This is a genomic window from Rhizorhapis sp. SPR117 (assembly GCF_021742065.1).
Genome location: NZ_JAKKIE010000024.1, coordinates 1 through 55,891, shown reverse-complemented (window position 1 = coordinate 55,891; position 55,891 = coordinate 1). Strand labels below are relative to the sequence as shown.

General features: G+C 62.7%; 60 protein-coding genes and 1 pseudogene (1 of these 61 cut by a window edge). 21 read left to right on the top strand and 40 right to left on the bottom strand.

Translation table 11 applies throughout. The features are described from left to right. The 4 genes from L3X40_RS11035 to L3X40_RS11025 all read left to right on the top strand — a co-directional run. Positions 1-910: the end of a heavy metal translocating P-type ATPase gene (locus L3X40_RS11035; protein WP_237365696.1), read on the top strand. 1,541 nt of this gene lie to the left of the window's left edge; 910 of the gene's 2,451 nt are visible here — the last part of the coding sequence; its start codon lies beyond the left edge, outside the window; its stop codon occupies positions 908-910. A 198-nt stretch (positions 911-1,108) separates the two neighbouring features. After that, positions 1,109-1,492, top strand: a complete 384-nt coding sequence (locus L3X40_RS11030; RefSeq protein WP_237365695.1) for a hypothetical protein — start codon at positions 1,109-1,111, stop codon at positions 1,490-1,492. A 46-nt stretch (positions 1,493-1,538) separates the two neighbouring features. After that, complete coding sequence (locus tag L3X40_RS22510; RefSeq protein ID WP_445177178.1) at positions 1,539-1,718, top strand: GDCCVxC domain-containing (seleno)protein; 180 nt, start codon at positions 1,539-1,541, stop codon at positions 1,716-1,718. A 90-nt stretch (positions 1,719-1,808) separates the two neighbouring features. After that, positions 1,809-2,135 carry a YnfA family protein gene (locus L3X40_RS11025; protein ID WP_237365694.1) on the top strand — a complete coding sequence of 109 codons (327 nt, stop codon included), beginning with the start codon at positions 1,809-1,811 and terminating at the stop codon, positions 2,133-2,135. Between the two features lie 8 nt (positions 2,136-2,143). On the opposite strand, the gene L3X40_RS11020 is transcribed toward L3X40_RS11025, so the two are convergent. Next, on the bottom strand, positions 2,144-2,524 hold the full coding sequence (locus L3X40_RS11020; protein WP_237365693.1) for a MerR family DNA-binding protein: 381 nt from the start codon (positions 2,522-2,524) through the stop codon (positions 2,144-2,146). On the opposite strand from L3X40_RS11020, the gene L3X40_RS11015 reads away from it, so the two are divergent. The 7 genes from L3X40_RS11015 to L3X40_RS10985 all read left to right on the top strand — a co-directional run bounded on the left by L3X40_RS11015 (position 2,523) and on the right by L3X40_RS10985 (position 6,687). Next, positions 2,523-2,771 carry an AbrB/MazE/SpoVT family DNA-binding domain-containing protein gene (locus tag L3X40_RS11015; RefSeq protein WP_237365692.1) on the top strand — a complete coding sequence of 83 codons (249 nt, stop codon included), beginning with the start codon at positions 2,523-2,525 and terminating at the stop codon, positions 2,769-2,771. The two genes, L3X40_RS11020 and L3X40_RS11015, sit on opposite strands and share 2 nt — an antisense overlap. Continuing rightward, positions 2,764-3,159, top strand: coding sequence for a type II toxin-antitoxin system VapC family toxin (locus L3X40_RS11010; protein ID WP_237365691.1), 396 nt, complete (start codon positions 2,764-2,766; stop codon positions 3,157-3,159). The genes L3X40_RS11015 and L3X40_RS11010 overlap by 8 nt, the downstream gene beginning before the upstream one ends. Beyond that, a complete protein-coding gene (locus L3X40_RS11005) occupies positions 3,156-3,461 on the top strand; it encodes a hypothetical protein (protein ID WP_237365690.1) in 306 nt (101 codons plus the stop codon). Before L3X40_RS11010 ends, L3X40_RS11005 begins: the two co-directional genes overlap by 4 nt. Beyond that, positions 3,442-4,695, top strand: coding sequence for a hypothetical protein (locus L3X40_RS11000; RefSeq protein WP_237365689.1), 1,254 nt, complete (start codon positions 3,442-3,444; stop codon positions 4,693-4,695). The genes L3X40_RS11005 and L3X40_RS11000 overlap by 20 nt, the downstream gene beginning before the upstream one ends. 27 nt (positions 4,696-4,722) lie before the next feature. Further along, on the top strand, positions 4,723-5,724 hold the full coding sequence (locus L3X40_RS10995; protein ID WP_237365688.1) for a site-specific integrase: 1,002 nt from the start codon (positions 4,723-4,725) through the stop codon (positions 5,722-5,724). Between the two features lie 238 nt (positions 5,725-5,962). Further along, positions 5,963-6,238 (top strand): type II toxin-antitoxin system prevent-host-death family antitoxin, encoded by a 276-nt coding sequence (locus tag L3X40_RS10990; protein WP_237365687.1) that lies wholly within the window; start codon positions 5,963-5,965, stop codon positions 6,236-6,238. After that, the gene (locus tag L3X40_RS10985) at positions 6,235-6,687 is read left to right on the top strand and encodes a type II toxin-antitoxin system VapC family toxin (RefSeq protein WP_237365686.1); all 453 of its coding nucleotides are present in this window, start codon (positions 6,235-6,237) and stop codon (positions 6,685-6,687) included. Before L3X40_RS10990 ends, L3X40_RS10985 begins: the two co-directional genes overlap by 4 nt. A 192-nt stretch (positions 6,688-6,879) precedes the next feature. Here the strand turns inward: L3X40_RS10985 and L3X40_RS10980 are convergent, their stop codons facing one another. Further along, on the bottom strand, positions 6,880-7,185 hold the full coding sequence (locus L3X40_RS10980; RefSeq protein ID WP_237365685.1) for a hypothetical protein: 306 nt from the start codon (positions 7,183-7,185) through the stop codon (positions 6,880-6,882). A 150-nt stretch (positions 7,186-7,335) separates the two neighbouring features. Between L3X40_RS10980 and L3X40_RS10975 the strand changes: the two genes are divergently transcribed. Beyond that, positions 7,336-7,611 carry an HU family DNA-binding protein gene (locus tag L3X40_RS10975; protein WP_237365684.1) on the top strand — a complete coding sequence of 92 codons (276 nt, stop codon included), beginning with the start codon at positions 7,336-7,338 and terminating at the stop codon, positions 7,609-7,611. A gap of 131 nt (positions 7,612-7,742) precedes the next feature. Here the strand turns inward: L3X40_RS10975 and L3X40_RS10970 are convergent, their stop codons facing one another. The 3 genes from L3X40_RS10970 to L3X40_RS10960 all read right to left on the bottom strand — a co-directional run bounded on the left by L3X40_RS10970 (position 7,743) and on the right by L3X40_RS10960 (position 10,455). Next, positions 7,743-8,279, bottom strand: a complete 537-nt coding sequence (locus tag L3X40_RS10970) for a hypothetical protein (protein ID WP_237365683.1) — start codon at positions 8,277-8,279, stop codon at positions 7,743-7,745. 629 nt (positions 8,280-8,908) lie between these two features. Beyond that, positions 8,909-9,847 carry a nucleotidyl transferase AbiEii/AbiGii toxin family protein gene (locus L3X40_RS10965; protein ID WP_237365682.1) on the bottom strand — a complete coding sequence of 313 codons (939 nt, stop codon included), beginning with the start codon at positions 9,845-9,847 and terminating at the stop codon, positions 8,909-8,911. Then, entirely contained in the window at positions 9,844-10,455 is a 612-nt protein-coding gene (locus L3X40_RS10960; protein WP_237365681.1) for a type IV toxin-antitoxin system AbiEi family antitoxin domain-containing protein, read from the bottom strand. The genes L3X40_RS10965 and L3X40_RS10960 overlap by 4 nt, the downstream gene beginning before the upstream one ends. Positions 10,456-10,693: 238 nt before the next feature. Between L3X40_RS10960 and L3X40_RS10955 the strand changes: the two genes are divergently transcribed. Beyond that, positions 10,694-10,897, top strand: coding sequence for a hypothetical protein (locus L3X40_RS10955; RefSeq protein ID WP_237365680.1), 204 nt, complete (start codon positions 10,694-10,696; stop codon positions 10,895-10,897). A gap of 3 nt (positions 10,898-10,900) precedes the next feature. Here L3X40_RS10955 and L3X40_RS10950 read toward each other — a convergent pair whose 3' ends face one another. The 20 genes from L3X40_RS10950 to L3X40_RS10855 all read right to left on the bottom strand — a co-directional run bounded on the left by L3X40_RS10950 (position 10,901) and on the right by L3X40_RS10855 (position 30,456). Then, on the bottom strand, positions 10,901-13,705 hold the full coding sequence (locus tag L3X40_RS10950; RefSeq protein ID WP_237365679.1) for a conjugal transfer protein TraG N-terminal domain-containing protein: 2,805 nt from the start codon (positions 13,703-13,705) through the stop codon (positions 10,901-10,903). 15 nt (positions 13,706-13,720) lie between these two features. Next, the gene (locus tag L3X40_RS10945) at positions 13,721-15,121 is read right to left on the bottom strand and encodes a conjugal transfer protein TraH (RefSeq protein WP_237365701.1); all 1,401 of its coding nucleotides are present in this window, start codon (positions 15,119-15,121) and stop codon (positions 13,721-13,723) included. Between the two features lie 65 nt (positions 15,122-15,186). Beyond that, a complete protein-coding gene (locus L3X40_RS10940; RefSeq protein WP_237365700.1) occupies positions 15,187-16,011 on the bottom strand; it encodes a conjugal transfer protein TraF in 825 nt (274 codons plus the stop codon). A gap of 151 nt (positions 16,012-16,162) precedes the next feature. Further along, entirely contained in the window at positions 16,163-16,501 is a 339-nt protein-coding gene (locus L3X40_RS10935; RefSeq protein ID WP_237365678.1) for a hypothetical protein, read from the bottom strand. Between the two features lie 40 nt (positions 16,502-16,541). After that, positions 16,542-18,446: a conjugal transfer protein TraN gene (locus tag L3X40_RS10930; RefSeq protein ID WP_237365677.1), complete on the bottom strand. Its 1,905-nt coding sequence runs from the start codon at positions 18,444-18,446 to the stop codon at positions 16,542-16,544. Further along, a complete protein-coding gene (trbC, locus tag L3X40_RS10925; protein ID WP_237365699.1) occupies positions 18,443-19,189 on the bottom strand; it encodes a type-F conjugative transfer system pilin assembly protein TrbC in 747 nt (248 codons plus the stop codon). The genes L3X40_RS10930 and trbC overlap by 4 nt, the downstream gene beginning before the upstream one ends. A gap of 9 nt (positions 19,190-19,198) precedes the next feature. Continuing rightward, the gene (traU, locus tag L3X40_RS10920; protein WP_237365676.1) at positions 19,199-20,221 is read right to left on the bottom strand and encodes a conjugal transfer pilus assembly protein TraU; all 1,023 of its coding nucleotides are present in this window, start codon (positions 20,219-20,221) and stop codon (positions 19,199-19,201) included. Further along, positions 20,218-20,487 (bottom strand): hypothetical protein, encoded by a 270-nt coding sequence (locus L3X40_RS10915; RefSeq protein WP_237365675.1) that lies wholly within the window; start codon positions 20,485-20,487, stop codon positions 20,218-20,220. Before L3X40_RS10915 ends, traU begins: the two co-directional genes overlap by 4 nt. Continuing rightward, positions 20,487-21,143, bottom strand: a complete 657-nt coding sequence (traW, locus tag L3X40_RS10910) for a type-F conjugative transfer system protein TraW (RefSeq protein WP_237365674.1) — start codon at positions 21,141-21,143, stop codon at positions 20,487-20,489. Before traW ends, L3X40_RS10915 begins: the two co-directional genes overlap by 1 nt. Then, positions 21,140-21,676: a S26 family signal peptidase gene (locus tag L3X40_RS10905; protein ID WP_237365673.1), complete on the bottom strand. Its 537-nt coding sequence runs from the start codon at positions 21,674-21,676 to the stop codon at positions 21,140-21,142. Before L3X40_RS10905 ends, traW begins: the two co-directional genes overlap by 4 nt. Further along, entirely contained in the window at positions 21,657-22,295 is a 639-nt protein-coding gene (locus tag L3X40_RS10900; RefSeq protein WP_237365672.1) for a type-F conjugative transfer system protein TrbI, read from the bottom strand. The genes L3X40_RS10905 and L3X40_RS10900 overlap by 20 nt, the downstream gene beginning before the upstream one ends. Next, entirely contained in the window at positions 22,288-22,644 is a 357-nt protein-coding gene (locus L3X40_RS10895; RefSeq protein ID WP_237365671.1) for a hypothetical protein, read from the bottom strand. The genes L3X40_RS10900 and L3X40_RS10895 overlap by 8 nt, the downstream gene beginning before the upstream one ends. Positions 22,645-22,647: 3 nt before the next feature. Then, positions 22,648-25,239, bottom strand: coding sequence for a type IV secretion system protein TraC (traC, locus tag L3X40_RS10890; RefSeq protein WP_237365670.1), 2,592 nt, complete (start codon positions 25,237-25,239; stop codon positions 22,648-22,650). 1 nt (position 25,240) lies between these two features. Continuing rightward, a complete protein-coding gene (locus L3X40_RS10885; protein WP_237365669.1) occupies positions 25,241-26,233 on the bottom strand; it encodes a TraV family lipoprotein in 993 nt (330 codons plus the stop codon). Beyond that, entirely contained in the window at positions 26,230-27,108 is an 879-nt protein-coding gene (locus tag L3X40_RS10880; protein WP_237365668.1) for a DsbC family protein, read from the bottom strand. The genes L3X40_RS10885 and L3X40_RS10880 overlap by 4 nt, the downstream gene beginning before the upstream one ends. Beyond that, positions 27,095-28,417, bottom strand: coding sequence for a TraB/VirB10 family protein (locus L3X40_RS10875; protein WP_237365667.1), 1,323 nt, complete (start codon positions 28,415-28,417; stop codon positions 27,095-27,097). The genes L3X40_RS10880 and L3X40_RS10875 overlap by 14 nt, the downstream gene beginning before the upstream one ends. 4 nt (positions 28,418-28,421) lie before the next feature. After that, entirely contained in the window at positions 28,422-29,222 is an 801-nt protein-coding gene (locus L3X40_RS10870; RefSeq protein WP_237365666.1) for a type-F conjugative transfer system secretin TraK, read from the bottom strand. After that, positions 29,219-29,785 carry a type IV conjugative transfer system protein TraE gene (locus tag L3X40_RS10865; protein WP_237365665.1) on the bottom strand — a complete coding sequence of 189 codons (567 nt, stop codon included), beginning with the start codon at positions 29,783-29,785 and terminating at the stop codon, positions 29,219-29,221. The genes L3X40_RS10870 and L3X40_RS10865 overlap by 4 nt, the downstream gene beginning before the upstream one ends. Position 29,786: 1 nt before the next feature. Beyond that, a complete protein-coding gene (gene traL / locus L3X40_RS10860; protein ID WP_237365664.1) occupies positions 29,787-30,077 on the bottom strand; it encodes a type IV conjugative transfer system protein TraL in 291 nt (96 codons plus the stop codon). 58 nt (positions 30,078-30,135) lie between these two features. Further along, positions 30,136-30,456, bottom strand: a complete 321-nt coding sequence (locus L3X40_RS10855; protein ID WP_237365663.1) for a hypothetical protein — start codon at positions 30,454-30,456, stop codon at positions 30,136-30,138. Between the two features lie 368 nt (positions 30,457-30,824). Here L3X40_RS10855 and L3X40_RS10850 point away from each other — a divergent pair, with 368 nt between their 5' ends. Both L3X40_RS10850 and L3X40_RS10845 read left to right on the top strand, forming a co-directional pair. After that, the gene (locus L3X40_RS10850; protein WP_237365662.1) at positions 30,825-31,286 is read left to right on the top strand and encodes a hypothetical protein; all 462 of its coding nucleotides are present in this window, start codon (positions 30,825-30,827) and stop codon (positions 31,284-31,286) included. 97 nt (positions 31,287-31,383) lie between these two features. Then, complete coding sequence (locus L3X40_RS10845; RefSeq protein ID WP_237365661.1) at positions 31,384-31,911, top strand: XRE family transcriptional regulator; 528 nt, start codon at positions 31,384-31,386, stop codon at positions 31,909-31,911. Between the two features lie 27 nt (positions 31,912-31,938). On the opposite strand, the gene L3X40_RS10840 is transcribed toward L3X40_RS10845, so the two are convergent. Then, positions 31,939-32,859 (bottom strand): lytic transglycosylase domain-containing protein, encoded by a 921-nt coding sequence (locus L3X40_RS10840; protein ID WP_237365660.1) that lies wholly within the window; start codon positions 32,857-32,859, stop codon positions 31,939-31,941. 108 nt (positions 32,860-32,967) lie between these two features. On the opposite strand from L3X40_RS10840, the gene L3X40_RS10835 reads away from it, so the two are divergent. Then, positions 32,968-34,263 (top strand): hypothetical protein, encoded by a 1,296-nt coding sequence (locus L3X40_RS10835; protein ID WP_237365659.1) that lies wholly within the window; start codon positions 32,968-32,970, stop codon positions 34,261-34,263. Here L3X40_RS10835 and L3X40_RS10830 read toward each other — a convergent pair. Together L3X40_RS10830 and L3X40_RS10825 are read right to left on the bottom strand one after the other, a co-directional pair. Continuing rightward, complete coding sequence (locus tag L3X40_RS10830; RefSeq protein WP_237365658.1) at positions 34,260-34,529, bottom strand: hypothetical protein; 270 nt, start codon at positions 34,527-34,529, stop codon at positions 34,260-34,262. The genes L3X40_RS10835 and L3X40_RS10830 overlap by 4 nt on opposite strands. A gap of 444 nt (positions 34,530-34,973) precedes the next feature. Beyond that, entirely contained in the window at positions 34,974-35,204 is a 231-nt protein-coding gene (locus tag L3X40_RS10825; RefSeq protein WP_237365657.1) for a helix-turn-helix domain-containing protein, read from the bottom strand. A gap of 338 nt (positions 35,205-35,542) precedes the next feature. Here L3X40_RS10825 and L3X40_RS10820 point away from each other — a divergent pair, with 338 nt between their 5' ends. Beyond that, entirely contained in the window at positions 35,543-37,351 is a 1,809-nt protein-coding gene (locus L3X40_RS10820; protein ID WP_237365656.1) for a putative bifunctional diguanylate cyclase/phosphodiesterase, read from the top strand. Positions 37,352-37,689: 338 nt separating this feature from the next. Here L3X40_RS10820 and L3X40_RS22505 read toward each other — a convergent pair whose 3' ends face one another. The 8 genes from L3X40_RS22505 to L3X40_RS10785 all read right to left on the bottom strand — a co-directional run bounded on the left by L3X40_RS22505 (position 37,690) and on the right by L3X40_RS10785 (position 45,567). After that, positions 37,690-37,800: a hypothetical protein gene (locus tag L3X40_RS22505; protein ID WP_445177177.1), complete on the bottom strand. Its 111-nt coding sequence runs from the start codon at positions 37,798-37,800 to the stop codon at positions 37,690-37,692. Next, entirely contained in the window at positions 37,767-38,030 is a 264-nt protein-coding gene (locus tag L3X40_RS10815) for a DsrE/DsrF/TusD sulfur relay family protein (RefSeq protein ID WP_237365655.1), read from the bottom strand. The genes L3X40_RS22505 and L3X40_RS10815 overlap by 34 nt, the downstream gene beginning before the upstream one ends. Positions 38,031-38,077: 47 nt before the next feature. Next, a complete protein-coding gene (locus tag L3X40_RS10810) occupies positions 38,078-38,425 on the bottom strand; it encodes an SHOCT domain-containing protein (RefSeq protein WP_237365654.1) in 348 nt (115 codons plus the stop codon). 49 nt (positions 38,426-38,474) lie between these two features. Further along, positions 38,475-39,128, bottom strand: a complete 654-nt coding sequence (locus L3X40_RS10805; protein ID WP_237365653.1) for an MFS transporter — start codon at positions 39,126-39,128, stop codon at positions 38,475-38,477. Beyond that, positions 39,125-41,629, bottom strand: coding sequence for a S8 family peptidase (locus tag L3X40_RS10800; protein WP_237365652.1), 2,505 nt, complete (start codon positions 41,627-41,629; stop codon positions 39,125-39,127). Before L3X40_RS10800 ends, L3X40_RS10805 begins: the two co-directional genes overlap by 4 nt. Before the next feature lie 2 nt (positions 41,630-41,631). Next, complete coding sequence (locus L3X40_RS10795) at positions 41,632-42,612, bottom strand: AAA family ATPase (RefSeq protein ID WP_237365651.1); 981 nt, start codon at positions 42,610-42,612, stop codon at positions 41,632-41,634. 256 nt (positions 42,613-42,868) lie between these two features. Continuing rightward, positions 42,869-43,984 (bottom strand): tyrosine-type recombinase/integrase, encoded by a 1,116-nt coding sequence (locus L3X40_RS10790; RefSeq protein ID WP_237365650.1) that lies wholly within the window; start codon positions 43,982-43,984, stop codon positions 42,869-42,871. Continuing rightward, positions 43,981-45,567, bottom strand: a complete 1,587-nt coding sequence (locus L3X40_RS10785; protein WP_237365649.1) for a Swt1 family HEPN domain-containing protein — start codon at positions 45,565-45,567, stop codon at positions 43,981-43,983. Before L3X40_RS10785 ends, L3X40_RS10790 begins: the two co-directional genes overlap by 4 nt. Positions 45,568-45,639: 72 nt before the next feature. On the opposite strand from L3X40_RS10785, the gene L3X40_RS10780 reads away from it, so the two are divergent. Continuing rightward, positions 45,640-46,665: a hypothetical protein gene (locus L3X40_RS10780; protein ID WP_237365648.1), complete on the top strand. Its 1,026-nt coding sequence runs from the start codon at positions 45,640-45,642 to the stop codon at positions 46,663-46,665. A 28-nt stretch (positions 46,666-46,693) separates the two neighbouring features. Here L3X40_RS10780 and L3X40_RS10775 read toward each other — a convergent pair whose 3' ends face one another. Then, positions 46,694-47,677, bottom strand: a complete 984-nt coding sequence (locus L3X40_RS10775) for a ParB/RepB/Spo0J family partition protein (RefSeq protein WP_237365647.1) — start codon at positions 47,675-47,677, stop codon at positions 46,694-46,696. Positions 47,678-47,907: 230 nt separating this feature from the next. Further along, positions 47,908-49,113 carry an AAA family ATPase gene (locus tag L3X40_RS10770; protein WP_237365698.1) on the bottom strand — a complete coding sequence of 402 codons (1,206 nt, stop codon included), beginning with the start codon at positions 49,111-49,113 and terminating at the stop codon, positions 47,908-47,910. A 549-nt stretch (positions 49,114-49,662) separates the two neighbouring features. Between L3X40_RS10770 and L3X40_RS10765 the strand changes: the two genes are divergently transcribed. After that, positions 49,663-50,967, top strand: a complete 1,305-nt coding sequence (locus tag L3X40_RS10765) for a replication protein RepA (RefSeq protein ID WP_237365646.1) — start codon at positions 49,663-49,665, stop codon at positions 50,965-50,967. Positions 50,968-51,080: 113 nt separating this feature from the next. Beyond that, on the top strand, positions 51,081-51,938 hold the full coding sequence (locus L3X40_RS10760; protein WP_237365645.1) for a DUF7146 domain-containing protein: 858 nt from the start codon (positions 51,081-51,083) through the stop codon (positions 51,936-51,938). A gap of 46 nt (positions 51,939-51,984) precedes the next feature. On the opposite strand, the gene L3X40_RS10755 is transcribed toward L3X40_RS10760, so the two are convergent. Together L3X40_RS10755 and L3X40_RS10750 are read right to left on the bottom strand one after the other, a co-directional pair. After that, positions 51,985-52,836, bottom strand: a complete 852-nt coding sequence (locus tag L3X40_RS10755; RefSeq protein ID WP_237365644.1) for a nucleotidyl transferase AbiEii/AbiGii toxin family protein — start codon at positions 52,834-52,836, stop codon at positions 51,985-51,987. After that, positions 52,829-53,515, bottom strand: a complete 687-nt coding sequence (locus tag L3X40_RS10750) for a type IV toxin-antitoxin system AbiEi family antitoxin domain-containing protein (RefSeq protein WP_237365643.1) — start codon at positions 53,513-53,515, stop codon at positions 52,829-52,831. The genes L3X40_RS10755 and L3X40_RS10750 overlap by 8 nt, the downstream gene beginning before the upstream one ends. 144 nt (positions 53,516-53,659) lie before the next feature. Here L3X40_RS10750 and L3X40_RS10745 point away from each other — a divergent pair. Continuing rightward, positions 53,660-55,792, top strand: a pseudogene (locus L3X40_RS10745) (strawberry notch-like NTP hydrolase domain-containing protein); the annotation flags it as partial. Positions 55,793-55,891: the final 99 nt, after the last annotated feature.

The window sequence follows — 55,891 nt, the reverse complement described above, 5'->3', positions numbered from 1 at the left end:
CACCGACATCGTTCCGGCACAGGGGATCGACGACGACGAGCTCATGACGGTCGCCGTGGCGGTCGAGGATTTGAGCGATCACCCCCTTGCTGCTGCCATAGCGCGCGACGGGCGCCAGTTCCTCGATGAGCAACCGGTCCCTGCGGCTGCTGACCTCAGGAGCCTTACGGGGCGAGGCGTTCAGGCGCAGGTCAACGGCGAAACCGTATTCATTGGCAAGGCCGAGATGTTCGGGAGCGACGGCATCCCCCCGCTCTCGGGCGAAATGGCGCAGGCGATCGAGCGTCTGCGTGAGCAGGGGCGCACCACGATGGTGGTGCGTATGGGCGAGCGCGACCTGGGCGCGATCGGCCTTATGGACACGCCGCGCGTCGCCGCCAAGGCCGCGATCGAGCGATTGAAGGCCCTGGGCATTCGCCGAATGATCATGATCTCCGGTGACAACCAGCGCGTTGCGACCGCTATCGCTGCCGATGTCGGCATCGACGAGGCCTGGGGCGACCTGATGCCCGAGAACAAGGTCGAGGCAATCAACAGGCTTCGAAATGAGGCACCCGTCGCCATGGTCGGAGATGGGGTCAATGACGCCCCTGCCATGGCCAACGCAACAGTCGGAATTGCGATGGGCGCCGCCGGATCGGATGTCGCGCTCGAGACCGCCGATGTGGCGCTGATGGCCGACGATCTCGCGCATCTCCCCTTCGCGGTCGGGCTGAGCCGGCAGACGCGATGGATCATCCGGCAGAATCTCGTCGTCAGCCTTGGCGTTGTGGCTCTGCTGGTACCCGCAACGATCTTGGGCCTGGGTATTGGTCCGGCGGTCGCGGCGCACGAGGGTTCGACGCTGGTGGTTGTATTCAACGCGCTACGCCTGCTTGCCTATCGCGACAAAGACGCGAAGCCGGAATGAACTTGGGAGGTGACCCATGCAAGCAACGACCAGCCACACTCTTACATCCGGCTCGCCTCGGCGCGACGGTCTCGCAGCATCTCGCGCTTTTTTCGTCGCCCGTCGAGGGGGAGGGGCCTCTCCTGCGTATCATCAATGGGGAGAATATCACCGTGCCACCTCGATCAAGAGTGGCTGGATGAGAGGGAATTCTGGCCAATGCAAAAGCTGATCGCGAGCCTCACCAGCCTTGGCGCCATCCTTCTGGTGGGATGCGCGACCACGCCGCCACCCCCGTCCCCGATCGAGATCGCCGGGGCTCCGGACAAGCGGTTCATATTGACGAGACTCTATGCGGCTGCCGGCGAAGGCCAAGTTCTCGTCCAGGGCCGCATCGTGCGCAAACACAGGGCCTTCCGGCGCGATTACGGCCATATCCATGTCGAGGCCTATTCGGGCGGCATGCCCGTGGCCGTGGCGGACGCGCCGCGGCTGAGGCTTGGTTACCGCGTCTCGCGCTATGCGGACTTCACGGCCACGCTGCCGATCGACGCAGCGAGAATCGACAAGGTGGTTGTCTCGCACAGGCTAACCGCCGACTGACAGGGCCCGTCCGGCTCAGCGAGACGCCGCCACACAGGCCTAAAATCTGACCGCCGTTGAGCGCGCTGAGCCTGGCAGGCGGCATGGAGCGCTTCTGCGACCAAAGCACGGCGATTGCTGCGTCTACTGCTCTTACTGCACCACGCCCTGTCCACCGGTCCAGCTCGAGCAGAAGGACAGCTCCTGTTGTGCTGGTTCTTCGGCGGGAAATCGTCGCGCCGACTGAGTGCAGCCACAATGCTTCAGGCATACTGACAAAGCGTTTTGATGTAACGGCTCGTCTATTTTGTAGTAGCGATCAACGGGGGGAAATCTCATGCTGACGTCATTTGCCTATATCGGGGCCGCCTTGGCCGAAATCGCTGGATGCTTCGCTTTCTGGGCGTGGCTGAGACTTGACCGGTCCCCGCTTTGGATCGCGCCAGGCATGGTTTCCCTTGCGCTCTTCGCATGGCTGTTGACGCTGATCGACTCCGACGCGGCGGGACGCGCCTATGCCGCATATGGCGGTGTTTACATCTGCGCGTCCCTGCTTTGGCTATGGGCTGTCGAGGGCGTGCGTCCCGACCGCTGGGATGTCTCGGGAGCGCTTGTCTGCCTGGTGGGCGCGGGCTTAATCCTGCTTGGACCGCGAACGGCTTGAACCGCCAGTCAGCGATCGAATCCTCCCGGCCCAAGCGCGTCCAATATGCGGCACTCGCCGATCGTTCCGCCCTGGCAGGTTTCGACCAGCGCAGCGATCTCGCGCCGCAGCGCCGACAAGTCGGCCAGTTTCCGGTCGATCTCGGTCAGATGCGTCGAGGCGATCGCATCGACGGTCGCACAGTCGCGCGAGCGGTCGTCGGAAGAGCGCCAGCAAGGTTCGGATCTGCTCGATCGAAAACCCCAAGCCGCGACCCACTTATGTCCGATAATGTTTCTTCTCGGACATAAGTGGGGGGCTGAAAATCTCTGACAGACATGGTTTGTTCTGGCGTAATCGGGCAGTATGGTGTAACGTCGTAAATGCGCAACCTTCAGGATATCTGCCATGAGTGTTCACAGCGTCAAGATTACGGCCGATGGCCGCATCCAGATCCCGGCCCAGCTTCGCCGCGAAATGAACCTGCGGGCCGGTGAGACACTCAATCTGGAATTGCATGACGGCACGCTTTCGGTGCACCGTCCCTCGAAGGCGCTGGAACGCATCCGCGCCCGGTTCGCCAAATATGTCGAGCCCGGCTCCGATGTCGTGGCCGAGCTGAAGGCCCAGCGGGTCGAGGACGCGCAGCGTGGCTGATGCGCTCCTCGATACCTCGGTGCTGATCGCCTTCATCTTCGGCGAAGCGCATGACGTCAATGAAGACACCGTGCTGGCCGGCGGCGCCATCGCTTCGGTCAATCTCGCCGAGACGATCTCGGTCATGCGACAAAAGGGCGGCACCGAAGCCGAGATCCGCGACACGCTGCGCGAGCTCAACCTCGACGTGGTGCCGTTCAACGAGGCGATGGCGGAACGGGCGGGCACGCTCATCCCGCAAGCGCGCACGTTGAACATCGGCCTCGGTGACTGCGCCTGCATCGCCACGGGGCTGGTCCTGCGACTGCCGATCTGGACCGCCGATCGCGACTGGCTCAAACTCGACGCGCCCGGCGCCGACATCAAGCTTATCAGGAACCCGTCATGACCCCACCGAGCCAGGGCGTCGAGCTTGTGGCGCTGATCACACCAGGCTCGGCTTTCGCACGAGAATGGAAGCGCGTGACGCCGACTTATGGCATCTACGAATATGCCAAGGCGTCCGATGGCCGCGAACTTCGCTTCGGCGACGGATCGTGGCAAATTCTCAACGCCCGGCACATCGCCGACCTGGTGCTGCTTGACGCCTGCGGCACCGAACTGTCGAGCGCCTGTTCGGCGACTGATCCCTGCCGCCTCTGCCCCTCGACTTCGACACGGGAGCTTTGCCATGCTTTTCGACGAGAATGACGACAACGGCTACCAGCCCTCGCCGCACATCGCCCGGCTGCTGGAAGGCGGCCAGGACGACGAGGCGACGGTCCGGGCCTTCATCGCCGATATCTTCGCGCAGCGGATCGCCTCGCACCACCGCGACACCATCGAAAGCAGCAAGTGGGCTGACACCCTGCCCCAGTTCATCGAGCGCGCGCCGCGGATCATCGAGGTGATCGTCATCAAGGACGGGGCCAAAGACTTCTCCATTCGGCAAGTTCAGCAAATCACCGACGATCTCGTGCGTCTCGACGACACGGGATTTGTCCGGCGCTACGGTCTGGAAGAGCTGTTCGCAGCGCTGGCGGACGCCGAGGCGGCCGGTGAGCTGGAACCGGAAACCCCCTACGCCGCCCTCGCCCGTCACCTAAGTCCCGACGAGCCCGACGTGGGCGCGCGCGACATCGACAGGCTCATTCTGGCCGGCAAGCGGGCGCGAAGCAGCGCTCATAACCGCCAGCGCGCCGCGCTGATGACTGGCCCGATCCTCATCGCGGTCGGCCTCGCCAGCATCGGCATGCCTGCTCTCTTCCGCGCAATCGATCCGGCGACGCCCTACCCGCTGCCGGCACTCCCGCAGGTGGCCTCGCTGGGCGTCCTGACGCTTGGAGTCGTACTGGCGTGGCTCAGCTTTCGCTGGCTCGACAGCGAAGTCGATCCGCCGCTTCCGGCACCCGTCGCCCAATGGTTGGCGGCGAACGGTCACGACCACGGTGTGCGCCATTGGGATGAGCTCTACTGGCCCACCGCCAAACGCCTTGCCTGCCGGCGCGAGCTTCTCGGGTTCACCTTCTGGAAGCCAGCGCCGCCGCCCGAGTCAGACTGGCCTGAACTGCGGATCAACAATGATCCCGAATGGGATTATTGGGAGCATGGCGCCGGCCGCCCTGTCAGCGAGCGCTACTATCGCGCTTTCATGGATCGCATCGAACGATGGCACGATCTTCTCTACCGCCTGAACTGGACGGGATGGGCGCTCATCGCCGGCGGCCTCGTGACAACGGCGATCGTGCCATTCTTCCTGCCCGGCATGGTGAGCTTTACCCTCAAACTCGCCCTCGTCACCGCCTTCATCGGGCTCACCATTCCACTCGGCCTCGGCCTGCACCCGCCCCTGCGCTGGATGCCGCGCGGACTCCGCCGCCGATGGTTCGGCCCGCTGCCGACCGACGCCGAGGACTATCGTGATTTCCTCCTCGCCCGCTCGTGATCGCTTGAAGCAACAACGCCCGATCTGATGACCACCCTTCCCCAGCCTCTCGCAACAGCGCTCCCAGTTGACCTGCAGGCGGAACTTGACGGCGCGCGCGATACCCTGGCCGCCGCCAAGGCAGAATCGACGCGCAAAGCCTATGCGGCCGACTGGGCACGCTTCTGCGATTTTTGCGAAGCCCGAAATGTCGAGGCGATGCCGGCGCACCCCGAAATCGTGGCGCTCTTCGCGCATGTCGAAGCGGAAGCCGGGATCGCGCCGGTGACGATCGGCCGCCGCGTCGCCGCGATCACCCATCACCACCGAGAGGCAGGCATCGCCTCGCCCACCGCGCGCGATGACGCCGGCGTCATCGCGGCGATGCTTGCTGGCGTGCGCCGTCGATTTGCGCGGAAGAAGGAGCAGAAGGCGCCGGTGCAGGCTGAGGTGCTGAAGGCCATGCTGGCCACGATCGAGGGCATGGGAGTGCGGGCGAGGCGGGACCGCGCGATCCTGGCGCTGGGCATGGCCGGGGCGTTTCGTCGCTCCGAGCTGGCGGCGCTGCGCCTGCCCGATCTCAAGTTCGCCGATTCGGGCGTGCGCATCACCATCCCCAAATCCAAGCGCGACCAGGAGGGCGCCGGCCAGGTCATCGCCATCCCCGAGGGCCGGTTCATCCGCCCTGTCACGCTGCTGCGCCACTGGCTGCACGCGGCCGATCTGCATCTGCCCGATCCGGCCAGCGGAGCGCCACGCACCGGCCCGGTCTTCCTGCGGCTTACCCGATCCGACGTCCCCACCAGCGCGGCGATCACCGACAAGACGGTCGCACGCCTCGTCAAGACCGCCGCGGCGGCCGCCGGTCTCGACCCGGCGCTCTACTCGGCGCATTCCCTTCGCGCGGGGTTTCTCACCGAGGCGGCCGCCCGCCGCGCCAATCTGTTCAAGATGAAGGATCACTCCCGCCACAAGTCGCTCGATACCGTCGCCGGCTATGTGCGCGACGCCGCGCTTTTCGACGATCATGCCGGCGAGGATTTCCTGTAAGCCCACACGCTGCCGGCTGTGTGGCCAGCGCCGGCCCGATGCCGCGGCCATGCTCCCGGCAACCCGACGTGTGCGGGTGACGCGACTTGGCCTCCTGTGAGCAAACCCAATCTATCCGACCGTGATGAGAGGCAATTGCCATGGTGGCAATTCGGGCATATACAGCTATTACTGACTATCTGACTAGATGAGGTTTGCGGTGGTTGCAGCGCGAAAACCCGATCGCCGGAAGAGGCCTGTGGGCGCCGGTCGCTTTGCGCATACCGGGCGGGGGTGGAAACTCGAAGATGCCAAGGCACGCTTCAGTGAGGTCGTACGCCTTGCCCGTAGCGAAGGGCCACAGCGCGTAAGCGTCCGCGGCAAGGATGCCGTGGTTATCATGAGCGTCGAGGAACTGGAATGGCTCGCACCCAAAGCGCCGCAGGTGCCGCTGGTCGCTTTTCTGGAGGGGCTGAAGCTGAGCGATCTCGCAATGGTTCGGGAGCCGGACCATGGCCGGGACGTCGACTTGTGATCGGTTGGTTGCTCGACACCAACGTCATTGCAGCCCTCATCAATCCCAACGGGGCACCGAGCGTCAAGGCCTGGGCATCCGCCCAGCAGGAAGAGCGTTTCTTCCTCAGCATCCTGACGCTCGGCGAATATGACGAGGGAATTCATAACCTTCCGTCCGATCACGCGGAACGATCCAGATATATGGCCGCCCGCGATGCACTCGAAGCGCGGTTTGCCGGACGCATCCTTCCGGTTGAAGACCGCGTCGTGCGCCGTTGGGGAGAGATATCGGGCGCGGTAAAACGCCAGACCGGTCATGCGCCGGGCGTGATTGATACGCTTCTGGCGGCGACCGCGCTCGAGAACGAAATGTTTCTCGTCACCCGCAACCTGAAAGACGTGCAGCACAGTGGAGCCGCCATCTTCAATCCCTGGGAGGACGATCCTACGGGATTTGTGATTGCCTGAAGGAACCACCCACTGACATCATTTATTCCACGGAGCAGATGAAGGCGCCCGTTTGCTTCGCGCGCTGAGCGAATTCTGACAAAATGCATGCTATCCTCGCGCCGAACACGATCGGCCCGATTATCACTCGTCAGCCCGTGTGGCCTGACACGCTCCAATTTCGTCGGAATACCGGCAACACCACGGGCAAATCTACGAGAGCCCGCTCCCACGCCTCAACCGGAATGGCCCCGGCAACCCGATGTGCAGTGCTGCCTTCAGCTCTGCCCAGGCGCCATCGGCTTGGCCGACGAGCAGAGATCTCTGAGTTTGGCCTTCATTGATCCCGAATGCCATGACGGGCATATTTTCGTCGCGAACCGCGATCGTTGCATGGACCGTTTCCACCAGCGTCCAGGCAAGCGGTCGGCGCTCGCCGTCGATCTCCACGATTAGCGCCTCGACTGTGGCGCCGACGATCCTGTTCAGCGGTAGACTCAGATCATCGCAGTTGCTCATCTGCCGCTCCTATCGCTTCGAGGCCACATGGGCTGGTGGCCGTGCAATTTTTCCACATCACCGCTGGCGATGCGCCCGCAAAGCGGCATGGCGCCCCGTGCACGGGCCGACTAAGGCGGTAACGCTCAACAATCATCTGAAAGGATTTCCATGAACAACAACGATCTTGCCGACCATGTCGCCAGCGAAACCGGCGGCACCAAGGCAGACGCCCGCAAGCTGGTCGATCTCGTGTTCGCAGCGATCACCGAGGCGGCCGCGAAGGGCGACGAAATCAGCCTCAACGGATTCGGCAAATTCAAGGTGAAGGACAGCCCCGCTCGCGAGGGCCGCAATCCCGCCAACGGCGAGACGATCCAGATCGCGGCGTCGAAGAAGCTCGCCTTCACGCCCGCCAAGGCGGTCAAGGACAGGCTGAACGGCTGATCCGGCAGGAGCCCCGGTCAGTGCGAGCGATCCTGCCCCTCTTTGCGGGTGGCTCGTGCTGGCCGCAGGCGATCTTCGCCCCGGTCACACCGGGAAAGGTATCCAGGCGAGCAGCTCGTTCCGATCAGCCGCTAAGCCGCATATCCTCGCTCGAGCACCGACCGAACCGGGGCCGGCACCGTGTAGACCGCAAGCCGCTGCGCGCCCCTGTTCTCGTGGTCCACCCGGTAGCCCTGGTAGTGACGCCTGATGAGACCGGCTCGGACGAGTTCCGAGACAGCGCGGCTGACGGCGGTCATACCAGAAGCGCGAACCCGGTTTGCGACTTCACTTTCGACAAGCCGCTCTGCTTCCGCGATGTCGTCAGGCAGCAGGCCCTGCGCTTCCATACGTCGCCGAACGCCTTGCGCGGTCGACTTGCGGAGATGGTGACGTGTCGCGCTTGGCGCGATCACGGTCGACAGCCATTCCCGGATCGGCACCATCTGCCCGCCATCCCGTACATGTGGTCCGGCCACGCCTTCCCTGCCCGCAGCCCGCGCGATCAAGTCGAGCACCATGAACGTGTATCGGGGCCTGGCGGAATTCACGGTGATCGCGCGCATGATGCCCGGTAGATCGAGTGGCTTTTCCGTTCGGGGCGAGATGTTGAGCTGCAGTTCCATCATGGAACGAATCAAGCACAAACAGGAATCGGTGTGAATCCACAATCGACATGTTTGCGCCGCACCGTGTCACTTTTGTCATCTGTGTCACTTTACCGGGCGCCAGTGGTAAAGTGACATCGGTGGCATTCTTGTGAGGCTTGCCGCGAACCTTGCCGCGTCCTCTTAGCTCTCCGGACCTTACGGCATCCTCTTTGCAACTCTTTGCGAGCAGGTAGGCCATCGATGGAGAAGTTATCGTTTTCTTGTAAACTTCCTAACATCGCTTGATAAGCGACGGGAGTTCGAGACACCCTTGGGTAAACCCCGATTTTCGGAATTTCTCCTCCTTAAGACGCGAAAAGTCGGTTACGAGGCGTTCGAGGACAGGATAATGGCCGAATTTTCCCTTGCTGCTTGCCCGCGACCAGGAACGGATCATCATCCCGACGGCCTACCGAACCGACTCCCTGAGCGCACTCAAGGTCTTCTCATACAATGGACAGACTGCCCCACTGATCCGGATCTAAGGTCCGCCTGCGGTATCGCATCATCAAGCGGACGGCCACGAGCCGTACTCACGATCGAGCCAATAGCACGCTGATGGACCGCGAGCCGCCAAACCACCCTAAGCTGGGAAAGCAAGCTTGTACTTACCTATCTCGGCCGGCCCATCCTTGGCCAGGGGTCCATTGGAGCCCACCATCCGTGTGGCTCCCTGACAGTCCGAGTTGGACCGGGCCAAGGAAAGTGCGCAACTGCGTGATCAATTCTGAAAAAGGCGGCGGCTCCAGCGTCGGCACACTACGATTAAGGAAGGCCCGCCATTGGGCCAGCTTCTCTGGTCTCTCCGCGAAATCCGGTCTAAGGTTGGCCGGCCAGTCGGCAGGAGCCGACCGCGCGCGTCCGTCAAGCGTCCGGCGAATCGCTTCGATCAGCGTTCCCGCGTCAAAGGGGAAAGTCTCAGAGATCGCCCAGACATCATAGTGGTCCTTGAGCCGCGTGGTGTCTGCATCAAAGCGAACCATCGCATCAAACTTCTCCGCGATGACGCTCTCCGGGGGATAGGCGCGGATATGTGCGGGCGGCAAATCATGAATGAGGCGCGGATAGTCGAGATCGAGCGGTGCAGGATGAACTGGATCGCCAAAGCCAATGTCGATCAGAATGGGAATCCGCGTGTTCTTCAACCGGGCTTCGAGCCGGACATGCAGGCCGCGATAGTCCTCCTCCTCCCGCGTGCGTTCCACCTTCACGCTGTCAGCGATGAAGATCAAGCCATCCGCCCATGCGTCCACGCCGCAGAGGTCCGCGAAGGTCATTCGGGCCACTTCCATGTCATCGTCCCCGAAGCCCAGCAAGTCGAGATCGCCAGTAGCCCGAAACGGCGCATCCGCCCATGCAGCAAACAGCATCGCCCCTTTAAGCACGAAGCGGTCACGCGCTGCTGTCCTGGAAAGGCGATACAGCAGCCGTTCGATGCCGTAGCGGACGAGCAGGCGCTGGAAATCCTGACCGGAGGCCCGAGACTGGTCGAGCAGGCGTTGACGCACCGACGCCGCCATGTCGCGTTTCTGCGGCGGCTTCGTCATGAAATGCTTTCGAGATAGGGGCGCATGACGTTCTGAACCCGGCAGATGTTGGCGTAGCGCCTGAGATCGGCGTGGGTTGCCTTGCGCTGGCGTAGACCGTCACGCAGGGCTTCGATCGCCACATCGAGGCCGACACGGCTGCGATATTTGAAGCAATCAACAATGGTTTTGGCGGGGTCGTAGATCGGCACGGCAACGCCTTCGATATAGGCCGTCATGCGGCCCGCCTCGAAAGCTTCGCCCGACGCGCGCACCGCCTCGACGCAGAAGGGAAGTGTTTGAGGAATACGCGCCTTGTGGTGGAAACATATCCATACCGCATGGGGTAGCTGCGTGGTCAGTTCGTGATATTGCAGCGCAGACAGAAGGGCGATGACGCCATTCGGTGCGAGCCGCGCGGCTTCGGCCAGATTATGCGCCGCATCGATTTCCTCGGCATCGGCCATCTGATAGAGCCCACGTGCGAGCCGGACGAGTTGGCCCTGTTCACACAGGCGTGCAACACTCGACGGCGGGATACCCGCCTCACGGAAATCCCGCGCGCGCGCGATCCCGCGCGAGCGGACGATGGCGATAGCCTGGTCCGACAGGGTTTCAACAGATTCCATAGAGCCTGATGTGAGGAAATGTCGGCATTTGTCAATAAGTGCCGACGAAATGTACCACCGTTTAGCTCACGATCTCGTAAGCGGGAGCACATGTCGTTGATTCCCGGTGGCGCAGCTTTATGATGCCTAATTGCGTTCACCTTGGTCCGGTGTCTGCAGCCAAACCGGCGATCGTCCCGACTGCCAAGCACTTGCGAACAAAGCTTGAACACAGTATAGATACTCGTTGGAGTTCATCGTGCACAAGTTCGACCTCAACACCTATAACCTCACGAAGGACCTGCCCGGCGGACCAACTTTAGCCGTAGTGGACGAAGAGATTCCTGAAGTACAGATGATAGTCGACGAGCACGGACAGCCTACCCATGGAGGCCTTACAGGCTATATGCTTGCCTACATCTTGATGGCGGCCTTTGTCGGCGGACTGTTTCTCGTCCTTTAGGCCCTATTCGCGTAGCTTGGGATCTTGGAAGAAGCCGCGGTTGTGATCACGGTTCACTTCCTGCTGGACATCCACCGATCCCTGGACGCGCTGCCCCCGCATGACCTCGGCCGCGGACCGAGCATCACCGAGTTCTCTCTTGCCTGCCTCGATAACATCCACTGCCGCTGCTGAGTTGCCGCTGCCCGGACCGGCGGGAAGACGACTAACGCCATGTGGTCGATAGGCCGCGCGAACGTCCGACGCGCTGCTAACAGACGGCCGATGCACATCCACTAGGTTGGGATCATGAAGATTGCCGGCGATTTCCGCACGGATCGCATCCTGTTTGTCATGCATCCAGCGGGTAATCATCTCCTGCCGCACGAAACGCTGGTGGTCCGAAAGGTCCGTCGCCCAAAGCTCGGGTGCATCGAGGCCGGGGTTGGCGACCTGCTGCTGTCGATACCACTGAGCAAGATCCTGGCTCAGATTCTCGCTCAGCTGCATGCCGTGCGTCTCAGCATAGCTGGCATCCCGCGACAGCTGCTGAGAGAGCTCCTCGAGCCGTCGTGCCGTCTCGGAATAGGACTTCGCCAGCGCCAGGGAATCCTCGGTGCTTGCGGACGACGAGGACGTGGTGGACGCGCGGCTGAAGACGCCGCTGCGCGAATATGTCCCGTCCGAAGTGGAAGCCCCCGTGCCATTCGCATGCTCGTCACGGACCCCGCTCGAAGACGTGTTCGCGCTGTCACTCCCGCGTGTTTCATCCGTTCCGTGTCGAAGAGTGTCTAATTGGGTACCAGTCTTCGAAACGCTGCCACCGATACCAGGCAGACGACTCATCGTTCCGCCACGCCCGGTCTTTGCTCCGCCGGCGCCACCAAGCCCGGCCGAAACGCCACCCGTCACCTGATCGCTAGTCTGCGCCTGCCGATCCCGGCTCTGCGACACCCTTTCACTCTGAGAGATTGACGACCTCTCCTCGAGACCCTGCGAGCTGCTGCCAGTTCGGCGGTCGAATTGCTCGATTGAGGTATTTGCCTGGCTCCCACTGCTCGAATCCCAACCGGACGACCGCTCACTTGATGTTCCAAATCCGCTCCGGTTTGCATGTGTCGCCGTCAGAACCTCCGCAGCCGCGTTTTCAAAGGCCTGGGATTGGCGATGAGCCTCACTGGCCATTTCGCGCCATTCGGCGACAGACCCCGTCGTCATGGTCGGCGTGAACCCGAGGCGGGAAATCGCGCCGGAAGTATCGAACACCTCCTGTCCATTGCCGAAACCCGCAACGACGGCGCCGTTATCTTGGCGCCATCCCATGCTCGGCGCGCCGCCCATATAGCTCGGCGCTGTCGTCCACTGATCGGCCTGGCGCATGTTCGAGGTCGAGTTTGCCCAGCTCACATTCCCGTAGGAATAGTTGCCAGTGGTCTGCTCAAGGGCTGCCGCCTCGGCCGCATTCTGCGCCGGTGCGAGCATCGACATCGACTGGCCGGCGATCGACATCGCGCCGCGCGCGAGGCCCGCGGCCAGGAACGGCACACTCATAAGCATGAAGCCGGCGATCGTGGCAGTCTCACCGTTGACGGCACCGATCCCGGCATAGCTCCCGAGCGTCACACCGCCGCCAGCAACGCCGTTGGCTGCCGATTCCGCGCGAGTCATGCAGATCATGTGCAGGATGACATAGAGCGGTCCCCACGCCGCCAGATAGAAGAAACCCATCGCATAGCCCTTGAGCGAGCTGAGACCCGTCTGGGGCATAAGGAAGAGCGGGAAGATCACCGGGAACATCGCAAAGAAGACGACGGTCAAGACGATGTTCAGGATCGGCACCCAGGCCATCGCCTGCTGCGCAATCGAATTGTAGGTGTTGCGCGCCTGGATATCGGCCCTCGTCTGCGCGAAGGTGTCGATCGCGGCCGCGCCGCTTCCGCCCGACATGCTGTTCCGCGCCTGCATGAACGCGTTGATCGCCGTATTCTGGCGCATCACATCGGTGAAGCTTCCGCCCGAACCCGTGAAAGCGGCGTTCACGATCGGAATGTCGTGCTTCAGCTTATCGGCCGCCAAAGTATTGCTCAGCTTCGGATAAACCTCCTTGCCCCAGAGCGGCGCGTTCGCATCGATCATGGATGCCCATTGCCCGTCAAGCGACTGATAGGCCTGCCGGCAGGTGACAATGAAGTTCCGAACGGTCCCGTCGCCCTGGCGTTCGAGCCATTCCTGCGAGCGCGCCTCCGATCCCGGACCGATCGCCGCCCACAGGTCCGTCGACGTGGCGAGGTTGGTCAGCGATTTCTGATAGAGCATCACATCACCGAACACGCAGTTCTTGAAGTGACTTTCGAGGTTGGTCGAGAATTCTGCATCGCGGATGATGAAATTACGCGTCGCGTCGAACAACCGCGCGCCGTAGACCATGCCGTTGGTCGAATAATTGAGTTCGCTCGGCATGACGAAGACCGTCTCGGCGGTTCGGGTGAGCCAATCGCCAACCTGGGTCGTGAAGCTCGCAAGCACGCCCAGACCGATCGGCACGTTGTCGATGGTCGCCGGCGCAAGGCTGGGGTTCAAGCGGTCGGTCACCTTTATGCTGACTGTAGGGACCATCAGACAGAGATAGATCGCCGTCGCCTGCAGGAACCAGTTCATCCACGCCTTGTAGTTCAGGGTGAAGGCGACAACGAGCAGCGAGTAGATGAGGCCCATCACCATCACGACGCGGAGCAGAGAGCGGTAGCCCCCTCCCCCGGACCAGGCCGCGACAGCATTGAAGACATTTACGAGATACTCGCCGCCTCCGACCGTGAAGACCTCCAGCATCGGCCTGCCCCTGCTTTACATGAGACCCTGAGCGTTCAATCCGCGCGAGAAATTCAGCGCCGACGCCATTCCCGGCGTCATGGAATTCTGCAGGGTCGATTCCAGCATGATGCTGCGGTTGATGATCTGCATCGTCACCTGCAGCTTGTTGTTCAGCCGCACGTCTCGCTGACTGAACTTGGCTCGGGTGGCCGCAATCTGCTGCTTCCACTGGGTCGCGGTTTCCTGATCGAAGGTCTGGTAATGGACCTTCGCCTGCTCGACGCGATCGAGCATATTGTCGAGCATGGCCGAGAGTAGGTCGACCGCGACGATCTCGGACAGGGTCTGGATTTCTCCGTCAGTCAGCGCGTAGTGTGCATAGGCCTGCACCGCGAGGATCTTGTAGATCGGCACGGTGGCCAGGTTCAGGAGCTGCTTTTCGGCCGCGTTGAGAGCCGTGTCCGACCGGATCTTGTCGCTCATGGACTTGATCATGGTCGCGATGCGCGGGCGCAGCGCCGACGATGCCGGGACGGAGAGCGTCTGTTCGCCGACGTCGTAACAATTCTGGTCATTGCACTTGAGCATCTTCACGGGCGGCGCATCAGCGGTTCCGTCCAGCAGCGCGGTGACCACTGCCTCTTCGGCCGGCCCATACATCACCACCTTGCCGCCTACACTCGGGTCGGTCGAGGGCGTCGTCACGACCGTGCCCACCAACGTCATTATATATTCGGAAAAGGACTGGTCGAATGCGCCGAATTTCGCCGATTTTCTCAGCGCTTCCCAGGTGTAGTTATGCGGCTCGCCGACCAGCTGATCCTTCATGGAGTCGTCGGTGTTCCCCGCGATCGTGGAGTCGCGCCGGTTGCCGTTGTTGCAGCCCTGTCTCGACGCTGCCCAATCGGAAAACACGCCCTGACTGTTGCCGACCGCTTCGCAGATCGTGGCCCGCGTCGTCTCCATCTGCGGCCAGATGCCGCCAACCAGCGCCTGCGCCGTTTCGCAGCTCGAGATATTCATCTGGTTGAGCAGCTGCGCCTTCTGACTAAACTCATCCATCACCTTGCCGATCTCGGGCGAAACGGAATCGATCGCCAGCTTGAAGGCGAAGCCGAGCGCATTGTTCGCCGTCGCCTTCAGCATCGCGACGATCTCGGACGCATTGATGAACGAGAAACTGCCGCTGAACAGGTCGATGCCGCCGCAGCCAGCCCGGGCACTCGGGAGCTGCAGATTGAAGGGCTGCACACTCTTCTGCGGGAAACGGGTCCAGACGTTGCCGAGCGAATAATAGCCGGCCGACTGCCCCTGATAAGCCGATGGCCCGGTGACGTTGGCGGCCCCGCCGGCGTCAGAGAAGAAGTTGTTCATCTCGGACGCGACATCGGCGCGCGCGACACCGACGATCGCGAAGTTTGCAGCCGCGATCATGCCCGCCGCCGCGGCCGTACTCCGAAACAGACGGCGCAGCGCGCCCATTCGACGTCCCCTGTCCATCAGTAATCGCTCCCCACCTTGGTGTTCGTCAGCGCGAAGATGCGGTCCATGATCTCGTCGGCGCTCAGAATCCCGTAGCCGACCGGGATGGTGCGCCTGGTCACCGTGTCGAAGAGGACGAGCGCCGGCGTCTCGTTTCCAGTGAGCCCCATTCGGGCGCGCTGGCCGGAATCGACGACATAGTTGGGAAAGTCGCGGCTTGGTCCACCATCCATCGACACAGCCATCACCGCCATCCGATGGCTGTCGGCGACCGACCGCAGGATCGGCGAGAACAGCTCGCAAGCGCCGCAGCTCTGCGCATAGAAATAGAACAGGCCGTAACGCTGGCTGAGGTTGCTCAGGACCGCGTCACGATCGGCGCGGCGGTTGTCGATCCAGGCACGCTTGCCGACAGTGGAGACGGGCCGCTGAAGCGTATAGTCGATGTCGGGGTTCTGCCAGAGGGCGCGCTGCCAGCTATCCGAAAAAGTCGAGGCGCGGTCGAGCTGCTCGCGCTGGAACCGCACATAGGCGATCACATTCTCCTCGGTCGGCTCGAGGATGGCCTTGGCCTTGAGTTCGTCGAGCTGCCGCGTGATCTCGGCCATGCGCTGCACCGCACTTGCCGCCGGCGGAGGAGCGGCAGTCGGTTGAGCCGGGCGTTGCTGTGGCTTTGAGCAGTAGAACCACTGACCGAGCTTCCGCTCCCCGCAGTAGAAATCGTCGCCCTGCGCCTCGGCCTCCACCCCCTGCCCATTCCCGGCTGTTTGCTGTGCAATGGCTGGCGCAGCCGACGCTGCGAGACAGGAGACTATCAGCGACATGGTGGTCAGGCGGGACATCATCCTCGTCCTTTCAGTCTTAATCGTCACAGGCGGCCGTTTGGCGCGGAAGGGTGAGGTCGACGAGGGGCGCTGTGGATCGCCGGCGCGGAGGCTGAGAGGGGAGGGCGAATGGCCGATACGGGGTTGGCACGAGGTGGCCGAAATCCGATCAGAAGCGTGGGTCAGCGGCATCGAGCTCCCCCTTCGTCAAGCGAAGCACCGACATCATCAACGCAACGTCGATCAGCCTCGTGCCATGATCGAGCATGCGGATGATGCCGTTCATCAGATGGCGCGCATCGCAGCGGCCACGCCGGCTCGGCCTCAGCCCATCCCTGTCCTGCACGAGCCACCCGCGGCTCAGCATGTTCGCGACCGAACCGGTAATATCAACAGCGCGAACCGGGCATTCGAACCAGGTCGACAGAACTCGGCAGAGGGCGGACACTGACAGCGGACGCCTTGCGCGATAGGCGCTAAGGAAGATGGCCAGCTCAAGGACGGTCATGTCCCATCTGCTTGGGTCGCGCCCGCAGGTCGTACCATGGTCATTTGCCGTGGAGATCATAATAGTCCTGAATCTTTTGCTGGATCTGGGACATGGCCTCGACCTCGTCGGGGAGTTTCGCGGCATCCATGAAGTCCGCGTAGACCTCGGTGAAATCCATTACCGAGAGGTCGAGACGAGCGAACTCGTCGATCGTGAAACCCTGGCACTGCTCCTTCTTCGGGGAACCCCATGGCTTACCGAGCTGCGCCCTGCCCTGCTCCTGCAGGATGCGGCTCAATTTGCTCTCGAAGCAGCAATAGGCCGTGCGCTTGGTCTTGCAGATGCCGAGGAAGCTCGAGGAACAATAAGTGCCAACCTTGTGGCAGAAGCCCATCCGGTCCTTGATATCGAGCTTCATCTCATCCTGAGAGCAAGCAAAGAGCGTCAGGAATGGGGTCGCCAGCGCCGCGATCGCTGCAGGACCGCCGGCCAGAGCCGCCGCGCCGGCCCCGACCGTCAACACGCCTGACACCTTGCCAGCGCAGCAGTTGATGAGACCGAAGACCGGCTTGTGACAGGTTTCCCTCGTCCCGCTGAAGACGGTCAGGTCGGCTTCGTCGAACTCCTTGCCGGCCTGGTCGATGGCGTGCAGCGCGACGAGGGCGTCCTTGAACTCCGTCGACGCCTCACGAACGATCGGTTCGCAGTCGCCATTGATGCAATAGACGTCGTCGCCGCAGATATATTGCGGGGTATCACCGTTCTCGCCCGATGGCGTCGGGCAGCGGTAGACCTTTTCGGTAACCTTGCACGGTCCCCCATCGGGATCCTCATCAAGGCATTCATCGCGAAGATAGGTGCAGGATCGATTTGCCTCGAGATCCGAGCAATCGTTGCCCGACGTAATATGGTTGCAGGTGTAGGTGCGCGACCATGCCCAGCATGGCTGGGTAACAGCGACGCCGTTGACAAGGCGGGTGACCGGGTCGCTGGATGTGCAGACCTCTTGCTGCTGGGTGCATTCGCTGTTCGTGGCATAGGCTGAGCAGGCCGAGGCATCCTGGTCGGAGCCTTCATAGCGTTGCTGCGGTCCGACATAGAGGGGAGGTGCCGCCGTACGCCGCCAGTAGGATCGTGTGGATGAACCGCCTGCGACCGAACTCGCCTCGGAAGAACATTGATAGGTCCGGTTCGATGTCGACGAATAATAGACCGCGCGGCGTCCCACCACGATCCGACGATGATTGTCGATGAAGGTCTCGCCGGCGAGCGTGCACTGCGGGGCCGATTCATAACCGGTGCAGCTGTTGTGCGTCTCGACCGGCGTTATTCTGGTCTGCCACTGGGCGCAGTACCTTCCCAGATACCGAACGCATACCCTGGTTTCGCTCGTCAGGAAGGCCGCGCCACAAGTGTAGACATGGGTGGTCGAAAAGCGGTGGGACAGGCCGACGTTGCAGCTGGGCGTGCTCTCCTCAACCTTCGCCCCCAAATTGCAGGTCGCTTCATAATAGCCCGCGCTGCCTGCGCCCGGGGGTAACGGGGTGCATGAGCCGGCCCCGCCGCTAATCTCCTCGCCAGCGAGATAGGTCGAGGGATCATTTTCGACCGACGTTGCCCGGGCCGTGGTCGCGAGGATCTCGCTGTTGCTGAAGGTCGGCCGACTATGATCAGCGTCGGTCGTGATGCGATATTGCTCGTTGGTGGATCTCGCCGATGCCGCATCCGCCTCCAAGCGATCCGGATCATCGAAATAGGAGCCCTCGGGCAGCGTTGTGCCGGAATAGCCCGGGACCGCCTCGGCTTGTCCATTATCGGTCGGTACCAGCGTTTCGTCCTGGCGGGTCTGATTGCCGAGCGCCTTTCCCTCTTCCCGGGCCTGCTCGAGCGTCATCTGGCCCCAAGCCGGGAATCCCATGCCAAGTAAGGCGGCGGCGCCAAACAGGGCCAGCGCGATCCTCATGGCGTGGCCTTGCGCAGATTGGCGAGCCCGACCGCAGCGACACGAGCGCCCGGCCCGTTGCCATCGGCGAAGCTGCTGAGCGCATATTCGACGGTCACGTTGCCGATCATGCGATCATAGGGCGGAACCTTGGTCCGGCACGAAAAGCCGGCGCACAGGTCGAAATCGGACGATACCGCGACATAGGTTGGAACGGCCTGCACGTCGAAGGCGCGAAACAGGCGCGGATCGATCCCGATGTTCGCAAAGTCGTCCTGGCGATCGACAATCTTGCCCAGGCGGCCCGCGAATTCCTTCATCGAGTTGTTCGGGAAGCCCCGGAAGACCACCACGCCCCCTGCCCTCGCGGTGTCGCGGATGAGCTGCTTGAGCGCCCGCGGCGGCATAGAGAGGCTGGCAAAGACGATGAGCTGGGGCGCCTCCCCCTTCCCCGCGGTCGCGTTCGAGGAAGCGCCCTGCACGATCTCGTCGAAGTCGATCGGCCCTGCCGGACCCTTGGGCAGCTCGATCCTGGCGGCCCGCCGCATGTTTTCCATGCCCCCGTCGCGCACCGTGGTTGCCTCTTCGCGGAATGCGTCGCCGCGATCCTTCACCTGATTCACGAACGCCTCGGCATCGGCCTGCAGATCAGCCGACCGCTGCTTGACAGCCTGGATGTCGATCTCGTCGACGGTCTGCGCCAGCAGGGCCGAGACACTGGCTATCGCGACGATGGCTGCCGGGACCCAAAGGAATGCACGCATCATCCCCTCCTACAGCACGCAGCAGTTGCGCTTGCGCCAGACCAGGTAGCCCATGTCCTCGCCACCGGCGGGATAGGCGCGCCCGGCATCGGGCGGCATGGTCGACGCGCCGATCGCCGAGCAGGCGAACCGCCCGCTCACGGTCGGGATGGGGTTCACCATCTGGAAGCGGTATTGCTGCTTGCGCATGATCGGCATGAGATACTTCTTGCAGAGACCCTTGCTGCCCATCGTCCCCCAGGCGAGCGCTTCGCGGTGCATCTTGTAGGCAAAACGGGACAGCGCGAGCCGGGACGACTGCACATGCCCGATCGATGAGGGAATGTTGCCGTTCAGCGGATACATGCTCCCCTGGCACCCGGCGCACCAGAACAGCGGATCGAGCGGCAGATGGACGGTTCCCGCGATACAATCACCGGCGCAGGCAGCCTGGGCGATCGGGTTGGCGAAGACGATCGCCTCCGGATTGATCAGCGCCGTCAGGGAATCGTCCTGCCAGAGCGGATCGACCTCGGTCATATAGGCGATGTCGAATGATGCCTGCTCGAAGCAGACGAAGTCGGTCAGGATCTCCATCCAGTAGAGCAGCGGATAGACATACCAGTGGACATGCCATTTCGCCGTGCTCTGCGACCGCCCTCCGACCATGGAAGGTCCGGCCATATAGCCCTGGCCGATGTCGAAACCGGGCGCGATGCGCACGCCGCCGAGGTTGGGAAAGCACCAGGGCTTCATCGTCACGTCCGCCAGCCGGGCCGGCTCCCAGAAGCCCACCGAGATGCCGATACGCGGAAGAGGATCGCTGCAGACACAGATCGGCGATGCCGGATTGCTCGTGTCCGGCCTGCCGCTCGGCCAGATCTTCAATCCGCCGACAGACAGGGGAAACAGGCAGGACCAGCACACATCCGTGATCGGATTGACGAATTTGCCATGACAGGTCGGGCCCGCGGCCTCTGCAGATGGCGCCAAGCCGAGGGCAAGCAGACCGAAAAGAAGTGCGGCGAGCGCGGATCGTAGGCTGCGCCTCATGCCTGCCTCCCCAATTGGTCCAGGAAGGCGCGGTCGGCCCGTTGCTTGCGAGCAAGATAGAGCGCTGTGTAGGCGAGCGTGCCGAGCAGCAGGGCGGCAACCATGCAGGCCCCGGCGCGTCCCGCGACACGGTTCAGAACGCCGACGAAGAGCACTGCGGCGGCGAGAGTCAGGCACAGGATCTGCCATGTGCGGCGCATCCTGCGCAGCGTCGGCGTCTCCGGCGCGGCCATCGGGGTGCGAAGAAGTTCGAGCCAGAGCGGCATCAGCTCGCCCTCCCCTTGCCTATGACGACCTCTGAGACCCGCATGACCTTCCCCGTCTGGGTCACCACGGCGGGCGTATGCTCAATGCCGAACTTGCCGGTGAGCTTGCCCTCCTGGTCGAAATAGAAGCGCCGCTTTTTCGCCGTCATCTGCTCGATCGGCGAACCGCGCACAAAGATGATCTTGGCCTTGAGATCGGTGTAGCGGGCCGTTGCCCAGGCAAGCTGCTCGGCATCGTCACCATCTATGAAGACGAGGTCCTGCCTGATCGCGACGAAGTCGAGCGGATTGATTTTCTGCCCGGCGGCAGCGATCAGATTGCCCTTCTGATCGCGCACATCGCGTTCGATCGTGACCGACGGGTCGAAATCCCAACTCCTCAGCTGACGCGCGGGTGTGAGGCCCGCCACGGGATTGGGGCGGCGGACCTTGGCTTCGACGCGGCGCGCGAACATCTCGTTCGTCCGCGCGAGCTCGCCGCTTGCCTCGGCAGCCCGCAGCCGGGCCTCGATCGTAGAAAGCAGATCCGGTTCGATCACCGGAAAGGCTTGCGCGGCCTGGCCATAGTCCCGGGCCTCGCTGCGGATCGCACCAAAGACCAACGCCGAGCCAGCCAGGGACAGGATCGCGGCCGATGCTGTCAGAAGGCGCCTCATAGCACCGGCACCCCCGTTCCAATGATCTGGCGCGAACAGACAAACCCGATCTCGGCATAGCGGCTGTCAAAGCCGTCCTTGTGCGGCGTCGCCGCGAAATAGCACCCCTGCGGAATCGGCCCGGTCGCCCCTGGTGTCAGGGGCTCGCCGAAGCGTGTGAGCGGCTTCATACGCGCCACCCGGACACCGTTGATGGTGACGTCCATGCCGTCATGCCCAACATAATCGCCGGGCACGCCATAGACGATCTTGCCGAACATCTGCGGCTTCGCGCCGAAATGGCGGCGCAGCAGCGCGCTCGCCGGTGGGTCGAAGAACACATAGTCCCCCTTCCCCGGAATCCGGTTGCGGTGGATGAGGAAGGCCCAGTTCGAAAGGGAATCCGTCGTGTTGATCAGGAAGGCGTGGCCGTCCCGCCAGTCGGCGATCGCACCCAGCGTGATCGATCCGACGACAAGTCCGCCGAACAGGAGCCACAGCCGCCATTGCGGCCGCCAGCGCGCAGCGCCCGCCTCACTGGCCGCCCGTGCCATCGGGACCTCCGAAGGTTGAGACGGATGCAGCCGGGGTGCCATATTGCGGCGCGGACGGCGCCGGCATCGCCTGTGCCGCCGTCAACGGATCGACAAAGGCTGAAGGGCCGATCGACTGTGTCGGGACTTGAGGCTGCGCGGCCGCCATTGCCTGTTGCTCGAGCCGCTGCAGTTCCTCGGCCGAAGCCTGCCTCGGGCGCGGAACGCCAGAGGCGTAAACGGCATTCTTCAGGTTCTCGGTGATATCCGGCACATTCTTTGTGAGGACGGCCTCACCGACCAGGACGATCTGCCCGTGCGCGCTCCGGTTCTGCAATTCCTGGTCGAGGGATGCCATGAATTTGCGCATCTCGGCCTCGACCTGCGCCGGCGGGGAGGCGGAGCGTGCCTGGGCCTGGACATAATCGCCGACGATTGCGGACAGCCTGGCCGACACGATCTGATCCTGCGGAGGCGCGATCAGCAGCTTGGTGACCCACATCCCCCAGACCAGCGCCGCCAGCGCGAGGAGGCCGATGAGCAGCTGGGATCGCGTGAACCCCGCGAAGAGCGCGCGTTTCGAGACGCCTATCGGCGATACCGGTGGTTCGGGAAGATCGAGTTCGCGTTGTTCAGCCATGATCGGCACTCCCCTGGCTCAGGCCCATCGGCAGAATCCTGTGACGCCGCAGGACGATCAGCCCGCCGGCGACAAGGATGTGAGCGACGGCGAAGATTTGCTTGAAGGACGCGACCCGCTCGTGGCCGGCGGCCACGTAGCGGCTCGACAGATTGTGGAGCTGGTGCATGAGGCCGTCGAGCGAGAAGCCTCCCAGCGCCATGAAGAACAGCGCGAAGAGCCCCCAGGTCATCACCGTGGTCGAGCAGGCGAACCCGATCAAATGCAGGTAGACATAGAGGAGCGAGCGGAGCGGAGCCGCTGCCGACCCTTTAGCTCCGGTGCGCGGTTTGGGGGCCCGGGTCGCCATCGGTCACTCCGCCGCGACGGCAAGGCCGTCGGCTTCAGAGCTCGCCCATTTTTCCGGGCTGTCGGGGAAGGCGATCCGTTCGATCGCCTCGTCCATGTTGAGGCCCTGCGCCACCAGGCCCTCGATGGCCGCATAGATCGCAGGACTCGAGGAATAGACCGTAGCCGAAAAGGGATCGAGCACGAGGCGACCGACCGCGAGCGTCTCGGGGCCCTTGATGAGGATATCCGAATATTCGCGGCCATTGATCTTCAGGGAGCGTAGCAACGCGTCGGTATAATCGTCCATTTCGAAGCGGTCGTGCTTCTTGAAGTCGGCTATCGTCTCGGGCTTCTGCTGGAGAATGACGAACCAGTCGGAATTCTCCAGCGCGGCGATGGAGCCGGCGGACTTGTAATAATCGTTGAGCGACTGCGTGGCCGTGACCAATGAGGCGCCGTATTTGCGGCAAGTGCGCGCATAGGTTTCGATAAAATCCGCCATCGCGCCGCCGCGCAGCATCTGCCAGGCCTCGTCGAGAAGCAGCGCCTTCGGGATCGAGCGATCGACCTTGCGCATCATCTGCTGCGACATGAACATGATCGCGGTCAGAACCACGCTGCGCAGTTCCTCGCGCGACGACAAGTCCGACAGTTCAAATACGGTGAGCTGCGCCGAGAGCTCGAAAGACACCTCGCCCTGGAAGAACCGCCCATAGGTGCCCCCGGACGAGAAGGGGCGCATGGCTATGCCGAGATCGCTGGCCAACGAATTTCCAGTGGCATCGAGCGCGGTAATCACATCATCGATCGATCCGCCCCTGCCCTTCTCCTCCCAGACGGCGTTCACCGCCCCATCGATCAGGCCGCGTTCGGTGTCGTTCAGGCGGTCGATATGGCGCGACATCTGGTTCACGATGGCCTTGAGCATCGCCATGCAATCGAGAAGATAGTCTTCGTCGGTGCTGGCGAGCTCCTCGTCGATCATCGAGAAGGGATTGAGGCAAAAGCCGGACGACATGGTGAACTCGACGAAGGCTCCGCCCTGGAGCTTGGCCGAGTGCTCGAAGGAGCGGCCGTCGTCGATCACCACGACCCGCGCGCCGGCACCGCAGAGCGAGGCGCACAGCTCCTGCAGGGTCACGGACTTCCCCGAGCCGGATTTGCCGAACACCGCGACATTATGGTTGCCGGCCGTGTTCTCGAACGGGCTCCAGAAGAAGGGCTGTCCCCGCCTTCCGATGAGCATCAGATGCGGGACCTGCCCGCCGAGAAACTCACCCTGGATCGGCGCGAGATTGGCTGCCGTCGTCGTCAGCAAGGTGCGCATCCGCTTCATGCGGTCGAGATCGCGCGACAACCCGTTGGCCATCGTCATGGGCATCGCGCAGAGCAGGCCCATGACCTGCAGATAGCGGTCGTCGAGCAGATCCCAGCCGGCCGCGCGGTAGACCGATTTCAGGACCCGCTCATTGGCGTCCCCCTTCCCCTTGGGAGAGAAGGAGGTCACACTGAAGAATACGCGGACGAGCTTGCGTCCCTGCCGGATCTCGTCGTTGACGTAGCGCCACTCCTGGGACTGGTCGCGCAACTGGGGCAGGAAGCGCGAGGACTTGGAATCGGCGAGAGACGTCGTCCGCATGAATTTGAAGCTGGCCTTGTTCGTCGCCGCGTGCGGATCGGGAAATTCCACGCACAGGTTCGTCGCCACCGGACAGGGCATTCGCAGTTTGTCGGTGAACATATCGCCGATCAGCCGTGCGACATCCCATGGCGCCCAGCGATTAGGCAGGTTGCGGACCGAGAAGGACCGCAGGTCGAACACGTCGGGCAATATCTCACCGATCTCCGGAGTGTCGCCGACCACATTGCCGGTCGGCCGGAACCGTTCGGTTCGCAGCAGCATCCGATCCGGCTCGATGTGGAGTTCCACGTCGCGCCGGATGGCCTGATCGGCAATCGGATCGAGCGGGTTGTAATTGACGACGTCTTCGCCCGCCGCCGTCGTCGGCGAGGTTATGTCGTCGATCCACGCGATCAGCGCGACGGGGTCCATCTTCCGCGCGGAGACATTGATCGAGGCGAGCGCCGAGATCATGCCGTCCATGACCGCAACGATCTCCTCGGCCGAGACATTGGAGGTCTCCGGGGTCGAGTAGGAAATCGCGACCCGATGGTTGCGCAGACAGAAGGGCGCGTCGGCCGACAGGGATTGCCACACACCATCGGTCAGGAAGTCGACGCGGTGCTTTGCCATCCGCTCATAAACACCGCGCGCCGAATAGCGCGGCAGATACCATTTGGAGAGCCGCTCCCCGACCCGGGGGCTCATCCACTGATGAAATTGCAGGCAACCCGGCGCAGGAATCGCTTCGGAGAGGAACTGAGTGAGGATCTCGCCCGTCCGCTCATCGGCGCCGACCAGCGGCGCAGCCTCGATGACGAAGCCGCGTGAAGCGCTGTTGTAGAAGATGCCCGTCTTCGGATCATAGCTGCGGTACGGGAGCCAATGGGCCAGCATCGGCACCCCCAACTCGGGCCGGTCGGCGTCCGGTCTCTTGGCGTCACCGAGGAGGCCGGCGAGGATAGTCGCGAGAAAGCTCTCCGGGCGCGCCACCTCAGTTCTCCCCTGATACGGCGGCGGGGAAGCTGGCCGCCTTGACCGTACTCCCGAGCACCGGTTCAATCGACGGCGCGCCGGTCTCGGCGGCAGCTCGGCGAGCCCGTGCGGCAGCGCTTCCCGCAGCTGCGCGATAGGCCGGGTCGGCCTTCACGCGATCGACCGCCTCCTGCGCCGACGAGGATTTCGGCGGCGCGCTCGCAGGCGCCTGCACGGCGGAGGCGGGAGAGCGGGCCTGGACCGGCGCGGGCGCCACGACCGGGCCGGGTACAGGAGGCGCCGGCTGAACCGCCTGCTGCGTCCCGGCAGGCGATGAAGCAGCTTTCGGTCCGCCATTCGCCCCGGCGGACCTCGGCGAAAGCCGTGCAGCCACATCGGCCTTGATCGCCCCGACCGGGTCTGCACGGCGCGCCCTTGCCGCCGCGACCGCCGCCGGATCGGGGGCATGGGGGTCGGCGGCAGCAACCGAACTGACTGGCGGATCGATACGATCGACCGCGTCCGCCAATGATTCCGAGCCGAAGATCGAAGTTGGGGAGCCGAGCGACGGACGGGCGGTTGATTGGAGCAGTGCTTGCTGCTGCCACTCACCGCGCGCGACGACAGCATGCACGGCGCTCGCCTCATGGAGGCGGCCGCGATCATCGATATAAGGCTGGAATACGATCCGGAGGACCCGCTCCTGTGTCCGGGTCGCATCCCCGCTGGCAAGACGCGCGGAACCCCCGGCTTCCGCCCGATTGCTCCGCGGCGCTATCCCTCGCTCACCATCGCTCGCCGGGAACGGCTGCCCCGAGGCGCCTTCGCCCGAGATGAGCGCCAGCGCGCGATCGTCGATCGTCGAGCTGGGCGCGCAGATCCCGTCGGGCGCGGCGCAGGAGAAGTCGCCGCGGACATTACCACCAAGCGTCGCGCATCCGGAAAGCGCGGCCAGCGCGATCAAACCGATGCCAGCGTAGAGCCGGTGCCGGTAGCGCTTGACCCCGCTCATGACCTGACATCCTTCAGCCAGTTCTCGAGGAAGGCGCGCGGCCGATAGCCTTCGAGCACGGCGCCATCGCTCCGGACGATGACAGGCGTGCCGTTGAGCCCGTGGCGATGGGCGAAGGCCTCGTTCGCATCGAGGCCGGACGTATCGCAGGAGCCCGGCGCCTTGAGCGCCTCACCAGCATAGGCCGCGTGCAGCGCCGCCTCGCGGTTGCGCGAGCAATATACCCGATCAGCGAGGTCGCGGCTCCCGAGTACCGAGATCGGTCGCTCGACTACCCGCACGTTCATTTCCCGCAGGACGCCGGTCAGCGCCCGGCAATAGCCGCATCGGAAATCCGTGAAGACGGTAACCGTCTGCCCCGCCGGATTTCCCCAGACGATCGCGCCATCCTTGGGTAAGTCGGCGAGCGAAAGCATGCGCGGCTTCGCGGGCAGCGTCGTCTTCTCGACCCGTGCAGATGCCGGGGCCGCCGCCAGCTCGGCTCCGGCATCCAAGTCTCCGCCGGGCGCAGCAGCATTGGCGCGAGCGGCTGCGCCGACCAGCATATCCGGGTTCATCTCGAGCAGCCGCGCGGCTGTGATGTCCTGCCGGGTCTGCATATCGTAGATGCGGCCGATGACGAGATATCGCGCGCCGCTGTCTACATAGAACAGGTTCGATCCGGCCGTGATCTCGCACAGTCCCGCGATCTTGCCACAGTCCACCGCAGAGACCGGTGTCTTGGGCAGCCGCGCCTTCAAGAGCGCGCGCACTTGCTCTTCGGGATTGCTCGTGTCGGCCGCGAGGGCGATCCCCGCGACACTCAGCCCCAGCGCGGCCGCAACAGCCAAGCGCGATGGCCGCGCCAAGCGGCGCACTCGTTCAATTGCGGACATAGACACCCTCCAGGAAGACAATTTCCACGTCGATGCCGGTCGGCATCTCGATCACGGGCTGGTATTGTTCGGCCCGCTCGATGAGATATTTCGAGACCATGTCGCCAGTCTGGGCGACGCCTTCACCCAAGCCGCCCTCGAGGATCTCGCTCGTCGAGAGTTTCTGGCGCTGGCCGTTTGTCGAGATGTTTGTGCCCTGGAAGACGGAGTTGGCATTCGCCGAGAAGCCCCGGCCGAACCCGCCCGCCAGACCGGCAAGGAATGCCTGGGTCACCAGCGATCCTTCCCGCGATACCACCCGGCCGCGCACGCCGGTCTTGCCGCCGAAGGCGATGAAACCCTTTACCTCGGATACGGCATAGCGACCTCCAGGCTGCGGGCAGGTCATCTTCTGGAGCTTGACGTAGACTTTCTCACTCGAGAGATCGCCGCGCGCCGCACCGTTGATAAGGCACCCCTCGATCTTGGTCGTGAGCAACCGCCCGTTCTGGAACACCGAGCGCGCCGGGCCTGTCACGCGTAGCACGACCGGCAGCGGGTCGGTCTGGCTCGTCACGCCGGCACTCGCATCGACGCCGACAATGACCTTCGCGCGGGCGAAGCTGTTCGGCGGAAGATAGTTGATGCTGTCGGTATAGACCGTGTTGCCTTTGGCCACGCGGGTTGCGGTGCCATTATCTGCGGTAGAGAAGTTTACGAGCTTCACTTCGCTGCCCATGCCCAATGGCGGAGTGGTGCGACCTCCGCCGACACCGTCGGGGCGCTGATAGGCCTGCGGCCCACCCGGCCCATAGAGCGCTGCTGGCCCCGGGGCGGGCGCGGGCGTTCGCCTTTCGGCGATCTGCCGCCGCAGCTGCTCGTTCTCGGATTGATAGGCGGAGAGCACGCGCTGACCATCTGCCTGCATCGCCTGGTTCTGCCCTTTCAAGGCTTCGACCTGCGCCGTCAGCATTTCCAGGCGCTGCTGTTGGCCGTTGATCGACTTGAGCTGGTTTTCCGTCGACTGGAACCGGTTTTCCGAGAGCGCCATCCACTCCTGCTGGGAGAGGTTGCGATTGACGAGATCCTTGGTCGAAACGCTGATCTCGCTGACGCCATCCTTTCCGAGTCCGGCTTCGTCCTCATTCCCGCTGAAGATCCAGAAGGAGGAGAGGACAAGCCCTGCACCGGCAACGCCGGCCAGGAGCAGCCGCTGGCGCCGGCGCACGGCATCATTGGCCGCGAGATCATCCGAAACCGGCGAAACCCCTTCGCCGTTCCCGCCATCGAGAGGGCGACGCTTGCGCTGAAACATGTCGGCAAGGGCCATGTTCTCACCTTCCGTTCTGTGAAACGAGATAGGCCGTGGTGACCTTCCCCGGAGCGAGCTTGGGATCGGCGATCGAGACGGCCAGCGCGCTGGCGGGAGCGACCATCGCTTCGGTCAGTTCGACCGCCTGGTCGCCCTTGTTCTCGATGCGCAGCACCTTGCCGTTGAGATCCGATCCCCGATATTCCGCGATCAGCTGGACCTTGAGCGGGCCGAGATAGACCGGCCGGAGCGCGCGCTGCCGCATCTCGTAGCCATCGGCGACGGCATTCGAGTACATGGCCTGGACGAGTTCGACCGCAGCATCCTGCGGACCAAGCTTTTGCGCCGGGCCATTTTCCGCTGCCCGCTCATTTGCGATCGCAGGGTTCGAGATGAACACCTGCGCCGCCTGGTCGCCGGCGACACGGCAGACGAACTTGTAGACATAGCCGCGCTTGCTGGTCCCGAAGAACGAGAGCGCCGTCCGCCCGAAACCGTCCGGCACCGACAGATAAATGTCGCCGCGCACCGGCTCGTTGACGACCGAGAAGTCATCCTGCGGATTGCCCGTCGAGATCTTGGAGACCGACGCGAATTCGTCCTCCACGAGGCTGATCCTGGTCAGATCCTTGGCCGAGGCGGTGCAATCGACCTGACTGCTGTCGGAAGCCATGATCGTCTGGTCCGCGTAAGCCGGCTCAGCCATGATCACGAAGGCGACCGCGACAAGCCCGGCCCCAATGATCCGGCTAAGCATACAATGGATGCGCGAAAGAAAGGCGGCGCCCGCTGCGGCGCTACCGAAGGCATAGACCGACATCATTGATCCTTCCCGTTGTCGGCCGTCACCATCCCGAAGCCGAGCAGCTTCAGCGACAGTCCGGAGTATTCCCAATCATACCGGAAGGTCCGGCGCTCGCTGGAAATGACCTTGTTTCCGACGATGGTGTGCAGTTCGCCGGTGACTTCCGAGCGGAGGTTCTTCGTGTCGATCTGCATGGTTTCGATGGTGAAGAACTGCGAGATCGACGATCCACGCTGCTCGCTCATGATCTTGAGCAGATCCGCCTTGATCTTCCCCTGGGTCCGCGGCGAGGTGATATCCAGGACCGCGTTCATCCAATATTCGAGATTCTGCGGGCTGCGATCGAGCGTCAGCACCACGGTGTCGCGGGTGATCATCTCTAGATACTCGCGAGAGACCCCTGCCGAACTGACGGTCAACGGCGATCGCAGCACCGGCTGCAGAACGACTTCCCTGTCCCGGGCGAGCCCGAAAATGGCGAGCAATATGGTCACCACGCCGAGTGCGGCCGCGGCGATCGCCAGAAGATTGCGTTGCCGCAGGACGCGCTGGCTGTGCGCATGGCTGTACGAGAGCTCCATATTACCCCGCCATCAATCGCAGATATGAGGGTGGCGTGGCTCTCAGGCCGGTGAAGCCAGCCGGGAGATGCCAATAGGCCAGGTGAAGCAGCCAGGACGTCGCCCGACCTGCCTTAGCTTTTCTGAGACCCCACCAGCCCGCGCCCGAGAGCAGCATGCCAATGAGAATGTGCTGAGACAGGATCCCCCAGACAAATGGCGTAACCATCGCCAGGAACTCATCCAGCGTCCACAGCCCGATCAGCTCGGGATCGTCCAGATGAGATGGAATGACGTACTTGTCCGCGGCCATTGCACCACCCTCTCCTCTGATCGGACGAAGCTGCTACTTCGCCCGGTCGTTGGACCCTTCAGATCGTCGCCGTGACCGTCGACGTGACGATGGGGATGCCGGTACCCGCGCCGACGCCGACGCCCACGGGGATCGCGATCTGCCCCATGGAGAAACGGCCAGATGCCAGGGCGACGATGCCGCCGGCGAGCGAGAGCACGGTGATAACCTTGCCGCCCGAGCCCTCGAGGAAGTCGGTGAACTTGGTCAGTGCGGTGTCGAAAGTCGTATCGGCGCCGGCGAAGGCCGGGCCGGCAAACCAGAATAGCGCGAACATGAAAACGGCGATGACGAATACCGCCAACTCCGCGCGCGCGCTCGTGGTCAAGGCTGACTGCATGATGGGTTTCCCTTCACATGGAGACGCGAAGGATCCGCGCCCAAGGGAACTGTGCCGACGCTAAAGGCCGAGCTGCAACGCAACCGTGTGGTCGCGCAGCGAATCACGAAATTTTTTCGCGACAGCTATTTGGTCGCCCCGACATACGGGGCATGCCGCCCTGCGATTGAGGGCAATTTGCCAGCCTTTGCAGGGCACTTGTCCCGATAGCCCGACCAGTGCGCCCCGTATTTGCTGCAAGCGCGCGATAGGGGTAGATTCGGGTTTTCTGGAGTCGTTAGGAGTTCGTCCCCGCAGGTTCATCTTACCAAACATCAGCGGTGGCGCCCCAACGACAAACGCAGCAAGGGCAGCTCGGATGTGAACCAATGAGCGCTGAGTCCCGCGAGTTTACGCTCGATGTCTCCGAGCACTTCTTCCACCTCACGACGGAGAGCATCCGGCTGCGCTCGAATGAGACCAGGCGCTATCAGACATTGTCCAGTCTGATCGATTCCCGTATTTTGGAGGCCAAGAAGATCGATGACCATGACAGCGACACCTTGCGTGATCATCTTGAGGTCGTCCCAACGAAGGGGGCGATTCGGATCAATTTAACTATTTCCAAGACGAGCGCGGATTTGATCGGCGATGCGCGAAATCGGCTCGCAACGCAGCTGGGAACAGATCTTTCTTTTGGCGATGCGCTCTCAATTCTTCTCTTTGACTATGTCGTGGAGCGCAAAGCCGCGCATGTCCTTTCCACCCTTGGACTCGATGAAATGAGGGATAACCACGACGAACCGATTGCGAGCGACTCGCAAGAAGGAAATCCATTTTCTAACAAATAGTTAGATCGATTCTCGAGCCTTTTCCCTTTCTCGGCCCGCTTGCCAAGCAATTTATCGTGTGTTTGTTTCGGAGCGTCGAGCATTGACGGGGGCGTAGATGTCATCTCATGCCATAGTTGCGGCAGAAGAGGAGGCCGCGCTAGAAGCCATTGAGGAACAAAGGGATTACATCCCGCTAATCCTCCGGGCCATGGCGGACAAGGATACGGCCCAGCGCAAGCTGGCCCTCAAGACCGGGATCAGCAAAACCCGTTTGGCCCTGTTGCTGCACAGTAATCCTGCGAAGCGCATTGCCATGACGCTCCGGGAATTCCAGACCATCCTGCGCGCGCTCGATATCAGCATCATACAGGCCATCATACAGGTTGAGGCCTTCCATGGCCTCGAGTTGCTGCAGGAAGAGCGTTACGCGACGCTCATCGCCATGCTCTGCGAGGTTTTCCGCGGTTTGCCCATGAAGCTCATCAACGCCCTCGAAGAACTCGAGGGCATAGATGGATCGGAAGTCCGGAAGGAATGGGCAGATCCGCTGCAAAAGGCGGTGGTCAAGCGGCTGATCGACGAGGTGCTCGCTGTGATGGATCGACGCGCGCGTTTCGCGCAAAGTGACGATTTTCGGATTTGAGTTTGACAAGAACCGGCAGGTGACCGGTCAGAATGTCGATACCGTCGCCGCTCTCACCGACCTCGGTACAGGTAACTGCTGATGGTTTGTGGTGCCCGACACGACCGTTGCTGTCCGCGAAAGCCCGGCGAGGCGCGACCAGTTCAGAAGGACATTGTCGATATACTCCTGGGTCTCGGTAATCCGCGGGACAAAACCGTTGCGGACACGGCCTGGACCGGCATTATAGGCCGCAAGAGCAAGATGGTAATGGCCGAACCGATCGAGTTGCTGTCGGAGATATTTGGCGCCGCCCCTCAGATTTCCTTCGATATCGTATCGGTTGACCCCGAGCGCCGCTGCGGTACCCGGCATGAGTTGAGTGAGCCCGAAGGCGCTCTTTGGTGAGTAGACATAGGGCTGGTACTGGCTCTCTCGAATGATCATCGCGTCGAACAGACCAACCGGAATCCCATATTCGCAGGCGATATTACTCATCATGCCATAATAGCCGGCCCTGCGGACTTCGATGTCGGATCGGAGGAAACCCGCAGGGCGGTAGGCAGGGGCCGAGCAACCGGGGATGTAGCGCCCAGCTTCACCCGAGAAGACACTCCCTCCCCGCATCCACAGCGGAATTGACAGCGACGACGCCGCGGAGGGAACGACATCTGTTGCAGGAACGGGCGGCTGCGAAGCGGTTTCGGTAAAGCTGTTGGCCATCTGATGTTCGACCCAACGGCGGCTCAGATCGTGGACCCTGAACGCTGCGGCCACCGGTTCATCCCGCTCCGTCAGGGCCGGTGGGACGCCTACTGGCACCGCCGCTCTCGGTTGCTCGGCGTCCGCCCGCCCGCCCATGGCAATGAGCTGGACGCTGCGGGGGACTCTTTGCGCCTTCGGCGTGGCTGCAGCCGCCCCTGCCCAACCCCATATCGAGATCGTAACGCCGATAACCAATACACGCATAATTGCCCCCCAAGTCCGGATCGAGGAATTGGAGATCAAGCAAAGAAGCGTTGTCAATCCGGGATGCCCAGCCAAGACTTGGCTGGTGAATGTCGCGGAGAGTGGGAAATGTGGCTGATCGACCGGCAAAGCGGTGGGACAATTTCGAGACGGATCCCTCTGCCCGCCCCCGTGCGTCGGGCCCTTGTCCGCTGGTATAGCGGGGCGGGATCGCCCGCGGATGAGGAAGCGGCGATCGTCCTGGTTCAGCAAGCCCGCATCGGCGAGAAGTGGATCGCCTGTGACTGCCTGCCGGATGGCGACGCGCCGCCGATCCTCACACCTGCGTTTCTATCAGAGGCGGAGACCTACTATCTGCGGCGCCTCACCAGCACCAACCGGCCCGAGCATCATGAGGATTGCCCCTTCTTCCGCGAGCAGGCGACCAACAGATTGAGCGAGGTCCGCACTCACGAAAGCCCCGCCGACCCGCCGCTCGGCTTCTTCGAGGTGCTTCGGCCGGCACCGGAAAAGCTCGCCCAGCGCCCCGACGAGGACAGTAGCGATGACCGCACCCGGCATGGTTCCCTCCCCCGCCTGGCCCGGCTGCTTTGGCGGCTCATCGGTATCGCCGGGCTCAACCGCTGCCTCCCCCTTTCGCAGGAAGATCCCGGACATTCGATCGGCGACGAATTCCGGATCCTGACAGCTGCCGCAAGCAAGGTGGAAATCGCACCTGGCATCGAGCTCGGCCGGGCTTTCTGGACCCACGCCCAAGCGCTGCACAGCAAGCGCGTCTATGCGAGCTTACGGCTGCTGGCCCAGCGGTGGCCGAGAGGCCATGCCCCGCAGGCCTTTTTGACCCTCTTCGCCCATGAGATACGTGGGTCAACCATCCAGGTTGCGGGCTGCGACCCGGTCATCATCGCCAATCGCGTCCAGTCGCCGTCGGTGCGAGGCAACATCATCAAGGGGCCGTATCTGACATTGCTCGTCGCCGGAGAATATCCGGAGGCCCGCGGCTACGCACCACTCAGGGCCTATGCGCAGCCGATCTATTCGGGGACGCGGTTTGTCCCCGTCGATTCGGAGTTCGAGCGATCAGTGCTGCGCGAACTGCTGTCAATGCGCCGGTCGCTCGATCGGCATGGCATCGACATCCTGCTCGAGAAGCCCGTATTCGACACCCTCACGCCGTTAGGGGCCTGCAGGCCGGATTTTATAATCGAGGCCCATTCCCGTGCCACCGGGGAAATCCGGCAAATTGTGGTCGAGGCCATGGGCTCCGACGATCCGGTCTATCTTGCAAGCAAGGCTATCACACAACCGCGCATGGCGCAGATCGCCCCGGTCATATGCGCAACGCCCAGAGATGTGGAGTTGCGCCGCATTGGAGAGATCGTTCTGCGCCGACTCGGCGCCTAGCTCCAGTTCATCGATACGGCGAAAAGCCCGACGATTCCTAGCGTTACGGGCATGGAGCCAAGATACAGCTTCTGCCACCGCCACCAGGCCTTTGGCAGGAAGAGGACCGCGGACCGAAGCGACTTGACGGCTGCCCAGCTTCTGTCCCTGTAGATTTCTGCTGCAGTGGTCGCCACGGCGAGGGTGCAGGCAATCGCGCAGCACAAGCCCGTCGCCAGATAGAGGGCCAGCCAATTCGACAGTTCGAGCTGCGTAAGTTGGGTCATGACGGTTCACATATACACGACAAACCCAAACAAAATCTTGCCGCGTTGAGCGAAGCCTTGGCACTCAAATGCTCGGTATCCCTTTCGGCCCACGATTTCTCTCTTGCATGATCATCCAGGCCGGGGCGACCTGCTCGGCTATCGGTCGTCGTTCAGGCAAAATTCCCTTGCGCGCGCGGTCGCGCTTGGGAAGTTCAACGCGACAAGCCCGTGACATGGCAAAGAATTGGATCACCTCAGCTTCGCTTTCGCTTATCGGCCCGAGCAGCTTCTGTCGAACGCCTGGCGGACGAGCCGCTTGTAGATCAGCGTGATCGTGCCGGGGTGGACGCCCTCTCCCCTACCCTGCGGATCGACCCATCGAAGTAGGTTTCGACGCTGCGAAACAGCGGCCCGCAAGCGATACCAGCGTTATCGCACCACTCCCTGCGGGACTGGCGCGTCTCAATCGGACTCCTTGAGCAGCAGATAGGGATTGATTTCAAATCCCTTCGCAATTCTCTCGATGTTGTCGATCGAGACGTTGCGCTCGCCCCGTTCAACGCCGCCGTAGTAGGTCCGGTCCATCTCGATCTCGTGAGCGAAATCCTGCTGGCTCAAGCCACGCGCTGCGCGGTACCGGCGGACATTCGTCGCCAGGATCTTCCGTAGCAAACCTGGATGCGTGCGTTTCACGCCGCATAAGTCCACCTAAGATGGTTATAAGGCGACGGGTTTTAAGTATCATTTAACCCATCACGCGTAAATCCGCAAAACCCTTGCTGCTGCAGCGCCAGCTGCGTCGCTGCGGGCAACGGTGGGCCGTCCTTCTGCTGCGGGAAATTGGCGGTGGGACGGCTGCAAACGAAACGGAACTCCACGCTTCGACCACCCGCGTCCCAGCATGTGCTTGAATAACACCCGGTCAGTATCGTCAAAACCGCCCAATTAGAAAAGACTTAATTTCAGATGCGTATGGTCGTTTGGGAAGAACATCTCAATCGAGCATGTATTATTCAGATTTAGGAAGCGATTTGCTCGACTTACGCAATATCATTCTTGAATTGATCGCCAAGGGCGCCGATCTGAAGGCGACCACCGATCGGCTCTGCGTTGAGATCGAAGCGCTTGCCCCTGGGATTGTCTGCTCGGTCCTCACGGTCGATCGCGAAGGTCTGCTCCACCCTCTCTCGGCGCCCAGCCTGCCCGAAGCTTATTGTGCCGCCCTCGAGGGTCTGCTGATCGGTCCGGATGTGGGCTCCTGTGGGAGCGCCGCTTTCCTTAGCCGCCCCGTGATTGTCACTGACGTCGCGAGCGATCCGCGCTGGGCCGAGTTCAAGGATCTCGCGCTGCCGCTCGGTTTCCGCGCCTGCTGGTCAACACCGATCGTCGGTGAAACCGAGCGGGTCATCGGCACCTTCGCGCTCTATAGTCGCGAGGCGCGTGCGCCTACGAAGGCCGAGCAGGCTATAGTCGATGCGTGCATCCATCTCTGCGCGATCGCACTCGAACGCCACGAACGGGTGCTCGAGCGCGAGCGGAGAGCCAATGTCGACTTGTTGACCGGGCTTGGTAATCGAGCCGCCTTCAATACGGCGCTATCGCAGCTACCATGCCATGAGCCCGGAACCTGGGCACTGCTTGTCCTGGACCTCGACAATCTGAAGGTCATCAATGACGGCTTCGGTCATCATGCGGGCGATCAGCTGATCCAAGTGGCTGCCACTCGAACCGAGTTGGCCGCTTCGCCCAATCGGGTCTTCCGGATCGGCGGCGACGAGTTTGCAATCCTCATCCAGTCACCCGATGCTTTGCGCGATCTTGACGCCTTCGCGGCCGTGATCCTCGAAAGCCTTGCCGAACCGCTGAGCTGCAACGGCCATGCCCTGCTTCCGAAGGCGACAATCGGCGGGGCTGTACTGACATCTGGAGATCGGACTGCCGACACCGTCCGGCAAAACGCGGACTTCGCACTCTATCACGCCAAGGAGACGGGGCGCGGCGGGTTCGTCCGCTATTGGCCCGGTATCGACACCCGTATCATCCATCGCATCGCCGCAATTCGCGATGTCGATGCAGCACTGCGCGACGGCAGGGTGGAGGCGCATTATCAACCGATTGTCCGCTTCGACACCCGCAAAACCATCGCGCTGGAGGCCCTCTGCCGGCTCCGGATGGACAACGGCGGCCTCCTCGCAGCCGCTGCGTTCCAGGAGGCCACCGCCGATGTCCATGTCGCGTCGGAACTGACAGAGCGCATGCTCGAAATTGTTGCCGCGGATTTGCGCCACTGGATCGACAGCTCCGCCCCTATCGAGCATGTCGGGATCAATATCTCGCTGGCGGATTTTCATGGCGGCAAGCTCGATCAGCAAATTGTCTCTGCGTTCGCCTATCACGGACTTCCGCTTGAGTATCTGGTGATCGAGATCACGGAGAGCGCTTATCCCGCCCTCCGGGACAAGGCGGTCCTGGAGGCGATCGAAGCTTTGCGACTGAAGGGGCTGCGGGTCGCCCTCGATGATTTCGGGACGGATGGCGGAATGCTCATGCCGCTGCTGACGATGCCGGTGGACATGATCAAGATCGACAAGAACCTTGTTGACCGGTTGGCGCCGGAACGTGCGAGCGCGGCGGTCATTGGCGGTTTGCTGCACGCGACCCAACGGCTCGACATTACTGTCGTCGCGAAGGGCGTCGAAAACGAAACCCAGGCCACACAGCTCCGCAGTCTGGGTTGCACGCTTGGTCAAGGTTACTTCTTCTCCAAAGCGCTGGACCGCGGCGCCGCTACCAGCCTATTGTGGCCGCGCGAGATCAACAAAGTTGCCATCCCCATATAAAACCACTTGTTATCACACGCCGCCCTTGACGATGGTGCCGAGACTCCCTGCACAACCGAAGCTGCCGGAATTAGCGAACGGATCATCGGCGGCTATCCCGCAAGCGCTAAGGGACAATGATCGCCGTTCAGGCACTGGTCTATCGATCCCGTTAGCGTTCGCCAGGGGCTGGCGTCATGGTCCTTAGCGCATAAGTGCTCGCGACGGGGCATTCTGGCGGCGCTTGGCGTGTTCGGGACCGGAAACGCGTGGCCCGATCTGGTCTCAGCATCCCTCGACCGCTCGGCAGGAATGACCGGCGATCCACCCGGTGCGGATTGCCGTTCCATGGCATACCCTCAGAACACGAGCACCTTATCGGCGGCGAGCGTCTCCGCCGCAAGTTCCGCCATGGTACTGCGCTGTGCGCTCGCCATTAATTCGGTGTCGGCAAGGCTACGCGCATCCATGCAAGCGCCGCAGAGCAGTACCCGTCCCTTGCCAGCGAGCACCCCTTTGAATTGTAGTAGCCGTCTGGCGTCTTCTGGCCGGTCTTTGCCGCCACTACAGCGTCAGCCATCAGGAATACCGTAACGCGTGCTTCCGGCTCGCTCTTGGGAAGCGCGAGGGCCAGTCGCAGGCCATTGTAGCACCGCTCGCTGCCGTAGGGGGGATCCTTCAGGATGAGCAGGATCTGCACGGCGGTCTCCTCGCGCTCAGATTTTGCGAACCATTCGGCCTGGCGCTCTAATCACCCAGCGTTCGCCGACGCTCCTCGAATTCCTCCTTGTCGATCTCGCCGCGGGCATAACGCTCGCGCAGGATATCGAGCGGCGTCTGGCCCGGACTGGCGCTACCGCGCGATCCGCCCAGCCAGCGGATCAGCAGCACTACTGCGGCGACAGGCAGGGCAAGGACGAGGATCATCATCAGCGGACCGAAAATCATGCCGCTCCAGCCTCCACCCCAGCCCATCATATGCGGTCCCCAGCAAGCGTATTGACCGGCGCCTGGCGACGCCTGGGCCCACGCGGCGGCGGGCATCAGGCACAGGGCAGTTCCGGCAGCGGCAAAACGGATCGCAAGTTTACGCATGGACTTCCTCCATCATTGATGGATGCAGTTCTGAATGCCTGACACCCATTTATACTACGGCAGATCGCGGTGCTCCATCTTGTTCCAAATCAACGGGACGGCGCTCATGCTCCTGCATGAGCACGGCAACGACGCCGCCGGACAGAAATGTCAGTCCGGCGATCGAGCCGATGGCCCACGACAGACCGAACCGGTCGGCGATGAGCCCGGCGGCAAGCGCGCCGATTGCGTAACCAAGGTCGCGCCAGAACCGGTAGACGCTGAGCGAGCGGGCGCGCCAGGTCGGTTGCGAGGCGTCGGAAACCGCCGCGATCAGGCTCGGATAGACCATCGCCCTGCCGAGGCCGAGCAGCAGACTGCCGAGCAGCCACCACTGGAACTCGCGCGTGGCTGCGGTCAGGAACAGGCCGGCCGCCTGCACCCACATGCCCACGACGATCAGACCTTTGCGGCACCAGCGGTCGCTCAACGGGCCGGTCGCAACCTGTAGGATGCCCCATGTCGCCGGATAGGCCGCCTTGAGGATACCGATGCGTTCCACGCCAAGGCCGAACGAGGCGAAGAACAGGGGAAAGATACCCCAGCTCATCCCGTCATTGAGGTTGTTGACGAGGTGCGGCCGCATCTGCTCGACCATTGGCAGCCAGCGGTGTCGGCCGTCGAATAGTTCGTCGAGGTAGAAGTGGTCGATTAACCGCGTCAAACTTCGATCGCGACTTCCGCCGCGATCTCCGGTGCGATCTGGGCGCTGACCTCTGAGTAAAGATCGACGCCCTCGGCCGCCCGGATGCTGGCGATCAGGCTGTAGCGGACCCGCTCACCGAGCCTGTCCTGGGCGAGGTTTTCGCGCCACCAGCCGCCGGTCGGATAGACGACGATGCTGTTGCGTTCGGCCAAGTCGGCGGCCGTTCCCTCCCAGATATCGGCATGGAGCGATCCGCGATGCCGCAGTTGCGGGCCGATTGTCCAGCCAGCGTCGGACCCTTGCCGTTTGGGCGGTCGGGCTCCGACCTCGGACGTGATACGCCGCAAGAATACGTCAAGCTTTTCATCGGCCGGCTTCAGCGCGAACCGAAGGCCATGGCTCGCATAGCTGTGGCGGCGTGACTGCCCGCGTTCGCCAGGATTGGGTTCGACGAAATAGCTGAGCGTGATCCGCAGCTGGACGAGAGTTCCGCCCAATTCGGTCAGCCTCTCTTTCGGCCAGACCAGCTCGTGAACCACCAGCTCATCGGTCGCGGCCTTGCCGTTGGCCATCTTGAACGGCGAGAGGCTATCCTCCACGACCATCGTCACGTCATTGTCGAGGCTGCCGATCGCGCGGGCGAGCGACGGCACCCCAAAGCCATAGCGGCGCACCAGGCTCGCCCTGTTGAGCGTGCCCAGATACCCGGTCATGGCCGCCGTCCACTCCGCCGAATGGACAATCAGACCGCGAACCGTTTCAGGCCACAAGGTCGGCCGCTCGGCGAGGATTTGCGCGGCCATCCTGGCTGCTAATGCCGTAGCGGCACTCGTGTCACCCGTCGTGGTGAATGGTCGCTCTGCGGTGTACCGGTACGTCGTCAGCAGCGCCAGATCATCGACATGGTCGCCAAACCCGGAGGCCGGGTCGACGCCGATATTGCCGCCCTCGAACACAACATCGGGCTTGAGCGGCCAGTCGCGGTGCCACGATACCGATGTGCGACCGCGGGGCATGATATCACCAACCCCCGCCAAGGCGTTCCAACCGGCAAAGCTCGCATCGGCGATCACCGATTTTTCGGTGAACGCACCGACCGTGAGCGCGTTCCATGCCTGGGCCGGACTCTCGATCGGCATCAGGTCATTGCGCGCCGGATAGTCGGCTGCAACGATTGGTTCGCGGATATTGCCGCCCGCAACGGTAATGATCCGGGGGATTTCTTCCCGGCCAAAAGCCAGCGCATCGAGCTTGGCCGACCAGGAGGACGGACGCCCGCGCCAATGGTCACCAAGGCTTGTAACCGCAAGGCAGATCGCGCGAGGCCGCTCCGGCGCCACGATCTCCGCGCGCGCGATCGCCTGTGCCGTGATTGCCCCATAGAGGTCTGGATCGTTCGCACCGTGATCCGGGAGGATCTTCACGGACTCGAGCCGATGCTTGACGCTGATCGGACCGACACTCGCCAGCACATCGGTCAAATCACCGTAGAGGGCGATCCCCGATAATTGGGTGCCATGACCTCCGTGCGCGAGTGCGCTGATGTCCTCGACCTGCCACGCCGCGTCATAGGCCTGCTGATCAGCGGCATCGAGTAGCGGAGCGATCAGCTTGTGGCCGATCGTTGTCCCTGAATCGAGCAGGCAGACGGCCGGAGCCTCCGTGTCGCACAGTTCGAGCCGATCGAGCAGATCATCGGCCCAGAGCCGCTGCTCGGCGCCGTCCAACCCCATGAAGAAGCCGGGCGTATCGCGCGCCATTCGCAGTTCGGCCACCGCGTCAGTATTCGCGATGATCCGGCCGAGATCCTCGGCAGTCGCGTGGACGACCACAACTTCGCGTTCGGCGAATTCGAGGCCGTTCTCGCGCACCGCGAGGCCAAGCGTCTGCGCTGCGCCCTCGAGATGCGCGCGCGTCCCCTTGCGCAGCCAAACTTCCCACCAGGCTTGAACACCCGGCGCGGGAAACAGATCTGCGGCATCAGTGTAGAAGGATCGGGCGACCGCGAGACGGGCGGTCTCGATCGAGGCAACCAGGCGCTCATTCTTGGGCTTGCGGGTTTCCACGACCGTGCCGTCGTCCAACGTCTTTTCCCGGACGTTGTCTTCGGTTTCATAGGCTTGGACCTTGCCGAGATAATAGCTGCGCTGGGATTCCGGGACGAACACCGTCGCCGCGACATGATTGTCATCCGCCGGCTGTACGCTCACCAGTTCGATCGGGAATTTGCCTTTGCGCTCCAGCTTGTCGACCATTCCCGCCTGATCGGCCGGCAGCGTGAACTCGACATAGAAGCCTGGCGTGCCGGCAGCGATCTGCGGATCGCGGTTCGCGAGCAACGTCTCACCGGCTTGGACGATCTGGGTGAGCGCTTGGGTCAGATGCTGGGCGTGCGCCGCGCGGTCCCGCTCAGGCGCTGCCAATCCGCCGCCGCCGCCCGGATGCGCGGTATAGCCGACAGCCTTCCCGGATCCAGGCAGATAGAAATGCGGATGTGGCCGTCCCGGCTCGTCGGCCATCTCTATCGACGCGCCGCGGCCTTGCGTTCACCGACCGCCCGCAACAGATCCTCCGCGGAAACCTGCTCGCGGTCGCCAAGCAGCGCATATTTGGCCGCCTCGTCCGCGATCCGCGCGAGGTCGGCCTGGCTCAGGCCTGCGGCCTCGCCGACGATCGGTCGCCAGTCGACGCCCTTGGTGTCGAAGGTCGATAGCCGGCTCTCCAGAATGGCTTTGGCGACATCCTCGCTCGGCAGGGCATATTCGATCACGTCGTCGAACCGGCGGAACAGCGCCGGGTCGAGCAGTTCTGGATGGTTGGTTGCCGCGATGATCAGCCCTTCGCTTTCATCCTCTTCGAGAAACTGCAGGAAGGAGTTGAGCACGCGTCGGATCTCCCCGACGTCGTTACGCTCGCTCCGCCGCGCGCCGATCGCATCGAACTCATCGAAGAAATAGACGCCGCGCGTCTCGGTCATCGCCGAGAAAACCGTGCGCAGCTTGGATGCCGTTTCGCCCAAAAACTTGGTCAAGAGGCCGTCGAGCAACACCGTGAACAGCGGCATCTTGAGCTCGCCCGCCATCGCGGCGGCCGTCATCGTCTTCCCGGCACCCGGCGGGCCGATCAACAGCAGCTTCCGGCGCGGCTGCAGCCCATGTTGACGCAGCCGATGCTGTTGCCGCTGCTCGACCAGCACACGGTGGAGGCGCTCCCGCAGATCCTCCGGCAGCACCATGCTCGACATGCGGGTGTCCACATATTTGACCGCGACCAGATTCGCGAGATCACCCTTGGGCTGCACCAGTGGCACAGCCTTGCCGCGCGCCGGGGCCTTCTTTCGGGCCCGCGCTTCGTCGATCAGGTCACGCAGCTGTTGCGCGAGCTTGCCATGCCCGCGACGGGCCTCGTTCGCGGCCGCCTGCATCGCAACCGTGTAGAACTGCTCGTCGTCACCTTCGAAATGGCTTTGCAGAAGAGCGATAAGATGGTTGGCCGTAGTCACGGATGCTTCGCAATTCCGGCTGTGCCAACTGATTTCATGACCAATATCCGCGCTGCCTTGCTACGGTAAAGCCCTGAATCTTCAGGAAAACCGATCGCCCCCAAATCGTACCTTGGTTGTATCGATCTTCCCCCGATATGACAATCTCGATTTGAGTTCGGTCTGACAGGCGCTTTGCACGGCAAATCCCGGACCATGGTATCACGCCCGCTGCGAGAGCTCCGACCCGCTCTTCGCGAGACAACGGGAGGCGGACTCATTTGCTGAAGCGAGCTGCCATGCGGGCACTGGCACCGCTCTTGGCGGCAAGTCGCGCACCGTAACGCATGACTGTCTTGGGATCGCGCCAGCGATAGGCCTGCATAATCGCCGGCAGACTCTCGCCGGCCGCAAAATTGTCCTGCGCCACGCCCACCCGGATCGAATGGCTGGATACGCCCGCGACCCAGCGCTCAAGCTCAGCTTCGCTGACGGGCCCCAACAGCTTTTTGTCGAATGCCTGTCGGATGAGGCGCTTGTAGATCAGGGTGATCGTGCCCGGGTTCAGCGCTCCCTCCCCTGCCCCCCGGATCGAGCCATCAAAATAGGTCTCGACCCGGCGAAACAGCGCTCCCCGGTCGATATGGGCAAGATCGCGCCACGCCTCGATCGCGCGCATCGTTGGCGGCGAAAGATAGGCGAGCGTCCCCTGCCCCTCCTGATCCGTCTTGCTGCGCGCAATCTCGAGGAGGCCTGCTCCTTCCGCATCGGGTCCATCAATGTCACTCACCAGAATGGCCGCGAGCTCCGAACGCCGACAGCCCGTGTCATAGGCGACCTTGAGCAGCGCGCGATCCCGGGCGCCCAACATGTCGCGGCGAGTCGCCTTGAGCAGCGCCGACAGGCTAACCCCTGTCGCCGGCGCATCGAGGTCCGTCACGTCGCCCTTGAACCGGATCGCCCGCGCCTGGCGCTGCCGCGTGCCGCGGATCTTGCGCGCCGCCTTCTTCTCGAGCTTGACCAACGGTGCTACGGTCGGGTCCTCGAGCCCCGCCATCCGGTACGCCCAGCCCACATTGACGAGATAACGCTCGATCGTCGCCATGGCCCGGATCTTCTCGGCCGACGGGTCAATCCCGGCCAGCGCCCGAATCCATTCGGCGACCATCTTCGCGTCGGCTCGCGCCGGCGTTCTGCCCTTGCTGCGGCACCAACGGCCCCAGATGGTGAGATCGGACCGAAACGCCCGCCGCGTGTTGTGTGACCAACCACGTACCGCCGCCGCGACCAGATCGGCGTCGACCACCAGCGCCGGGCCAACGAGTTCACGGACGTCGCCGACGACCTGCGCTACCAGCTCCCGCTCCCCCGATCGACCGACCAGCTCCGTCATGGCACTATCTCGCCCATCCAGACATAGAGCCTTCGCCCTTCGACGCGCAGGATGAGCAGATCCTCAACCGTCATCGGCCGCACATGGGCGACGGGGTTGCGAACCGTTGCCACGCGGTTCAACGTCTCGACGATCGCGATCTTCGAGCGGAACACAGGCTGGAACACGTCCCGCCAGTTGTCGCCCTTCTCGATGATGATGCGATAATCGGAAAAATCCGCATAATCGAACAGCTCGCCGGGCGCGCGGCCGGCATCCGCGTCGGCCTGCAGCCGTCCCTCCCAGGCTTCCCGGATGGGCTGTGGAACACGCTGCTTGATCCAGCGCGGCCCGATCGCCGCTTCCATCCGTGCCTTGAGGAAAGCGCGAAGCCTGCGCTCGAGCTGGCGCGCCATCTGCGTGATCAAGTCGTCGAGCAGGTCAGAATCGGCCTCTGGCCTTCCGCCCAGCGTCAATCCGAAGGGCTCGAAAATCTGGCCAACGACGGCCACGGACAGGCTGCCGAAGCGATGGTCGAACCCGCGCGCAAGCCGGAGACCGGTAATAAGGACGGGATCGCTCTCAACCGGAGCGACCGCATCTTCCTCGCGGTAGTCGCCCAGTTCCGCCCGAACCAGCTGCGTCACGCGCGGCGCCGCCGGATCGGTCCGGGACACCACGCCGGTGATCGCGCGTGCGGCGGCATAGGCTTCGATCGAGAGCTCGGGCGCATCGTCGCGCACCCAGGGTATCGCGATCGCCGCCATCTCCGCGAGCGCTGCCTGCCGCCACGTCGCGTCGCGTGCGATCGCGCCGATGCTTGCCGCAAGGTCGACACTGGTGAGCTCGGCCGCCGTCGGAAGGCGCCATGCGGGAACGACCGCCGGAAACCGCGCCTCGAGCACACCGCGCGCAATGTCACCACCGCTGGAAGCCTGCGCCATGAAGGCAGACATTCCCGCGAGATCGCGTCCCAGCGCTTCCTGAACGGCAGTGTGGGGCGCCGTCAGCTTGTCGATGACCGATGTGAGCGAGCCCATGCGCGCAAGCTGGTCAGCGACCACATCGGGAATGACTGGGCGAACCTCCAGGAGCCGCTCAAAGGCTCTGGCGCGCTCAGCGAGCACCACCACGCCGCCAGCACGCTCGATCATCGCCTGGACGCTACTGGCATGCGCCGTGATCTCGGCGATCGACCGGCCACCCAGCAGCCGGTCGAATTCGGCCTGCCTGCGCGCCATCTCCTCAAACAGCGTCGGACGCACCGCCAGCCTGTCGCTGACCCGGCGCTGCTGCTCGGCGATCTCATCGAAAAAACGCGGCCGCGCCGCGAGGATGGCATCCAAGGCCCGGCGCTGTTCGGTCATGCGCACGAACAGCGGGTTTGCCGTAAGGCCGAGCGCGGCGCGGTCGATGGCGGAGAGCGGGCGAGACGCGGCCTCGCGCGGCGCGTTTACCTCCTTGGCGGCATCGTCAGCGGATGCCCGCACTTCAGGCCCAGGCTCGTCCGCCCGGCTTGGCTCGTCATCCTCCATCACGTCCCGGCCCCGTTTCGCTGCGTTCGCGCCGGCATAGCCGACCCGTACCTTAAATGATAGGGTCATGATAAGCATCCATTATCACGACTACACATATCAGCAAAGTTGACTGAAATCTGCTCTGGGTTAAAAGATGCCATGGACCGTCCGCCCGCCCTGCCCCGTTACGGACCTGCCTACGGCCCAAAAGTGGTCGCCGCGACCGCGAGTTGCACAGCGGCGATTGCGCGGCTCGATGCGCGGATTTCCGTCAGTCCCGTAGCCTCGGCATGGCACCGCCGCGCCGCCTGGAGCGGCTACGCCAAAGCGCTCCAGCTCCAATCGGTGGAGATCGAGGAAATCGACGTATTTTCCTGGGGATGCGGGCTGCAAGTGCCGGGGCGGGCGCTGCGCGCGACCAACCTCGACGCGTTCGACCGCTTTGACGACTGGCACGCCGCGCTGCTGGATAAGGACCCCCTCGCCTGGCGCGACGCGCTGCCCACAGCGATTGGCGAACCCGAAATTGCCACGGAGCACCCTGCCCTGATCCGCGCGCTCGATCAGGTTCGGCAGCATGCGCGCATCGACGGCACCACCCTACCCTGGCTGTCGCTGCCATTCGCCCTGCGTGACAAAGGCCTGTCGGCCACCCCCCTCCCCTGCCTCGCCGGTGGCGCCAAGGCGCTGCGCCTCAAACGCACGCCAGACGATGCCGACTGGCTGGCAGTTCTTCGAAGTCTCGAGGCCAGCGCCACCGACGGTCTCAAGCGCCTGCAGGCGCTCGAGCGCAACTACCGCGACGCGCAGCGCGCCATTGTCGCCGAGTACCGGCCCGGCGCCCTGCCCGCGCTGATCGCCCTGCTGTGTCACCGCCCGCTGCTGTCGCCGCAGGCAGCGGCGGGCTGCCTGGGAATCAGCGTGGCCGGCGCCAGCAAGCTTTTGGAACGGGCCGTTGCTGCAGGCCTGCTGGCCGAGATCACCCAGCGCCGGACGTGGCGGCTTTTTCTGCCCCCCGATCTCGCAACCGAATTTGGTTTCGTAGCTCCCAAACGAGGCCGGCCCGCCAAGGAACCCCCTCCCCTCCCCCAAAGCCGCGCTCTCGCCGAAGTCTTCGATGCGTTTGATCAGGAGATGGCGGAGATCGACCGCGTGTTGAATGGTCGCGGCACAGCTAGGCTCTAAGACCGCCGTCAGGCGATGGTCCTCCCAGTCAACCCTGCTCGAGCAACCCGCGGATCGCGTTTAGGACCTCCTCGATAGGCGCGCCCGATTTGGGCAGGACCTTGAGCGAGAGGCCCCCGCGCGCCGACCGCGAATAGCGCAGCATTACCTTACCGCCCTTCGCTTTGATCTCGGCCTCTCCCGACGCCGTCTTCTTTTGGGCAATCGTCGCCTGAACCAGGCGCTTGGAGATTTCTGGCCCGCTCATTCTTGTTCCAAGATCCGCCCGTTCGGCTGCGATAGCCTTCGCTTCGGTGGCCATGAGACCGCGTGTACGTGGGTCGGCCGCCAGCGGCTTCACATCCCGAGCGATTCGAACGCTGATATCGTGCTTGTCGGCGAATGCTGCGACAATCTCTTCTGGGAGGCGCGCCACATCGAGCAGCCGGCTTAGCCACGATTTCGAGATCTTCAGATGTTCTGCCATCTCGCTTTGCGAGCCCCCGTAGAACTCGCCTAGCGCCCGGGCATATTCATTAGCGCGTTCCCAATCGGAAATATCCTTCCGGGAACGATTCTCGATGTCGGAAACCCGAAAGGCCTCTTCATCGGAGACGTGTTGGATCGTGACGAGATAGTCATATTCGGGGTGATGATGATCTCGCAGCCACTGCACGGTCCACCAGCGGCGAACGCCGGCGATAATCTCGTAGTCATGATCGGGATCGTTCTGGAGCCGGCGAACGATCGCCGGGATGCGCTGCTTCTTTGCCGAGAGAAAAGCATCGATGAGATCGCGACAGGTCTCCTCATTGAGGTGATCCAGATCGCGGTTGTGCAGACGCCACGGACGGCACCGGACTGGATCGACCCATTCAGTCCGATCCGTCACAACTTTGCCCGTCGCTAGCCGCGCGAGGGTTTGGCTGCGGCTTGCCATAATGCTCTCGGCTGGGGCCGCATTGTCGAGTTCGGCTGTATCATCGAGCCCTTCCGTGAGGCTGCTTCCGAAGCCGCGATTTCCTTTTGTCATCCGCCGATCTTCCTACCTGCGCTTCTTCTTCAACCCTGCCGGTTGCCACGTGGCAACCGGCGCTGCTTTCCCGTCCTTAGCGTCCGCTCTGGAGCTAAAGTTGCCACGTGGCAACTCCCGCTCGCCCCTTGTCCTCAAGCCATATCACCGGGGCCATCCATATAAAATGGGTCGGCCTTATCTAACTGTATTTGCGTCTCTTTCTGCGCCAGTTGCCACGTGGCAACCGCTTAGGCCGCCTCCCCTGCCCTGCTCTCCCAAGTACGCAAAACATCCGTCTCGATATCGTGACAGACATCATTCAAGTGCTTCACGCAGCGGGTGTGAACCTCATGCGATGTTACGGGCCGATCGAGCTCAAAAACGGTCTTCATCCGCGAGCTCGCATTGTCAATTTCGGCGCTTGTCCGAAGCACCGAATTGATCATCGACCCGCCGAACACCTGCCGCATCATCAAAAGGATCTCACGATGCATCGACTTGCTTTCGTCCACTCGGCTACCGACGAGCTTGATGAAGTTGTAGGCTGGCTTCACCCGTCCAGCGAGGCGCTCCAACTGCTTCATCGTCGTGCGCGCCATGTCGATGAAAGAAACGGTCGACGCAAAGTCAATCACACTCGGCGGCATCGGGATAACCATTGCGTTTGCGGCCTGCAGGACCGCCATCGAGACCATGCCCAGCGCCGGCGGTGGATCCATGATGACGACGTCGTAGTCATCTACCACGCTATCGATGGCCTGCCCGATCAAGTCGATGATCTCGAAACTTTGGTTCTGCGCGAGATAGCCGGCAATCTCATATTCGAGATTATAGAGCTTCAGGTTGGCTGGGATCAGGTCGAGTCCATAGAAATGCGTCCTGCGAATGATCGAGCGGACGCCCAGCAGCTCCGGGTTATGGAAGTGCCCGTAGAGCGTGTCGTCCTCCGCTAGGTCGACATCGGGCCGGTAGCCGAACATCATCGTCGAGCTGGCTTGGCTGTCGCAATCGATAAAGAGAACCCGATATCCCCGGATCGCGAAATGCTGTGCCAGATGCAACGCGATCGTCGACTTCCCGACCCCGCCCTTGAAGTTCGATACCGAAATGATGGCCGGCGTGTCGGTCGGTGCTCGCCAAGGGCGGGTGCCGAACACCGCACGCATCTGATCGAGCTCCTCAAGAGTATATTGAACACGGTGGCCCGACGCCGTGCGATCGCGGGGCGGAATCCGGCCGTCGCGCTCTGCTTCTCGAATAGCGGACGCCGTCCGCCCGACAAGCGCTGCGGCCTTGGAGATCGGGAAGGACGGTCCCTTCTTGTGCCCAGTCTCTGGGTCGAGCGCGCCGTCTCGAATTCGCTTCAGGATCGTCAGGGCCTTTCGGTGAAGCGTTCCGAGCTCGTCCTCAAAGAGTTCGTCGGCCTGCAAGTCGAGAGGTTGATTTGTCGCCATGACCACCACTTTTGTTAGATTGAAGCAGCACTCTAGCGATCTTGGCAGTTTTGAGCAATGTTTGGCCACCAAACTTACAACTGGACCGATGATCTCCGAGCCATTCCACGTTCCAGGCGATCCGGATTGACGCTCGCTCGAGAGGTGACCGATGATCTCGGGTCCGTTCTGCTGGCAGGTCGCCTAGCGAGTCGCGAGCTCGTATGCTCGGGCCAGCCTTGGTCAGCCCCTGTGGATAAACACCGATGATGTCGGTGCAAGCCGATGATTACGGTGCGTTTTTCCGATGATCTCGGTTCCCGGCGACCGATGATCTCAGAGCCCATACCTATTACATGAATCTCCTATAAAAATCCGATTCGCGAATCGCTTGAAATTTTTTGAGCAGAAAAGGGAAAGGCGGCACCCGAACCGCTCCTAGATCATCGGTGCATTTGGAGGTTTTACCCACGGAAACCGGGCAAAACTGCCAACAGTCTTGCTTTCGGTCCTCAAAGCTGTTGTTAAAGTTGCATACAACGGCCCCTGAGTCGGGGAAGGGCGGAACCAATGAGCGGAGACACACACAGGCCGATCGGACATCAATATGCCCTGGCTATGCTGGATGGCGGCGAGGAGCGCGTTCGCTCCGTTGCCCAAACCGCCGGCACACAGCTGACCTTGGATGCGTTTCTCCGCGTTCACGACGAAGAACCTGTCCCTGCGTTTCTCCACTCCGCCCTGTGTGCAATGTCGCTGCCGACCAAGCGGCCGAAGGACGATACACAGCCGATACTCCGAGAGGATGGAAAATACGCCCTGGCCATCAACCCCCGTCCCGTTCTTCAGAATGTTGATGGCAAGCCGGTCCTCAAGAGCCTTGGTGTGCCGTATGGAGCATATCCTCGGGTCGCGCTGATCTACCTCCTGTCCCAAGCAGTCGCAAAGCGATCGCGCGATGTCTATCTTGGGAGGAATTTCACCGAGTGGATGCGGCGCCTCGGATACCAGACCGTCTCCTATGGACCACGCGGCACTGCCAACTTGATGCGCGAGCAGGTCGATCGGCTACTCGCTTGCGAATGGCAGATCCGATGGGAAGGCTCCGACTCCGGAGACAACGCGTTCGCTGTGCGCGATGTCAAAATCTCCAACGAATATGCGGGGTCTCTGGAGAAGAATGGTGCATTTGCCCGCGAAATTCGAATGTCGGAAGTCTTCTACAGCCACCTTGTCGAGCATGCCGTTCCGCTCAACGAGGTGGCGATTCGCGAATTAAAGGGCACACCGACAGCGCTCGATCTCTACACCTATCTGGCCTACCGCTTGCCCCGCATAAGTGGGGACAAAGGGCAAATGATCTCCTGGGATCAGCTTGCGAAGCACTTGGGGAACGAGGCGGACAGCAAGCGCTTCCGGCAAACAGTCCGCGAGACGATGCAGATCGTGTCAGCCGTCTATCCAAACGCCAATGTCGATCTTTCCGGGCGAAAGGTGGTCCTGCATCCGTCGCCGGCGCCACTCGAGCGCAAGCTCGTTGGCCCACATTTGCGACTCGTTGGGCCGCCTGCGGCTGAAACGGCACCGAGATCATCGGTCCCGAAGAACGCCCGAGTCGTAAGCGAGACCAAAAAACCGTCAGAACCGCTTCTTCCTTTCCCTGCGGGCAGCCTGGCCTACGGGACGCGAGAGGAAGCATTCCGCGCGATCGGTCTCGACAAGGGGAAGCCCTGGTCGGTCGACGGGATGGCAGATGCCTTCCGCGCTGGCTTTCCCGGCATCAAGCAGAACCGAACGGACGCTGAATGGCTGCGCGTCTGGGAGTCGTTCGTCATTCGATATGCCGAGCGGCGCGCGAACAGCGGTAATGACTGACCGATGATGTCCGAGCGGTTCGATTAATTTCATTCGCCGGATTCCTGCGCGCTGCGCCGCGGTCGGTGGAAAAAGAGAAAAGGAGGGCAGGGGCCGTAAGCAGGAGTGAGGCCATGCCGCTTACAGCCCGAAAACCATCTCAAGAATTGATCGATCTCGTAGGTGCCCTGGGAGGCACCTGGCACGGCCGCACGGCTATGTGCCTTTGCCCGGCCCATGATGATCGCACCCCCAGCCTCTCACTGCGCCAAGGCGATCGAGGGATTCTCGTCACCTGCTTTGCAGGATGCGAACGCGAAGACATCCTGCGTGAACTCCGCCGTGTCCCGATCCGACAACATTACGCCTACACGGTCTCACCATCGAGTATGTCCGGTAACGCGGTTCGCCTCTGGGACGAAGCGCAGCCCGTGCTCGGAACCCTTGCCGAACGGTATCTGGCGGGCCGGCATCTGTTGCCCGTGGCCGATGATCTCCGATTCCATCCCCGCTGCCCCTATCGGCCGCGGCCCTGGACCAGCTTCCATCCGGCTTTGCTCGTCGCGGTCCGGGAGGGACGCCGACTGACCGCTGTCCAACGCATCTTCCTTGATCCCGTCGGCCCGACTTACACGATGAAGCTCATGCTCGGGCGTCCCGGACGCGGGGCTTGGCAAGGGGGAGGACAGGGTGGTCCCGTCCTCGGAATGGCCGAAGGCTTCGAGACGGCTCGAGCCTTCACCCTGTTGCATGGACTGCCATGCTGGGCCAGCCTCGGAGCACGGCGCCTCGACCAAGTCCGCGTTCCTGAAAGTCTTGCGACATTGATCCTCGCGCACGACAACGATCCGGAAGGCGGCCGCGCGGCCGATCGCGCCGACCTTGCTTATGCTCGGGCCGGTCTCATGATCCGGCGGATGCCACCGCCTGGCGGCTTCAAGGATTGGGCCAAGGTGCTGGAGGTGGGAAAGGGCGGGCAGATCGCTGCTTGACTACCCTAATGCCTTCCTACCCACGTCGAGCGGAGTTCGCCCGGGTTCAGGCCCCCGCCAATTTCTCGACTTTCGCCATGAAGAAGCGTTCGCTCCAGAGCTCGACCGACTTGAGCTCGGCCGGTCGGAGAAATCGCTCCACATCATTGGCCGCGGCTTTCCAGTCTATCTTTGCGATCACATCGGCGAGGGCGTGCTTCAGCCAGCCGATATCGGCCGGGACGGAGTCATCGCCCGCCCAAGGGCCGGCCTGAATGAGCGCATTTCTAAGCAAGGCAAGATTGGGTCCGACCCCCCTGGAGACGTACCATGAGAAGTCGTACCAGTCCCTGCCCTTGAGGAAGCCCCGGCAAAGGAGAGCATGGATCTTGAGCGCGAAGTTCGACGCCAAATCCTGGTGCCGAACCTCATGGTCGGCCGGGAAATCGAGATAGGAGAGGGCTTCGCCGGAGCCGGCGGGCGGATTGACGTCGATCTCGAGCTTAATCCTGATCGTCTTGGGCCGTCCTGCTCCGGCGAAAGAGAGGTCGAGCTGGCTCGCGATGGAATCGTCCTTGATGAGCGCCCGGCGGACGGCCTTGTCCATCTCGGCCTTGGGCTGAGCGTCGAGCTTCAGGCCGAACTGACCGAAGACCTCGACCAGCACCTTCAGATAGGGTGACCAGTCGAAGCCGGGATCGCGTGCGCGCAGCAGGAAGTCGAGATCTTCTGAAAAGCGCGGCAGGTCGTGGAGGATCCGCAGGCTGGTTCCACCCTGGAACAAGGCGACGTCGAAGAAGTCGCCGCGCCACAGCGCGTAGAGCGCGATCTCCTGGAGGATCTCCTTAACGGCATTCTCCTCCTCGAGTGCGTTCGCGGCGTCATATTGCCGCAGCTTCTCCTTGATGATGTCAATCACGTTCCGACCGCCCGGCAAGCGAAGCCTTTGTCGTCATGACTGCCTGTTCCAGCGCCTCGAGAAAGACGTTCACCGCCTTGTGCTTGTAGACAGGCTTCAGCACCGCGAAATCCTTACGTTTGAGTGAGAGAAGCAGATCCTTGTCGATCCGCAGGCCGCTGGTCAGCCATTCGATCCCGGTCCAGCTTTCCTTTCGCAGGGCAACGAGATCCATAAGCGCGCGCAAGGGCTGCGCGACAAAGGCGGTGAGCCTTCCCATCCTGATCCGACCGATGCTCGTCAGGAAGCGATAATCCTGGATGGCGATGGGATGAAAGCTGAACGGCCCGAAGTCCGGACTATCGAAACGAAGGGTCTTGCGCCCGGGCGACACGCTCGCGGTGACGAAGACCCCCTCCGGGATCCAGCCATGATGAGCGAGCGCGCTCTCGAACGAGACATAGCTACCTGGCACCAAGCCCTGGGCGATGGCGAAAGGATGGACCTGCTCACTGCGATAAGGTCGTCCCAGAAGATAGGTACCCCGCTTCACGCGGATCAGCGAGCCGTCCTTGAGTGCCCGGTTGACCAGCCCATAACGGCGCGCGTCGCCGCCACCCAGCAGATCGCTAAGCTGGCGTTCGCTGAGGATATGGTCGGCCAGGCCCGCCGCCGACACCTGTTCTGCCAGAGATGACATAAAATTCTCAATACTTCCAAAATATGAAAGTTTCCAGAACTTTTTATGAGATCGCCGGAATGACCCGGGCTTGCTGCCGGTGAAAAGGGAAGGGGGGCGAAAAACTGACGCTGCCGAGGGGGCAGCCAGTCCGGAGACCCCAAAATGCCCGATCTTTTCGATTCCGCTACCGCGGCAGAACGCCGTGCGGCCACGGCCCTTGTCAATCGACTGCGTTCCTCAGAGCCGATAACGCGAGCAGATCTGAACGCCGCCATGGTCGAAGGCTTCGGTGGATCCGACGCTGACGGCTATTGGACCCAGCGCGACAGCTTCGAACTCCTTGAGCACGCGCTTGCTCACCATCTTCAGTTCGGACCCTATCCGCTGCATTCGCTCGCCGATGCGCTCGCGGCCTGCGATCTCTCGGATCGGCTGCCAACCCAGACGGTACGGAGCGAAGATCAGATCGAGTGGCAGCAATTCTCTACGCCTGTCGATCTGGCTGCGGTGGCCGTCGTGCTCGCCGATATCCAGAGCGACGACATCGTCCTTGAGCCCAGCGCGGGCAATGGTCTTCTGGTCGCCCACTGTCGGGGATATGCGGCGCTCCAGCTCAACGAATATGCGCCAGCTCGCCGCACGCGCTTGTCACACGTCTTTCCCGACGCGGTGGTCACCGGACATGACGGGGCGACCATCAATTCGACGCTGGCGGAAGCCCCGCGCCCAAGCGTAATCCTCATGAACCCGCCTTTCTCCCGCTCGGTGGGACTTGGCGCGGACAGCCACGCCGCCGTCCGGCATCTCCAGGCCGCTCTCCGCCGCCTCCAGTCTGGCGGCCGCCTCGTTGCCATCATGCCCGACTGGTTCGGTCCCAATGCCCGCATGCGCGACCTGTTCGAAACGACACTGCGGGATGTGAGTGTACGGACATCGGTGCGGCTTGAGAAATGCTATCTCAAGCACGGCACATCGATCGCCGTCCGGCTCTTTGTCATCGACAAGGTGCCCGGCGGTGCCTTTCCGGCCACAATCCAGCGGGCGTCGATCCGCGAACTCATCAGCGCGCTGAGAGTCACCGAGCGCGGCTCGATCGCCGCGGCTCCGCCGCCCGCGCCGAAGCGATCTTCGACCCTGTCGCTCTTCCGGGCGATGAAGAGCAGTCGGCCGCAGCCACGGCCCTATCATGCGCCAGTCCGCAACAATGTTCTGCCGGTGGCTTATGCCACGCTCGAAACGCCGGCCCCGCTGCTGGACCAGGTCGGCGTCTATCTCCCCTATCGGCCGAGCCGGATCGTGTTTGAAACGGCCGGCGAACATCCGACTGCATTGGTGGAGTCCGTGGCGATGGGCTCGATCGCCGGGCCGATACCATCCTACGTCCCGCAGCTTCCAGAGCGGACCGTCAGTGAGCGCCTGCTCTCCGCATCGCAGCTTGAGACCGTCGTGTATGCGGGTCATGCCTGGAGCCAGTTTCTGCCGGGCCGCTTCAAACCCAGCAAGGAGGGTGTCGGCCTCGACGAAGCAGAAGACGGCCGCGCGTATCGCAAGGGCTATTTCCTCGGCGACGGCACCGGTGCGGGGAAGGGCCGACAGGTCGCGGCCTGCATTCTCGACAGCTGGCTGCAGGGGCGCCGGCGCAACATCTGGATCTCGAAGAACGAAGCACTTCTCGAAGACGCACGGCGCGATTGGACGGCGCTCGGTGGTCTCGCGGCAGATATCCAGCCCCTGGCGAACTGGAAAATCGACCAATCCATCCCGCTCGAGCAGGGCGTCCTCTTTGTCACCTATCCAACGCTGCGCTCTGCCCGGGGCGATCACAGCCGACTTCAGCAGATCGTCGATTGGGCAGGTGAGGATTTCGAGGGCGTAATCGGCTTCGACGAAGCCCATGAGATGGGCGGAGTCGCCGGCGGGGAAGGGGCACTCGGGGCGAAGAAGGGATCGCAGCAGGGTATTTGCGGCGTCCTCCTCCAGAACCATCTTCCTGGCGCTCGGGTGCTCTATGCGTCGGCAACCGGTGCCTCGGACGTCAACAACCTGGCCTATGCGGTGCGGCTCGGCCTCTGGGGGCCCGAGACCGCTTTCCGCGATCGCGAGCAGTTCATCTCCGGCATCCGCAAGGGCGGCATTGCCGCGATGGAACTGGTCGCGCGTGACCTCAAGGCGCTTGGTCTCTACACATCACGGGCACTGAGCTTCGCCGGGGTCGAATATGAAATCCTACGTCACGAGCTCACACCCGACCAGATCGCGATCTACGACAGTTATGCCGATTCGTGGTCCGTATTATGCGCAGCTGCGCATAAGATCGCTTATCGCGAGGTCGCGATAATGTGAAGGAACGCGGCGCAGGCCCGCAAAGCCGCGGAACACCCCGCCACGTCCTTC

Coding starts and splice junctions, on each gene's coding strand:
- L3X40_RS11025 (WP_237365694.1), top strand. CDS start 1,809: ATGCTGACGTCATTTGCCTATATCGGGGCCGCCTTGGCCGAAATCGCT.
- L3X40_RS10875 (WP_237365667.1), bottom strand. CDS start 28,417: ATGGCCCTTGCCGACATGTTTCAGCGCAAGCGTCGCCCTCTCGATGGC.
- L3X40_RS10765 (WP_237365646.1), top strand. CDS start 49,663: ATGAGCGGAGACACACACAGGCCGATCGGACATCAATATGCCCTGGCT.
- L3X40_RS10995 (WP_237365688.1), top strand. CDS start 4,723: ATGACCACCCTTCCCCAGCCTCTCGCAACAGCGCTCCCAGTTGACCTG.
- traL (WP_237365664.1), bottom strand. CDS start 30,077: ATGGCCGCGGACAAGTACGTCATTCCATCTCATCTGGACGATCCCGAG.
- L3X40_RS11005 (WP_237365690.1), top strand. CDS start 3,156: ATGACCCCACCGAGCCAGGGCGTCGAGCTTGTGGCGCTGATCACACCA.
- L3X40_RS11000 (WP_237365689.1), top strand. CDS start 3,442: ATGCTTTTCGACGAGAATGACGACAACGGCTACCAGCCCTCGCCGCAC.
- L3X40_RS10975 (WP_237365684.1), top strand. CDS start 7,336: ATGAACAACAACGATCTTGCCGACCATGTCGCCAGCGAAACCGGCGGC.
- L3X40_RS10835 (WP_237365659.1), top strand. CDS start 32,968: ATGTGGCTGATCGACCGGCAAAGCGGTGGGACAATTTCGAGACGGATC.
- L3X40_RS11030 (WP_237365695.1), top strand. CDS start 1,109: ATGCAAAAGCTGATCGCGAGCCTCACCAGCCTTGGCGCCATCCTTCTG.
- L3X40_RS10980 (WP_237365685.1), bottom strand. CDS start 7,185: ATGAGCAACTGCGATGATCTGAGTCTACCGCTGAACAGGATCGTCGGC.
- L3X40_RS10770 (WP_237365698.1), bottom strand. CDS start 49,113: ATGGCGACAAATCAACCTCTCGACTTGCAGGCCGACGAACTCTTTGAG.
- L3X40_RS10865 (WP_237365665.1), bottom strand. CDS start 29,785: ATGGAGCTCTCGTACAGCCATGCGCACAGCCAGCGCGTCCTGCGGCAA.
- L3X40_RS10800 (WP_237365652.1), bottom strand. CDS start 41,629: ATGGCCGACGAGCCGGGACGGCCACATCCGCATTTCTATCTGCCTGGA.
- L3X40_RS10965 (WP_237365682.1), bottom strand. CDS start 9,847: ATGACGAAGCCGCCGCAGAAACGCGACATGGCGGCGTCGGTGCGTCAA.
- L3X40_RS10780 (WP_237365648.1), top strand. CDS start 45,640: ATGGACCGTCCGCCCGCCCTGCCCCGTTACGGACCTGCCTACGGCCCA.
- L3X40_RS10775 (WP_237365647.1), bottom strand. CDS start 47,677: ATGACAAAAGGAAATCGCGGCTTCGGAAGCAGCCTCACGGAAGGGCTC.
- L3X40_RS10840 (WP_237365660.1), bottom strand. CDS start 32,859: ATGCGTGTATTGGTTATCGGCGTTACGATCTCGATATGGGGTTGGGCA.
- L3X40_RS11015 (WP_237365692.1), top strand. CDS start 2,523: ATGAGTGTTCACAGCGTCAAGATTACGGCCGATGGCCGCATCCAGATC.
- L3X40_RS10905 (WP_237365673.1), bottom strand. CDS start 21,676: ATGGCACGGGCGGCCAGTGAGGCGGGCGCTGCGCGCTGGCGGCCGCAA.
- L3X40_RS22505 (WP_445177177.1), bottom strand. CDS start 37,800: ATGGATGCGCGTAGCCTTGCCGACACCGAATTAATGGCGAGCGCACAG.
- L3X40_RS10960 (WP_237365681.1), bottom strand. CDS start 10,455: ATGGAATCTGTTGAAACCCTGTCGGACCAGGCTATCGCCATCGTCCGC.
- L3X40_RS10810 (WP_237365654.1), bottom strand. CDS start 38,425: ATGCGTAAACTTGCGATCCGTTTTGCCGCTGCCGGAACTGCCCTGTGC.
- L3X40_RS10845 (WP_237365661.1), top strand. CDS start 31,384: ATGTCATCTCATGCCATAGTTGCGGCAGAAGAGGAGGCCGCGCTAGAA.
- L3X40_RS10850 (WP_237365662.1), top strand. CDS start 30,825: ATGAGCGCTGAGTCCCGCGAGTTTACGCTCGATGTCTCCGAGCACTTC.
- L3X40_RS10855 (WP_237365663.1), bottom strand. CDS start 30,456: ATGCAGTCAGCCTTGACCACGAGCGCGCGCGCGGAGTTGGCGGTATTC.
- L3X40_RS10870 (WP_237365666.1), bottom strand. CDS start 29,222: ATGATGTCGGTCTATGCCTTCGGTAGCGCCGCAGCGGGCGCCGCCTTT.
- L3X40_RS10880 (WP_237365668.1), bottom strand. CDS start 27,108: ATGTCCGCAATTGAACGAGTGCGCCGCTTGGCGCGGCCATCGCGCTTG.
- L3X40_RS10830 (WP_237365658.1), bottom strand. CDS start 34,529: ATGACCCAACTTACGCAGCTCGAACTGTCGAATTGGCTGGCCCTCTAT.
- traU (WP_237365676.1), bottom strand. CDS start 20,221: ATGAGGCGCAGCCTACGATCCGCGCTCGCCGCACTTCTTTTCGGTCTG.
- L3X40_RS10895 (WP_237365671.1), bottom strand. CDS start 22,644: ATGGCGACCCGGGCCCCCAAACCGCGCACCGGAGCTAAAGGGTCGGCA.
- L3X40_RS10900 (WP_237365672.1), bottom strand. CDS start 22,295: ATGGCTGAACAACGCGAACTCGATCTTCCCGAACCACCGGTATCGCCG.
- L3X40_RS10970 (WP_237365683.1), bottom strand. CDS start 8,279: ATGATGGAACTGCAGCTCAACATCTCGCCCCGAACGGAAAAGCCACTC.
- L3X40_RS10935 (WP_237365678.1), bottom strand. CDS start 16,501: ATGACCGTCCTTGAGCTGGCCATCTTCCTTAGCGCCTATCGCGCAAGG.
- L3X40_RS10930 (WP_237365677.1), bottom strand. CDS start 18,446: ATGAGGATCGCGCTGGCCCTGTTTGGCGCCGCCGCCTTACTTGGCATG.
- L3X40_RS11020 (WP_237365693.1), bottom strand. CDS start 2,524: ATGGCAGATATCCTGAAGGTTGCGCATTTACGACGTTACACCATACTG.
- L3X40_RS10760 (WP_237365645.1), top strand. CDS start 51,081: ATGCCGCTTACAGCCCGAAAACCATCTCAAGAATTGATCGATCTCGTA.
- L3X40_RS10750 (WP_237365643.1), bottom strand. CDS start 53,515: ATGTCATCTCTGGCAGAACAGGTGTCGGCGGCGGGCCTGGCCGACCAT.
- L3X40_RS10950 (WP_237365679.1), bottom strand. CDS start 13,705: ATGCTGGAGGTCTTCACGGTCGGAGGCGGCGAGTATCTCGTAAATGTC.
- trbC (WP_237365699.1), bottom strand. CDS start 19,189: ATGCGTGCATTCCTTTGGGTCCCGGCAGCCATCGTCGCGATAGCCAGT.
- L3X40_RS10945 (WP_237365701.1), bottom strand. CDS start 15,121: ATGATCGCGGCTGCAAACTTCGCGATCGTCGGTGTCGCGCGCGCCGAT.
- L3X40_RS10790 (WP_237365650.1), bottom strand. CDS start 43,984: ATGACGGAGCTGGTCGGTCGATCGGGGGAGCGGGAGCTGGTAGCGCAG.
- L3X40_RS10885 (WP_237365669.1), bottom strand. CDS start 26,233: ATGAGCGGGGTCAAGCGCTACCGGCACCGGCTCTACGCTGGCATCGGT.
- L3X40_RS10915 (WP_237365675.1), bottom strand. CDS start 20,487: ATGCCGCTCTGGCTCGAACTTCTTCGCACCCCGATGGCCGCGCCGGAG.
- traW (WP_237365674.1), bottom strand. CDS start 21,143: ATGAGGCGCCTTCTGACAGCATCGGCCGCGATCCTGTCCCTGGCTGGC.
- L3X40_RS10785 (WP_237365649.1), bottom strand. CDS start 45,567: ATGACCCTATCATTTAAGGTACGGGTCGGCTATGCCGGCGCGAACGCA.
- L3X40_RS10940 (WP_237365700.1), bottom strand. CDS start 16,011: ATGTCCCGCCTGACCACCATGTCGCTGATAGTCTCCTGTCTCGCAGCG.